The following is a 47,031-nucleotide window of genomic DNA, read 5'->3' as shown; positions in this document are numbered from 1 at the left end:
GGGGGCAACCTGGTGGACAGACTCCAAATTGAGAATTGCTGCAGTTCGAGCAGTCCGGGGTCCGTGGGAGTGCGTCTCTGCCTTGCACAAGCGCGGCAGTATACATTAGACATTATTGGAAATAAGCAACGATCGCTCGCAAAGGCCCGGAGGACTAGCGTTTCAACATACCAGCGGCCTATTTCCAATATTGTCTATTGTTCCGAATGCAGCGGCATAAGCCCGGTGCGGGCGCGGTCTCCGCACCCGCTCCCCCGCGCCCCAACGCAGACGCGGCAGGAGGATGCCGGCCAGCCGTCACCGACTCGCGGCCCATGGACGCGGACACAAGCCCGTCGGCTGCCCGCCTGTGCACGATCGATGACGAACACAGTGCGTGCGAGTGGCGTCACGAGCGCTTGGCTCTGGTATAATGGAATGCATCTCAAGCACCTACCGCACAGGAGATATCCCTATGCCTCCGCATCGCAATGCATACCGGCCCGTCGTCATGGGTCGTCGCGGCGTCGTGACATCCGCGCATCCGCTGGCCTCCACGTCCGGGCTACACATGCTGCTCCAGGGCGGCAACGCCGTCGATGCGGCCGTCGCCGTCGCCAGCACGCTGAACGTCGTGGAACCGTATATGTCGGGCTTCGGCGGTATCGGCCTCATGATGATCTATGACGCCCGCAGCGGCCAGCGGCACCTGCTGGACTTTGTCGGTCCCGCGCCGCGCGCTGCCGATCCGGCGCAGATGACCGCCGACGAACAGCTCGGAGGTCCACGTGCCTGCGTGGTGCCAGGCAATCCGGCCGGCTGGCTGTCCGCGCTGGAGCGCTTCGGCACGATGCCGCGTCATACGGTGCTGGCCCCGGCCATCCAGTTGGCCGAGGCAGGCGCGCCCCTCACCTGGAAAAATGCCGAGTTCTATGGACTGGGGCGCAAGACGTTGGAGCGCTCGGCCGAGGCGCAGCGCATCTACCTGGCTGCCGAGCCGCGTAGCGGGCAGGTCGTCAAGCAAGCCGATCTCGCGCGCACCTACCAGACGCTGGCCGAAGGCGGCGCCGAGGCGTTCTATCGCGGCCCAATCGGTCGCCAGATTGCCCAGAGTGTGCAAGCGGCCGGCGGCTGGCTGACCGCAGCGGATCTGGCCGACTACCAACCGGTCTGGCGCGAGCCGCTCAAGGCAACCTTCCGAGGCCACGAACTTTTCACCGTGCCCCTGCCGCACTGCTCATTCCAGATACCAGCCACGCTCAAGATTATCGAGGGACTGGATCTGGAGGGCATGGGCCACAACTCGGCGGAATACCTGCACGCTCTGATCGAGGCGATCAAGCTGGCCACGGCCGACCGCCTGGCGTATGCACCGCGGCGCGATCAGAGCATCGTGGCCGGCCTGCTGACAGACGGCTATGCCGCGCGCCAATGCGCCCGCATCGACCGCCTGCACGCGGCCGCCAGCGCGGGCGAGCGGTTTGACTCAACGCCGCTGCCCAACGAATTGGCCGCCGGCAACCCCGCCGAGTTCCCGCACGAGCACACCACGCACTTTGCGTGCGCCGATGCGGCGGGCAATGTGGTCACCGTCACGCAGACGCTGGGCAACGTTTTCGGCTCCGGCTTTGCCGCGCCGGGCACCGGCGTGCTGCTGAACAATCTGTTGTTCTGGGCCGACCTGCACCCCGACAGCCCGTACCGCCTCAAGGGTGGCGAGCAGCCGGCAGCGCAGATGATGATGTCACCAACGCAGTTGACGCGCGGCGGCCAGTTCGCGCTGTCGATCGGCACGCCTGGTTCGTACGGTATTCTGCACACCACCACGCAGATGATCCTGAACGCTGTCGTGTTCGGCATGAACATCCAGGAAGCGATCGAAGCGCCGCGTGTGCGCATCTACCGCGATCGCGCCGTGGACATCGAGTCGCGCGTGCCGGAAGCCGTGCGCGCCGACCTGGCCGGGCGCGGCCACGCACTGAACGTGCTGCCCGACTGGTCGTGGGTCGTCGGCGGCGGGCAGGGCATCGTGCGCGACCCGGAGACGGGCGTGCTGGGCGGCGGGGCCGACCCGCGGCGCGACGGATATGCGCTGGCATGCTGACGCGCCGCGGTTTTTCCGCATGGTCGACGGGTATGTTAAACTAGACTATATGAGACGATTGGTCTTTGCGTTGTTCCTATTGTTCGCGCCATGGGTCCCCGCAGCCGGGGCGGCGGCGCTGCAGCAGGATTGCAGCGGCGTCTCCATCACATCGCCCAAGGCCAACGATGCGGTTCGCGGGCGGGTTGACATCAGCGGCAGCGCGAACATCCCACAGTTCCAGTTTTACAAGGTCGAGTACGCGCCCACGTCGAATCCAAGCGATTCGTCATTTGCCAATGTCGGGCCGGACGTGCGCCGCACCGCGGTGCAGTCCGGTCTGCTCGACGTCTGGGATACGAGCAGTCTGCCGGACGGCCCGTACACCGTGCGCCTGACCGTGGTCGACATCCGGGGCAACTTCCCATGCCCGCCGGTGCAGGTGCGGCCCATCGTCGTGTCCAACCGGGCAGCGACGCGCACACCGACCGCCACGCCGACCGAGGCGATCACGCCGACGGCGACCATCAACATTGTCGTGACGCGGCTGCCGGCGCCGACAGTTGTGCTGCCCACCAGTGCCGCGCGGGCCACGCCAACGCGCGCGGCCACTGCGGCGCCCGACTCGCGCCCGCTGATCAACCTGGACTTTCTGCCCGGCCTGATGGAGGCGCTCTCGTGGGGCATTTGCGCGATGGCCGCGCTGGTTGTCATCAGCCTGGTGTACATCAGCGTGCGCGCCATCCTGAACCGGTTGTAGCGCGCCGGCCAGGCAGACAACGTGACGGCTCATGCCCGGTCTCGCACAGACCGGGCGTTGTGTGTTGGGAGCATGCATGAAGTTGATCGTCGGCCTCGGAAACCCGGGGCCTCAGTACGCGAACACGCGCCACAACGCCGGCTTTCAGGTCGTCGATCGATTCGCCGCGCGCCATGAGTTCCTACTGCGCAAGATGCAGTTCAACGCCATGGTCATCAGCGGCGCCATCGCCGGCGAAAAAGTCCTGGTAGCGCGTCCGCTCACATTCATGAACGACAGCGGTCGTGCCGTGGGGCCGCTGGTGCGCTGGCTCAAGCTCGAACTGCCCGACCTCCTGGTTGTGTACGACGAGATCGATCTGCCGCTTGGCACGCTGCGCCTGCGCCCCGACGGCGGCAGCGCCGGTCACAACGGTATGAAGTCGATCATCGAGCAGCTCGGCACCGAGTCATTCGCGCGCCTGCGGATCGGCGTCGGCCGTCCGGTCGGCGGCGGCGTCAGCCACGTGCTCGGCGCGTACAACCGCGACGAGCTGCCCCTGGCCGAAGACGCATACGATCGCGCCGTCGCCGCCATCGAGACATTCATTGCGGACGGCCTGATTACCGCCATGAACCGCTTCAACGCCGCGTGAACCTCGCCGCCCTGCTGGCCTACCTCCGGAATTCTGCCGACCACACGGAACTCATGGCGCGCCTGCGCGCCGGCGGACCGCCCGTGCGGCTCAACCTGCTCGGCGCCGCGCGCGCGGCCGTGCTGGCGGCGCTGCACGCCGATTGGGGACGGCCGGTCGTCGTGCTCGCGGCCAAGCCCGAGCATGCGCTGGACCTGATGCGCCAGCTTGCGTGCTGGGCCGGCGACCCCAAACTGATGATGCTTTTCCCGGCGCCGGATGCATTGCCGTTCGAGCGCGCCGCCATCGCGCCCGAGGCGCGCAACCAGCGGCTGGCCGTCCTGCGCGCGCTGCAATCCGGCCACGCGCCGCTGATCGTCGCCCCGGCGCGCGCACTCATGCAGCAGACCGTCAGCCCGGAGCGATTCCGCGCCGGGGCGCAGGCCCTGCGTCGCGACGAGACGCACCCGCTGGGACCCTTGCTGGCCGGCTGGCAGCACGCCGGGTACGAGCCGGTCACCGTGGTTGAAGAGCGCGGCCAGTTCGCGCATCGCGGCGGCATCGTCGATATCTGGTCGCCGGCCGACGCCGCGCCCGCACGCATCGAGTTCTTCGGGGACGAAATTGATTCGATCCGGCGCTTCGACTTGCAGTCGCAGCGCTCGCGAGAGGCGCTCGAGGCGCTGCAGATCATTCCGGCCAGCGAGGCGCTGCCGCAGTACGGCCCCGATGCGTACCGCCGGCTGCGCCGTCTCGTTGAAAACGCCTCGCTCCACGACGCCGCGCAGCGCGACTTCGCGACCGATCTGGAGGAATTGAGTGCGGCGCGCCGTTTCCGGCAGGTTGAGTTCTACCTGCCCTATCTCGACGAACGGCCGTACACACTGCTCGACCATCTGCCCGACGGTACGCTGATTGTCGCCGACGAGTGGGCGCTGGTGCAGGCCGTCGCGTCAGAGTGGCGCGCCGAGGTCGAGCAGTTGCGCGCCGACGCGCTCGGCCGGCGCGACGTGCCGGAAGGCTTCGCCGCAGCCGTCTCCGACCTCTTCACGACGCTGCACCCCGCGCTCGACCTGACCTTCGGCCTGGTCGACGATGGCTTCGGCCACTGGGAAGAACGCTTCAATACAGCGCCACGTTATGGCGGCAAGCTGCTGAACGCCATCGCGCACTGGCAGGAACGGCTGGCACAGGGCGAGCGCATCGTGGTCGTCTCACGGCAGGCCGAGCGCATCCGCGAATTGACGACGGAGCGCGGGCTTGGCGCGGCGATCAACGAAACGGTCGGCACGGACCCGCTGACACTGGTCCCCGGCGTGCTGCCGGAAGGCTTTGAGGCGCACGCGCCGGAAGCCGGCGGCGCGCTGCTCGTCCTGTCCGACGCCGAGTTATTCGGCTATGCGCGCCCGGAGCCGCGCCGCCCATCCGAGAAACACTCCGCGCCGATCGAGTCGTTCTACGCCGATCTGACCGTTGGCGACTACGTCGTCCATGTCGAGCACGGCATCGCGCGCTACGGCGGGCTCGTGCGTCGCGATTTCGGCGGCGTCGAGCGCGAATACCTACAGCTCGAGTACGCCGGCGGCGACAAGCTCTACGTGCCGGTGGACCAGGCGGACCGTGTTGCGCGCTACGTCGGCGCGGGCGAGGGCGCGCCACCCGTACACCGCCTCGGCACCGCCGATTGGGAGTCCGCCAAAGCCAAAGCGCTGAAAGCGGTCGAGGAAATCGCCGACGACTTGATGGTGCTGTACAGCAAGCGCGCGACGGTGCAAGGCCACGCGTTCGCCGGCGACACACCCTGGCAGAAGGAACTGGAAGAGTCGTTCCCGTACGTCGAGACGCCCGACCAACTGCGGGCACTGGCCGCCATCAAACGCGACATGGAGTCCGAGCGGCCGATGGACCGCTTGATCTGCGGCGACGTCGGCTACGGCAAGACCGAGGTTGCGCTGCGCGCCGCATTCAAGGCGGTCATGGACGGGCGGCAAGTCGCCGTACTCGTCCCGACCACCGTGCTCGCCGAGCAGCACCACAAGACATTCCAGGAGCGCATGAAAGCGTTCCCGATCACGGTAGAGATGCTCTCGCGCTTCCGCACCGAATCACAGCAGCGGAAGATTTTGGCCAGCCTGAGTCAAGGCGGCGTGGACATCGTGATCGGCACGCACCGCCTGCTGCAGGACGACGTGCTGTTCAAAGACCTTGGCCTGCTGGTCATCGACGAGGAACAGCGCTTCGGCGTCAAAGCCAAGGAGCGCCTCAAGCAGATGCGCACCGAGGTGGATGTGCTGACGCTGACCGCCACCCCGATCCCGCGCACGCTCAACATGGCGCTGATGGGCGCGCGCGACATGAGCACGATCGACACGCCGCCCGAAGAGCGCCTGCCGATTCGCACGTATGTGATGGCGTACGACGAGGCGCTGATCAAGCAGGCCATCCTGCGCGAACTCGGGCGCAACGGGCAGGTGTTCTTCGTCCACAACCGCGTGGAGGGCATCGAGCAGGTCGCGGCGCGCATTCGCCGGCTGGCCGGCGATGCCCGCGTGGTCGTGGGCCACGGGCAGATGAGGGAGCGCGAGCTCGAACGGGTCATGCTCGAGTTCGGCGAGGGGCGCTACGACGTGCTGGTCTGCACGACGATCATCGAGAGCGGCATCGACCTGCCCAACGTCAACACGATCATCGTCAATCGCGCCGACCAGTTCGGGCTGGCCGACCTCTACCAGTTGCGCGGGCGCGTCGGGCGCAGCACGCGCCAGTCCTACGCCTATTTGATGTTCTCGCGCGACAAGACGCTGGTCGACGTGGCGCGCAAACGCCTGCAGGCGATCTTCGAGTCGAGCGAACTGGGCGCGGGCTTCAAGATCGCCATGCGCGACCTCGAAATTCGCGGCGCGGGCGACGTGCTCGGCGCCAAGCAGCACGGGCACATCGCAGCCATCGGCTTCGATCTGTATACGAAGCTTCTGGCGCAGGCGATCCGCGACAAGCGCGAGTCACTGCCGGCCGCCCAGCGTGCGGAGGCTGCGCCGGTTGAGGACGCCGCGCCGACCATCCGGCCGACGCTGGCGCTCGACCTGCCACTGACGGCGCACCTGCCAAAGGATTACGTGATCGACGAGGAGTTGCGTTTGCGGCTCTATCGCCGGCTGGCCGAACTGGTTGCGGCGTCGGATGTCGAGGAGTTCGAACGGGAGCTGGCCGACCGTTTCGGGCCGGTGCCGGCCCCGGCGCGCAACCTGCTCTACCTGGTTCGTCTGAAAGCGCTCGGACTGGGCGCGGGCGTGGATGCGATCGTGGCCGACGCAGGCCGCGTCACGGTACGCTTCCGCGACCGACTGCCGCTGCTGGAGTGGCGAGCCTCAAAACCGATCGGGGAAGCCGTGACCGTATGGCGCAACACGTTTTCGCTCGCCATCGAAGATGGCTGGCGCGTCACGTTGGAGAGCGCCCTGCGCGAAATCGCCCGCGACACGACGCGCGTGCCGATTGGGACGGCTGCGCCGGCGCGCTAGTGCACCCTACGGAACCATCTGGCTGAAGCGCTGCGTCACGTCGGGCGGCAGCGGTATGCCTTTCTCGTTCATCGTGAGCGTATCGTACCTCTGCCGCACCAGCGATTCGTAGCTGAATAACTCTTTGTAGTCGGACGGCGGGTAAACCTCACGCAGCGCCTCCCACCACGTTACGTCGCTGGAGGCCTGGTAGTGCCAATACTCCAGCGCCTGGAAGTCGCGGCGCCAGTCAAAATCCGGCTGTGTATGCGACGGGATGCGCCGCCAGCCGAACTGACGCGCCAGTTCCGTCACGTCGATATAGTAGCCGGGCAACACGCCGCGGATCAAGCCGCCGCGGTTGGCGGCGCGCGCGCGCGCCTGCGGGCTCACGTCCCACACCGCCTGCCGCAGCGGCTCGCCCAGCGAACCGTCCTGTTTCGCCGTGCGCAGGTAAACCCGCCAGTAGGTTTCGCCCAGCAAGTCTTCGCGCGCAATCTCCATGTTCCGTCCGGTCGGCCCTAGATAGTCCCAGAGCAGATCAACCGCGCGCCCCACCTTGTGCCATGACAGATAGTCGGAGGCGCTGCTCTTGAACGACAGCGGGCGGTACGACTCGCTCAAGTTGTTCAGGAAATCCCAGCCCGAGACCTGGTTGACGCGCTGCCGCCAGGCCATGAACGAATCGTCCACCCGATCGCTCAACGAGGCGGGGAGCGTCATGCGCATATTCGGCAGTTTGACGAAATTGAACGGGTCGGCTGAACCGGGCGGGTTGACCATGACCGTCTCCGTGAAAAGCGGCTGGTCTTCGCGCGCGAGGCTGGCCGGGTCACGCGCTACCCCGGCCTGTCCGTTCCAGTCAGGCTGGCGATACCAGTACGTGTCGTGAGTCAACGGCGCGGCGCGCGAGCCGTCTGCCGCGGCCAGCCAGAGCGACTGCTCGGTTTCGGATTGCCATACATAGGCGAGCGCAGAGCCATCTGGCGACCAGGCCGGCCACTGGTTATAGTCCAACGCGGTTACGCGGCGCCACGCCTGTGGCGCCGCAACTTCGACGACGTCAATTTCCCGCGCACCGTTACGCTCGCTGACAAACGCAACGCGCTTGCCGTCCGGCGACCAGGCTGGGTGCTCCTGGTCGGCGGACTTCTCCTGGGTCAGATTGCGGACACCGGAACCGTCGGCATTCATCAAGTAAATCTCTTTATTGCCATCCCGAATCGACGTGAAGGCGATCTGCGCGCCATCCGGCGACCACACCGGATCGTAGTCGTGCGCCTGCGATTTAGGCGTCAGATCGACCGCATGGCTGCCGTCCACATCCATGACCCACACGTCCAGGTCGCCATCTTTCTCCGCCGTGTAAGCAATCCGGCGGCCGTCCGGCGACCAGCGCGGCGAGCCTTCGAAGCGCAGTTCGGTGGTCAGTCGCCTGGCGCCCGAACCGTCGGCATTGGCGGAATAGATCGACCAGTTGCCGTCCCGGTTGGATTCGAACGCAATACGCGCGCCGTCCGGCGACCAATCCGGGGCGCGGTTATCGCCTTCCCCAAACGTCAACCGTTTCAACAATTCGCCCTGGGTGTCCAATACGTAAATGTCCCAGTGATAATGGCGATAGACCGACGCGACAATCGCTCCGGTCGGCGCCGAGCGCACCGCAGATGCTCCCCAGCCACTGGCGACAATCGCCAGCGCCAGTAATGCGATCCAAACGCGCCGATTGATTCGCTGCGCGCGTCTCATGCCGGCCACCGCCGTCGGGGGCCGGAGCGCACGCGTGTTTTGCGCCCCAATTGCCGCATGCTAGAATGAGTCATTAATAATCGTACTAATCGGAAGATCGATCCATGATACATAAGAAGCCGCTCCCGGATGGACGCGTCGCCGTCACATTTGAGATGCCCGCCAGCATTTGGGCCGATACGATACACGTCGTTGGTGATTTCAACGGTTGGGATCACACTGCCCATCCGCTGAAACAGCGCCATGACGGTGTCTGGCAAACGACACTGGTGCTTGACGCCGGGCGCGACTACCAATATCGCTACCTCATCAATGGCAGTGACTGGCAGAACGACTGGCAGGCCGACCGTTACACGCCCAATCCGTACAACGCGGAGAACTCCGTCGTTCGCACCTGAGCCGCTGAGCCTTACGGCCACTGGAGACTGGCGAGTCGCCAGCGGTCGCCGGCCGGTTTGCCGTCCACATCCATGATCGCCAGCCGCGTCGTCGTAACCGGATCGTACATTCCGATATAGACCGTGTAAGCGCCGGCCGCAAGGTTGGGCGGCAACTCGACGCGGTAGCTGTCGATCAGGTACTCCCCTTCGATCCAGCCCGTCATCGGGTATGCCCCGGCGCCCGGCTCGCCATCTTTCTGCCCGACAATCTGCTCGTTGTTGCCGACGACATGCACGAAGACTTTGTAGTTCGCCTTCGCCGCTGACAGCGACTGCCAGTAGAGTGTCGCCGTGAGCACGTTGCTCGCGGCAACGGCCGGCGCGCGCCCAATGTCGTAGCCGACCAGCAGCGCGCTGTCGCCGAAGCGAACGTGCGCTGCATTGCCGATGCTCGCCGGCGCCTGCATGACCCGCTCGCGCCCCTGGATGGTCACCGTTCCCAGTTCGATGCTGTCTGCCGTTAGCGGCCACCACCCGGCGCGCGCGGCCAGCACTTCGTGATTGCGCGCGGCAAACAGCGCGAGCATCACATGGTATGAACCGTTGGGCACGTCGGCAGGCACCGGCAGATCGTGGCTATCGGCGACGTATTCGCCGCCGCTCCATTGCGACGCCGGGTACCGCCCTTCGACGGGCGCCAATTCCTGCGCGGCCCATTGGCGGCCGCGGTCGTCAACCAACGTCAATCCAACAATCATGTCGCCAGCCGGCGTCTTGAACGCATTCCAAAGCAGTTCGGCATGCACACTGGCGCCCGGTTTGACCGGTCCCGCCGATAGTTCAACGCGATCCAGCGCCAAAACGCTTCCGAACACCGGTCGTGGCGGCCACAGCGACGACCCGCCCGTCGACGCGGGCCGTGCGATCTGCACCTGCCCGGCGCGTGCGCGCACGCCGTCAACGCCATTGGCGACGGGCACCGGGCGGCCGCCCGACGGATCGTACAGCGTGACCAGCACATTATACGTGCCGGGCGGCGTTCCGCGCGGCACGTGCAGACGCCACGCATCCGGCAGCACCTGACCAATTGTCCAGTCACCCGTCGGGATCAGTCGGCCAACCGGCACGCCATCGACCGCCGACCAACGTCGCCCGCGCGCATCGTACAAGCCAACCGACACATGGTAGTCCACGTCGATGGGCGCCAGCGCCTTCCAGTACAGCGTGATGTCGAGTTTATCGTCCGATGTAACGGTTGGCGGGCCCGCATAGCCGGCTAACTCGATGCGCCCACTGAAAGCCTGACCCGGCACGGTCGCAACGCCAAATGCATTCAGCGCCACGCCGCGCGCCACAAACGTCTGGACTTTGACATACGATTCGCCGGGCACCGTAATCTCGTCCACAGCGATCATGTTTTTCGCCAGGTAGTCCCGTATGAAGCCGTGCGGGTCATTGACCGTGTCGTTCGCGCGCAGCACCCACAGGCGCGGATGATCGCGCAGCAGCTGATCGAGCGCAGCGGCAGACGCCGTTTCGTCGGTGCCGTAGAAATCGGACGCCGCGCTGCCCCAACCGAGATTTGGTGACGCATCCAGTGAACCGGTTTGCGCCACCACCAGGCCATCCGTATGGGCGGCTGGATAGTCCGTCAGGCGGCCACGCCACGCAATCGGTCCGCGGTAGTAGTAGACGAATGCTGGGTAAATATATCCAGCGTTGATCAGTATGGCATCGCCCGGCCGAATACGCTCCTCAATGTAAGCGACCGCGCTGCGGTAGTCGTCCTTGGCGTACTCGGGCGCGTTCCGCCGGCCGATGTCGGCATACGCCATCCCGCCCAGCAGTATGCCAAGCAGGAGCACCGTCACCAGCGGCGAGCGGCGCGCGATCAGCGCCAACCCAGCCGCGGCGACAATGGCGAACGCGCCGGAGAAGATGAACATATAGCGCACATGAAACAGCGGCACGCGCGCGGAGGCCAGCATGATCAGCGCGAACGGGACAGCCGTGCTGAGCACCAGCAACCACAGACCGGCGATGCCGCGCCCATCGGTTCCGCGCGGGCGGCGCACCGTCGATGCCAGCGCGAGCACGCAGAGCAGCAGAACCAAGCCCACCAACAGATCGGACGCGTAGGCCCGTGGCATCGATTGGCCGTACGCCAGCGCATAGATGGCTTCGGCCAGCGCATCGCTTAACGCTACCACCGAACGCCACGGCGGCACCGGCGGATCGATCGCCTGTCGGACGGCAGTCGGCAGCCACGGCGCAAACAACGCAATGACTCCAACCTGCACCACACACCACAGCACCAGCGGATGCTGCACGATGGCCGCGGCAGCGCGCCAGACGCGCCGCGCCGCCAGTGCCGTACCGCCAGATGCGGTCGCCGGCTGCTCAGGCGCTAGGTTGGCGCGGTTTCTGCCGCGTAGCCGCTTGAACGCATGCGCGATGCGCCGCCCGCCAGCCCGCCAGGCGACATGGTCAATCAGCAGAAGTATCGCTACATATGAGAACTCTGCAACCCACAGGAATACAAAGTAGTAATGCGTGTAAAGCCCCAGCGCAACCGTCGCCGCGTACGCGGCGGAAAATGTCCAGAACGCCTTGCGGCGGACGCTGAATCCGGCACGCCAGATGCGTTCCACGAGCCACAGGGACAGCAGCACCAGACTGCCGGCCAGCGTGTACATCCGTATTTCCTGCGCGTACCACAACTGGAACGACGAAATCGCAAGCAGAAATGCAGCCAGCGCAGCGGTGGGCGCGCCAAACCAGTCACGCGCCAGCCGGAATCCGATGGCGACCATCAGCACACCAAAGAACAGCGAGAAGAACGCCGCCGCAAACTCGCTCGCTCCCGCCCACGCCAGCCAGTAGTGCAGCAGCAAGTAGTAGAGCGGCGGATGGATGTCGCCGGCGGTGTGCGCGATCAGATCGGCGACGGGCTGGCGCGCCAGGAAGAGGCTGACCGCTTCGTCATACCAGAGGCTTTGCGCGCCCAGTCCGAAGGCACGCGCGCCGAACGCGGCCAGCAAGATCAGGCGCACGGTCAGCGGCACGTTGAAGCGGGCGGGAGCGCTGTTAGCGTTCGACACGCGCGAGCCTATTGCCCAAGCAGCGCCCAACTGGTTCCCGCCGAGGGAGCAGTGCCGTAGACGGTGCCGGGCGGCGGGTTGGAAACGCTGCAGAAGCGCTGGTCCGCACGGCTACCCGTACTATCTTCAATGCCGATCGTTACGTCGGCGGTATCGTCGACGGTCTGATACTGGAGCACGGCATAGCCTTGCGGGTACAGTACGATTTCAAACGACTCAACCTGCACGGCGCTGCCTTGCATCGAAAAGCGCGGCACTTCCTGCCACTCGATGACAAACAGGCCGTTCACGGTCTTCGCCCACACCGCACGCGCGTAGCTGGCGGCCTCGGGTCGGGCATCATTGGGCACCAGATCGACCCAGTAGCCATAGATCGCATTATCCGGCGTGGTGGCAGATGGGATGCATTCGTGCTGCGGGTACGAATTATCGAGCGACCCAAAACTTACAAAGCCGTTCGACGACACATTGACGCTCGAATAGGTATTACCATAAAACGTGAATGCGAACGGCAGCGCAACCGTCTGCGTAACGTCATCAGCGTTAGGGAAATTGACCGGATCGAGAAGGCGCGTGCCGCCGCTGGCGTCAAGCCAGTTGAATGCGGGCGGCCAGTCGCGTAGAATGGCCGGCAGATAGAGGCGCGGCCGCGTCACGCCGATGTAGAGCGCATTGCTCGTCGCCGCTGGGGTCGTCACGCTGACGAGTCCCGATTGTGCGTTGAGCGGCACGGTTACGGTAATGGTGTCGCGCGTGAACGCATTCGAGGGCACCGTCGTGGTTACGCCGCCAAAGTTCACCACCAGCGGCTGCGCGCTGCATCCCTGCTCGAAATTGGCGCCGTGCAACACCAGTGTGCTGCCGGGCTGCAGCGGCGTGGCCGATACTGAAGCCAGCGTCGGCGTGTTAAACGCCTCGCTCACGACCGAGTACCTTTGCGCACCCCCGTACGGAAACACAGCGCCATAGACTTTGATTGTCCAGGGGCCGGTCGCCGGGTTGTTGACCAAAACCTGTTCCACATTGTTGGTCGAATCGACGCCGTGCATCGCGTTGGTCAACGGGTTGGTCGCATCAAGCACCCACGGGTAGTAGGTCGTAGTGCCCGTCGGGTCGGTCAACGTCAGGTCCAGGTCGTTCACCAGTTCCTTGGCGGCATTCTCCAAGCCGGCCAGATCGTCCCAGGCCAGCGTGACCTTGAGCGACGTGTCGCACGACAGCACATTGGCTGTATACGTGACAAGCGATCCGCCGGTGATGGTACCTTCGCGCCAGCGTCCGGTGCGCACCAGGTCCACCGAGTTCTTGGCATCGACCCGGCCCCAGCCATAGACAAAATCCGGCCCCGCGTTGCCCAGATCGACCGCACCTTGTATTGCCAGCGCCTTGAACGTGGATGGCAGCAACATCGACGTGGATTGCCCGGTCATCTGCCGGTACTGCTGGAGCATCAGCGCGAACATACCGCTGACAGCCGGCGCTGACATGGACGTGCCATACTTCAGTCCGTATCCAACCCCTCCACCGCCGGGGCATGTGGACTTGATGCCCGTCGCATAGGGCGGCGAAGACGCGCAGACCGTCGAGCCTGATGGCGTAACGGTGCTGTACCCAGGCGCGACGACGTCCGGCTTGATGCGCCCGTCATCCGTCGGTCCCCACGAGCTGAACGACGCGATGGCGTCGTTGAACACATCCGTTGCGCCCACACTGACCACGTTCTTGGCCGTTCCCGGGGCAATGACAGTCTGGTAGCCGGTGGGCGAACAGGCGCTCTGACGCTCGTTACCGGCGGAGAACACTATCGGTATTAGCTTCGACAATAGCCCGTTCACCAATTGATCATAATACACCGCCCAAGTCGCGCTATCATAATTCCCCAATACTGAGCAGGTGTCGGGATAGGTCGGTGGAAAGCCCCATGAATTGTTGCTGATGTCCAGGCCGTAGTTTGAGATGGCGCCTTGAATTTCGTTGTATGGCGTGGTCGGCGACGTCGCGTAATCGTATGAGACCAGGGTTGCCCCCGGTGCCATCCCCCGCCACTGGTTCGCCGTGCCGCCCTGCGCCACACTATTCTGCCCGTCGCCAATCATCGTGCCGGCTACATGTGTCGAGTGCCAGTTTGTGCCGCAGTTGACGTCGATCTGGCCTGGCACGTTGATCAGGCGGGACCCAAAGTCAACATGCGACGCGACCGGCCCACAGTCCCAGATACCAAGCACCACGCCCGCGCCGTTCAGGTTGTACGGCGCGTCCTGGACATCCTTGACCCGCATTTTCAAGCGGATCGTGTCATTCATCGTCGAAGGCAGCGGCGGAGCCAGCGTGATCCAGCGCAAGGCGTCCTCGCTTGCCAGCGGCGTTAGCTGGGTCGCGGGCACACGGACCAACAACAACAGCAGCACCGGATCGCTCGAATCGACCACGCCGCCATGACGCCCGATCGCGGACCGAGCGTCGGCTTCGGCCACGTCAGCGAAGTACCGAATGTAGAGCGATACTGTACCATCGCCACTCTGCGGCGCCCTGCCGCCGCGCAACGATGCCGACAGCCGATCCGCCGGCTGAATGGCGCCAACCCAGCGCAGACCCGATACACGACCGAGGTCTGCGGCGGCAGACGGAGTAACGGCCGCGAACCAGGCGCGCTCCGGCAGATAATCGAGCAGGCGGATTCCGCTCGCCGCCAACGCAGCCCGCGCCTCCGCAGTCGGAATATCGGCCAACTGCACAATGACATGGCCGGAGCCAAGCGTTTGTGACTGGAGGTGCGCGCGCGCGGACGGCTCGACGCCGGCGGCCGGCGTGAACTGCCTTGAACGCAAGAGAATGGGCTTGACAGCAGGCGTCTGCGCCTGCGCGTCGCCGGCCTGGCGGCTTGCCGCCAGCATCGCCAGCACCATTCCCAACAGGAGCGCGCGAACAAATGAAGATTTACTCATCGGCGTACTGATTCATTATACGAGAGGCGTTATCCTTACCCAAACGATTTTCGCCAGCGGCTGCGGCGCAGACGTGACCGATAACATGTTTATGCGCCTCGGCGTGGTATAATTCGTGTCGGGCATGCACGCGCCGCGAAGGGCCACACGCACCACTGGAGCGCTTACCCGGGAGAATGCTGATGGATGGTGAAACCGTCACTTCGACTACCTGCCCCTTCTGTGGGGTCGGCTGCACGCTGGAACTGCACGTCAAGGGCGACCAGATCCTGCGAGCCACCTCGCCGTATGACTCCGTAGTTAATCACGGCAATCTGTGTGTAAAGGGCCGGTTCGGCTGGGACTTCATCTACCATCCCAAGCGCGTGACCGAGCCGCTGATCAAACGCAACGGCCACTTTGAGCCGGCGACGTGGGACGAGGCGCTCGATCTGGTCGCCGACCGATTCACGGAGATCTACCGCCGTCACGGCCCCGATGCGCTGGCCACGTTCTTGTGCGCCAAAGCAACCACCGAAGACAATTACCTCGCGCAGAAGCTGTTCCGCGCCGTGTTCCAGACCAACAATATCGACCACTGCACTCGGCTGTGCCACGCGGGTTCGGTCGTAGCGCTCATGCTTTCGGTCGGGTCGTCGGCTATGTCGAACACGGCGGCCGAATGCGCCCTGTCGGACGTCATCATTGTGACCGGGTCGAATACCGCCGAATCGCACCCGATTATCGCGTTGCAGCTCAAGGAGGCGGTCCGCAAGCACGGCGCCAAACTGATCGTCGCCGACCCGCGGCGCGTCGAGATGGTGGACTTTGCCGAATTGTGGCTGCCGCAGCGACCCGGCACCGATGTGCCGCTGTACTCGGCAATGGCCAACGTCATTATCCGCGAAGGGCTTGTCAACGAGCGATTTATCGCCGAACGCACGGAAGGCTTTGACGCGTTCGCGAAAGCGATCGAGGGCTTCACCCCGGATTTCGCCGCTTCGATCTGCGCGGTGCCTGCCGCCGACATCATCCGCGCGGCGCGCATGTACGCCACCGCGAAAAACGCATCGATCTTCTGGGCGCTCGGCATTCCGGAGCACACACACGGGACCGATAATGCCCTGTCGCTCGTCCATCTGGCGTTGCTCACCGGTCACATCGGCCGCCCGGGCACCGGCCTGAACCCGCTGCGCGGCCAGAACAACGTGCAAGGCGCCAGCGATGCCGGCGCGATGCCGTGGCACTTCCCCGGCTATCAGGCCGTTGAAGACCCGCAGAGCGTCGCCAAATTCGCGGCCCGCTGGGGCGCCGCACCGCCGCCGCGGCGCGGGCTGACCACCACAGAAATCGTTACCGCCGCCGGCGATGGGCGCGTCAAGGCGATGTTCATCATGGGCGAGAACCCGCTCATGTCGGAGCCCAACTTGCATCATGCCGAGCAATGCCTGAGCAAGCTCGATTTCCTGGTCGTGCAGGACCTCTTCATCAACGAAACCGGCGCACTGGCCGACGTCTTCCTGCCATCGACCAGCGCGATCGAAAAGGACGGCACATTCACCAACACCGATCGCCGCGTGCAGCGCGTGCGGCAGGTGATCGCGCCGCGCGGTCAGGCGCGGCCGGACTGGCAGATTGTCTGCGACCTGGCGCAACGGATCGAGACAAAACTGGGCGTGTCCCGCAGCGCCTACTGGCAGTACCAGTCTCCCGCCGAGGTCTTGCGCGAAATGGGAGAACTGGTGCCAGCCTATGCAGGCGTCACGTACGAGCGGCTGGAGCGGGGGAGCTTGCAGTGGCCGGTGCCCGATACGGAGCACGCGGGCACGCCGTTCCTGTTCGAGAAGACGTTCCCGCGCGGTCGGGGCAAGTTCTTCCCGCTGATATACCACCCGGCGGCCGAGAGCGCCAGCCCGGAGTACCCGTTCCTGCTGACGACCGGCCGCGTCCTGTTCCAATGGCATGGCGGCACCATCACGCGGCATTCCCAGGTAGACACCGCCTCGCCCGAGGCGTTCGTCGAAATCAACCCGGAGGACGCGGCTCACCTCTCAATCGAGCACGGCGAATGGGTACGGGTTACCTCGCGACGGGGCGCGATCGAACTGCGCGCCCATGTGACCAATAAAGCGGTCAAGGGTGTTGTCTTCATTCCGTTCCACTATGCCGAGGCGCCCGCCAACGACCTGACCAACGACGCCGTTGATCCGTTGGCCAAGATCCCCGAATACAAAGTCAGCGCCGTTCGCATCCAGCGTATTGAGGATTAGCCACACCGCGCACGGACTCAAGGCTCTTCCCGCTATCGGATTCTCGCGCATCGGTTGACCGTTTCCCATATCATGTAACTTGAATTGCGCCTGATACTTTGGGGCAATCGGATTTCGCAGTTACAATAAATGCCGCTTGCGTACTTGGCGTGGCAAACGATCTGTTGTGGTGTTCCGCCGAGTAGCGCTATTTGCCGGGCGAGGAGCCATTCGTACTGCATGAGTGAAGTCGAGAGTCTGGAAGCGCACTTTTTTGAGCTGAAAAGCAAACTCAACACCGGCGCGCTGTCGCCTGAGGAGTTTCGGAGCCAGGTTGCGCGCCTGTGGTTCGAGGACGAGCAGGGTCACACGTGGATGATCGGCGCCCAGACCGGGCACTGGTACGTCTACAAGAATGACCGTTGGACACAGGGCGAACCGCCGCGCGCCGACTCCCATGGCAGTGGCATGATGGACTGCCCGCGTTGCGGGGAGCACATAGCCCTCCATGCTGCATTCTGCGGGCACTGTGGATACCAGCTTGCCATTCCTGACCTGGTCGCCTCGCAGCAAGAGGCGAGCGCCGAACCAAAGAGTGCCGGCATGCCGTCGGCCACCACCACCGCGCCACGGGCGACGCCGCGTATGTCACGCCGGGTTTTGCTGGCCACCGGCGGCGCCATCTTCTTCGGCGTCACCTTCCTGTGCCTGAGCGGCATTGGCCTGGTCCTGCTGCTGCGCAGCGGCGGGCTCGGCGGCAGCATGCCCGCCGCGGCGCAGGCGACGGCAACGGCGACCCGTGCAGTCTCAGCGTCGCGCGTCACGAGCACGCCGACGCCATCGGTCACGCCCACGGCGTTGCCGCCCGCCGCGAGCCCCGTGGTGGTCACCATCGCGGCGCCGACGACCGTCCCGCAGACCGCCAAGCTCGTGGCGACGCCGGTCATCGTCTACATCGAAACCGAGACGCCGACACCGGCCGGAGCGGCGGCGCTTGTGCCCACCGCGACTGCAACGGCAACACCCAGCCCGGTGGCGGCGGAAACTCCGACGGCGCTCCCGGCCACCGCAACCGTCATACCGCCGACGGCAACAACCGCCGCGGCCACCCACACGCCCGCGCCGCCGACCAATACGCCCGTTCCACGCCCGCCGACGGCGACGCCCGTTCCCGCCGTTGTGCTATCCGGCCGAATCGCATTCACCGTGCTCAATCCGAGCGTGCATGACCGTCCGATCTACGATGTGGTTTTGTCCGGCGTCGACGGCGCCAATCGCACGACAATCGCGCCCCGTCGGCGGCAGCCCGTGTTCAGCCCCGATGGCGGACGTCTGCTCACCATGGGTATGGACGACAACAAGCAGAAACTCCTGATCAAGGATGTCAATACCGGTCAGGAAACTGACATTGGCAACACACCCGTCGAGTCGATGCTGCCCTCGTGGTCGCCGGACGGCGCTACCGTATTGTTTGCAGCCGCCGACCTGGACGATCGACAGTCGAGGCTGTATATTGTCGATGCGCGCGGCGCTCCTGAGAACCGTACGCCAATTCGGACCGCGCCCAAGATCGACCTGATCGGCCGCTACCCGACCTGGCTGCCGGACGGCCAGATTGTCTACACCGGCTGTGACAAATGGGGCGGCAGCGGCCAGTGCGGTATCATCCGTGTGAACCCCGATGGCGGATCGCCAACCTTCCTGACCGCCAACGAGCGCGACGGCACCGATACCGCGCCGTCCGGCAACGGCTCGACCGTCCTGTTCATGTCGAACCGCGACGGCAACTGGGAAGTGTATGCCATTCCGTTGAGCGGCGGCGCAGCGCGCAATTTGACCAGCAGCCCCGGCGACGATGGCCTGCCGGTCTTCTCGCCGGACGGCAAATTCATCGCGTTTGTCAGCAACCGCTCAGGACAGTGGGCCGTCTGGGCTATGCGCGCCGATGGAAGCGATCCCAGGCAACTGTTCACGCTGGACGGCGGCTTTGCGTCGGGAGCCGGACTGGATTGGACCAGCGAGCGTCTGAGCTGGACAAAGTAGATTCTGCCTTGCCAACCACCGGGCGCGAACCGGCACGCTTCGCCGGTTTGCGCTCAACTTCGCATCCACCATCGTGAAAGCGCCTCCCAACCCCAGGCGGCCAGAGCGCCGCGAGCCATCGTTCAGTCTCGCGGCGCTGTTCATTCTTTTTGCCTGCTCGGGTCTGCTGTTGTGTGCGACCGGCATGGTAGCCAACGAGACCACCGCTGGGGCCTTCATGGCGCTCTTTGCCTCCCCAACACCCACCATCACCCCGACGCCGACAGTGACGCCGACGCCAACAGTGACGCGGACGCCGACGATAACACCGACGCCAACCCGCACGCCCACTCCGACGACCTCGCCAACCGCGACGCCGACGCCAACCCGCACGCCCACGCCGACGATCACGAAGACGCCGACGATCACGCCGACGCCGACGCCGGTGCCGCCGGAAGAGCATTACTGGCTGGATCGGCCGATTTCTACAGTCTACCAGGACTATATGAACCCGACCTACCTTTACGGCTCATACGGCGATGGTTCCCTCTATCTGCATCGCGGCGTGGATTTTGACAACAACAAAGTCGGCACGCCGGTGCTGGCAGCCAACCCTGGACTGGTCATCGTCGCCGGGCACGATGACAAAATTGCCTATGGGTTGGACACCGACTTTTACGGGACGCTGATCGTGGTGCAGGCCGAGCAATTCTGGCAGTCGCAGCCGGTCTACACGCTGTATGGACATCTGTCGCGCATCAATGTGCAGGTCGGCCAGCGCGTGAAGGCCGGCGATCCGATCGGGAATGTGGGCGAGGAAGGCACCGCGGCGATCGGCCCCCACCTGCACCTGGAAGTGCGCGTGGGGGCGAACGACTACGCGCACACGCGCAATCCGGCGCTGTGGATCAAGCCGTATCCAGGCACCGGCAATGTGGTGGGGCGCCTGCTCGACGCGCGCAACCAGCCGATCCCAACCACTCACATTATCTTCCGCCGGGTGGACAAGCCGAACACGCCGTACCGCGAGACCGACACCTACCCGAACCGCACCGTCAACGTGGACGAAGAGTGGAAGGAAAATTTCGCCATGCCCCAACTGGAGACCGGCCGCGTGCTGGTGCAGGCGATTGCTAACGGTCGTCTGTACAGCATCGAAGTTGTGATCAGCGACGGCAAGACCAGCTACGTGACGCTGCAGTAGCCGCTAAAACCAGCGCGCCATGAGGCGCGCCATCGTGCCGTCGCGCTCCATGGCGCGCAGGTGCCGATTGATTGTCGCCAGCAGCGTCGGCGCGCTAAGGCGCATGGCAATCACAAAATTCGGATCGTCGCCGACCGGCTCGCCGGCAATCCGCAGTGCAGACCGGTTGCGACTCAGCAATCGCGCCGAAACGGCATCGGCCAGTAGCGCCTGCACTTCCCCCGCCTCCAGTGCGACCTCGGCGTCCGCAAGCGAAGTGTACGTCTGCACCCGGTATCCGTTGCGCCGCTGCAGGCGGCGCGCCAGCGTGTCGGCATTGCTGCCGTACTCGACTCCCAGCAGCATCCCATTGAGATCAGCCAGCGCCGCGAGCTTGCGGTCGTCCGCCCGCACCAGGAGTACCTCGCCGCCGCGAAAGTAGATGTCCGAGAAGGCCACGTCCTGCGAGCGCAGACGGTCGTACGGAAGCGCAGAGACGATCACATCGTAATGGCCGGCGGCGAGTTCTTCGTACAACGCATCATAGCCGGTGGTCACAAACTCGGCGCGCAGGTTCATGCGCCGGGCCAGCTCCCGCGACAGGTCGGCGTCGAAGCCGCTGATCTCGTCCGCGCCAAACGACTCGAAGGGCGGAAACGACGCGTCCATGCCCACGCGCAGCACACCGGACGCCACAATGCGCGCATACTGCTCATCCGGCACGATCGCCGCGCCGCCGGTGGTCAGCATCCACGACAGCAGGGCGAGCGCGGCGCACACCAGCAGCGCCAGCGCGATGCGCGCCCGGCTCGAGAGCCGGCTCAACCGGCGCCCACCAGTTCGATCAGCGTTAGTTCCGGTGGACATAGGAAGCGCACCCTCGGCGCGCCCTTGCCTTCGAGGCCAATACCACGGCTGACGTAGAGCAGCATGTCGCCCAGCCTGTATAGCCCCATCTCCAGTTGCTTGTGATAGATCGAGTTGGTCATGAGCGCGCCGAAGCCGGGCAGCCGCACCTGCCCGCCGTGTGTGTGACCCGCCAGGTGCATATCCACCAGCGCCGTTGCGGCGGCCTGCGGCGCGAGGTCCGGCGCGTGATGCAGCAAAACGGTAAACGGCACGTTGCCGTCGGCGCTGTCGCGTTGCCCGAGCGCGCGGCGCAGGCGCTCGCCATCGGCATGCGGGTCATGCGAGCACGTCACGCCCACAATGTGTACGTGATGATCGCGCACGGTCAGTTCCACCAATTCGTCTTTGAGCCAGTGGATCGGCAAGCCGTCGACGATCTTGCCGACGACGTCGTGCGGATCGACCGGCGGGCTGCCGCTGACGGCATAGACGGGCGCCAGATCGCAGATCTCGGTCCAGAGCGCCCGCGCCTGCCACTGCGCCTCGGGATCATGCGTGTTGGACAGGTTCAGGAAGTCGCCGGTAAACAGCACCGCGTCCGGATGCAGTGTCCGGATATACTCTAGCAACTGGTTTTCGCGCGTGCCGTGCCGTTCAAGGTGTATGTCGGCAACGTGCAGCAGGCTCACCGTTTCCCCGGGCGGCAGCGACGGCACGTCGAGCGCCATGCGGGAGAGGGTCAAGCTTGCCGGTTCGAACACAAAACCATCGAGCATAAGCAGGAATCCGGCTGCCTGAAGCGCCACGCCCGACCACCCGGCATCGAAGCCGAGCCAGGCGCCCGCGCCGGCCAGCGCAAGCGCCGCCAGCAACCTGAGCACCGCCAGCGTCAGCCACTGCGTCTGCACCGGTCCGAACGAAATGCGATAGCGAGGCAGCACGCGCAACACGGCGCAGTCGGCCAGGTGGGCCAGCAGCAACGCCCCGGCATGCAGCAGTCCCAGCCAGCCCGCCAGCGCACCATCCAGCACGATGAACGGCGCCAACAACAGCGCGATCGGCACGCGACCCAATCGTTCCAGCGGCACGATCACGTGGTGGAACATGCCTTCTTCCAGGTTGACCTGGTGGGATTTCACCGAAGCAGGGATCGCTGGCAAATCGCGCTGCCGCGCCGGGGAGTCGCTACGCGACAGCCGAAAGCGGCTCAATGCGCACCTCGCTCAACTCCAGCAGTTGCCGGTGTTCGATCGCAACGTAGCCGGACGCAAAGTGCTCGCCGCGAACGTCCAGCACACTGTTATCTATCCACGCGCAGAAACCGAGCGGACCGCGCGGCGCGGCGCGCGTCGCAAAGACGCGTTGATCATCCACGAAGAACGCGACGCCTTCGCGACGCCAGTCGATGCGGTAGACGTGCCACTCGGCCAGCGACATCGGCACCGGCGCCTCGCCGCCGCCAACCTGTGTCTGCGCGGCACGGTAGAACAGCGGGCGCAACGGTTTCAGCAGGTACCAGGCCGCGCCCGCCGCAACCAGCGCCAGCTTCGGCACGCGCGGCACGGCGAGCACCTGTGCGCGCCAGCCGGTGCCATGCCCGTTCGGTGACATCGACATAAACGATGGCGGCGACGCGTGAAAGAACCAGATCGCCTGCGGCGAATCGACCGCGCCGGCGTCGATCGCAAACGGGGCGTTCCAGAACCCGAACCCAGCGGTGCCGGACAGTTCGCCGGCCGGGTGCGACGCGCGCGCCCGCACGGTCATACGCAGCGGCGGCCGCCACGGCCATCGGCCGCGCTCGTAGAGGCGGTGGTCGTTCAGTTCGGCATCGGTCAGCGCATCGGACGGCGCCGGCCCGACGACGAGGCTCAACGGGCCGCTGCCCTCGACAACCCGCGCATGTCCGACGGCAAAACGATTCCAGTGCGGCAACGCGCCGCCCTCAAACCGATCGTGAATATTCATGGGCGTTCCGCCGTGCTGTGTGAAAGTTCAGTGGCATAGGTCTCATACGCGGAGCGCCCGAAACAAACCAGGATCGCTTTTTCGAGCACCAAGTCCTCGGACAGTACGTCCCGGATAGTGGCAATCGCAATCCGGGCCGCAGCGGCCAGCGGGAATCCGTATGCGCCGGTGCTGATCGCGGGAAAGGCCACGCTGCGCAGACCGTGTTGGCGGGCAAGCGCCAGGCTGTTACGGTAACAGGCGGCCAGCAGATCGGCCTCCCCGTATGCACCGCCACGCCAGACCGGCCCGACGGTGTGAATCACGTATCGCGCCGGCAACGCGTACCCGCCCGTAAGCTTGGCCTCGCCCGTGGCGCAGCCGTTCAGTCGGCGGCATTCGGCCAGCAGACCCGGGCCGGCGGCGCGATGGATCGCGCCGTCAACGCCGCCGCCGCCGAGCAGGCTGCTGTTGGCTGCGTTGACGATGGCATCCACGCGCAGGCGCGTGATGTCGCCCTCCGCTAGTTCAATTCGCCCGTCTTGTCTGCGCGTATCCATCGTACGTCTCCCGCTTGATTATACAATCACCGGGAGCAGGGCGCAGCCACGGGTGTATTTCAGATTGGGGGCGAGATTTGGCGCATGACCATACAGCCGTCCACATCGTCACTCCCGCGAAAGCGGGAGTCCAGAGGCAACTCTTGGATGCGGGCGCATGGCCATGCGCCCCTACGCGGGCATGACGTGGTGTTAGCAGTCTCCTGGCTTCTCTCCGCCCCAGAGCTGAAACGAACCGGCAGCCACGCCGCACTGCGCGGAGCGGTATGGTTCGTGGTATAGTATCGCGTAGCGTATGATGATAGACTCCGCGCGCTTCGCGTCCCGATACCGGCGGCCCATAGAGTGTGTGCTGTCCATTGGACTGGCATGGACGGCGCAGTGGGTCATGCGTTCGCCGGTGCCTGTGGACGGGCTGGCGCTATTCGCCGCTGCCGCCCTACTGTTCGCGCACAGCATGCGCGGCATCGAACCGCTGAGCGTCCCGCAGCCTCTGCTGGTCGAGCCGCCGGAGACTGCGCGCCCCATCTCCCGGCCGCTGCTCACCATGGCATGGCTGGCGTCGATCATCGGCTTTGCGCTGTTTGTCGCCGAACAGAATGGTTTCGGCTGGCTGCTTTGGCTCGCGTCAATCGCTCTCTTCGTGCCGTCGCTCTGGACACATAACGCTGCACCCTCGCGCTCAACCCGCGCACAGTGGCTGGAATGGGCCATGCTGTTCGTCGTGCTGTTTATCGCGATCGTACCGCGACTGTGTGCCAACGACCAGATTCCAGCCGGTCTCTGGCTGGACGAGGCGCGCGAGGGCATTGCCGCTCGTCAGATGCTAGCCGATCCGACGTACCGGCCGGTCTACATCCCGTATGTCGAGCGACCGGCACACCATATGTACCTGGTCGCGCTCGCATTCGCGTTTCTTGGCGACACAGTATCCACACTGCGGTCGGTTGCGACGGCGTTCAGCCTGCTCAATATGCTGGCGGCGTTTCTGCTCTTCAGGCGATGGTTCGGCGGTGATGCGCGCGGCGGACTGCTCGCCGCGGCGCTGCTCGCGACGATGCGCTACGATCTGACGCTGTCGCGCATCCTGTTCGACGCGAATTCGACGCTGTTTTTCATGTTCACATCGGCGTTCCTCCTCGACCGGGGCCTGCGCAACCGCCACCAATCCGATTTCGCGCTGGCCGGGCTGGTGATTGGACTTGGCCTCGGCTTCTACCTGCCGATGCGCATATATGCGCTGTTGGTGATCAGCGGCGGCATCGCTGTCGCCGCCGCTGCTGCGTGGCGGGCGCGCTCGCTGGCCGCCGTGATGGCATTCCGAGCGCACACACTGATGTTCATCACCGGGCTCTGGCTCGCCAGCGCGCCGATCGTCGCGTACGCCGTCGCCAAACCGGACGTTTTCTTTGACCGCAACAACAGCGCGTCGGTATTCTATGAACGCGCGGAGCCCGACCTGGCGGTCGCCGTAGCATCCAGCATCATCCGCCATCTTGGCATGTTCAACGCGAGCGGGGACGCCAACGGGCGGCACAACCTACCCGGCGCGCCGATGTTCGACGACGCGACCGGCGTGCTCTTCATGCTGGGCGGCGCGCTCGTGCTGGCGCGGCTGCGCCGCGCGCCGAACGCCATCATGCTGGTGGTGTTCGCGGCGATGATGCAGGCGGGCGCGCTCGCTACCGACTGGGAAGCGCCGCACGCCCTGCGCGCCATCGGGATGCTGCCGGCGGCGCTTTACGCCTGCACGTACGGACTGACCGCCGTCATCAAGCTTGCGCGCGAACAGATGGGTGTCCGACCACGCCTCGCCGCCACAGCCGTCACGGTACTGCTCCTCGTCATCGGCTGGAGCAATCTCGACACGTACTTCAACCGGCAGGCGCACGACGACGCCGTCTGGCGCGCGCACTCGATCGCCGAAACGTGGACCGCAAACGAAATGCGCCGGCTGGCGCCAACACACACCATCGTGCTGACCGAGCGCTACCGCGAAGCCCCGACGATCCGCTTCCTGGCACCCGATATCACTCCGGCGCGAACCTGGGATGGCGCGCAGCAGCCATTGGCAACCGATGCGGGGTGGCAGCCCACCGCGATCTTTCTCGACGAGTCGCTCGCCGAGACGGCGCACGCTTTCGCGGTGGTGTATCCGTTGGCGCAGATCAAGACGCTAACGCCGCCGCACGGCGGCGCGCCGGTTATGTACGAGATTCTCCTGCCGGCGCAATCGCCCTAAATGCGGGCGCACGGCGCCCGCTCAAGCTACTTCGGAGCCGTCTGTTCCTGGCAGTAGCGGTACAGCGCGTCCAACGCCGGTAGTTGCAGGTCCAGCGCCTGCGGATCCGGCAGGTCCAGCAGGAAGAAACCGTGCACGATGGCGCGCACACCCTCGGACTCGGGTTGTGCCCCGCGCTGCGCCGACACATCGGCCGCGCGCATGATGTCAGCCATCTTGCGCAACGCCGGATCGCCGAGGTTGTATTTCGCCAGTATGACATCGAAGGTGATGCGGTCGCCCTGCCGCGACAATTCGGCGCGCGGCACAACGAACGGCGTCGCCGCCAGGCGCGCGGCCTGCTCGGCGGCGTCGTTGCCGGCGGCAAAGATAAATTCGGCCGCCGGATCGATGAAGCGTTTGATCAGCCAGGCCGACGCCACGCGATCCATACGAATCCGCTCACGTGTTAGCCATTTCATAGCATGCTCCTCGTGCAAGAGATCGCGGCCATTATACGCCAAAGCGCGGAACACTAGACTTTCGGGGAGTTCGTGACTATAATACAAACCATTGTGCTTTTGTTCACAGCTAGGACAATCGAAGCCACGGGCTAATCCCATTTCCCAACTGGAGGAACGCGATGCACGGTTACGCCGGCAAAATCCTGCATGTTGATTTGAGCAATAGCAAGCTGTGGGTGGAACAACCGGACGAGAAATTCTACCGCACCTACCTGGGCGGCAGCGCCATGGGCCTGTATTACATCCTGAAGCACACGCCCGCCCAGATCGATGCATTCGATCCGCGCAACACGCTGACGTTCTTCATCGGCGGGGCGACGGGCGCGCCGATTTCGGGCAACTCGCGCGTCAGCGTCAATGCCAAGTCGCCGCTGGTCAATGGCATCGGCGACGCGCAGGCCGGCGGCTACTGGCCGGCTGAACTGAAATTCGCCGGCTTCGACGGCGTGGTCGTGTATGGCAAGTCGCCCAAACCGGTGTACCTCTGGGTGCACGACGGCGCGTACGAACTGCGCGACGCGGCCCACCTGTGGGGCAAAGTGACCGGCGACGTGGACAAGATTCTCAAAGCCGAATACAAAGACAACGACCTCGAGATCTTCCAGATCGGCCCCGCCGGCGAGAACAAAGTGCGCTTCGCGGCCGTCATGAACATGTCGAACCGTGCCGCGGGTCGCACCGGCATGGGCGCCGTGATGGGCTCCAAGCTGCTCAAGGCGATCGTCGTGCGCGGCCACAGCAAGCCCAGCCTCGCCGACGGCAAGCTGCTGAACGTCATCCACAAGGACGGCGCCAAGAAAACGGTCAACGAGTTCACGTTCGGCCTGCTCGGCACGCCGGGGGTCGTCATGGGCCAGCAGGCCGGCGGCGGCCTGCCGACCCACAACTGGGATGCCGGCGTATTCGACGGCGCGCAGGACATCAGCGGCCAGCGCCTGTACGATGAATTCCTGCTCAAGCGCGAGACCTGCTTCGCCTGCTCCGTGCGCTGCAAGCGCGTGGTGCAGGAAGAGTCGCTCAAAGTCGATCCTGTCTACGGCGGTCCCGAATACGAGACACTGGCCACGTTCGGATCGTACTGCAGCGTGCGCGACATGCCGGCGGTATTGAAGGCGAACGAACTGGCCAACGCTTACGGCGTGGACACAATCTCCTGCGGCGCAACCGTCGCGTTCGGCATGGATCTGTACGAGAACGAGGTTATCGGGCAAGCCGAAACCGGCGGCGTCGACCTGCGTTTCGGCAACGGCGCGGCGATGCTTGACATGATGATGAAGATCTTCAACCGCGAGGGCTTTGGCAACGTGCTGGCCGAAGGCTCGGCGCGCGCGGCGAAGATGATCGGGCACGGCGCGGAGGACTACGTGGTCGCGTGCAAAGGCCAGGAGTTCCCTGCGCACATGCCGCAGGTGAAACGCTCGCTCGGCCTGGTCTACGCCGTCAACGCGCACGGCGCCGACCACGAATCGTCGGAACATGACACGTCGTACATGCCGAACTCCGGCGCGGCGGCGCTCGGGCGGCTGCACATGCTAGGGTTGGACAACCCGCAGGACAAGTTCGTCCTGAACCAGGAGAAGGTGCGCTTTGCCTCGCGCACGATGAACCTGTACGGCGTGCTGAATTCAGCCTGCCTGTGCAACTTCGTCTTTGGCGGCTCGTGGCAGTTGTACGGGCCGGAAGAGATGCTCAACGTAATCAATATGTCGGCCGGCTGGAACATGACGATGGACGAAATGATGACCGTCGGCGAGCGGCGACAGTTGATGATGCGTGCGTTCAACTCGCGCGACGGGTTGAAGCGCGCCGACGACGCGCTGCCCACGAAGATGTTCAAGCCGCTGACCGGCGGAAAGAGCGACGGCATCGCGCTGACCGAAGCCGAGTTCGACGCCAGCGTCGAGTACTTCTACAATGAAAATGGCTACGACGACCGCGGCATCCCGACCCGCAGCCGGTTCGAGTCCGTCGGCCTTGGCTGGGTCGCCGACGAGGTCGAAAAGGTCGTCCCGCTGACCAAGTAGGCACGACTGCATGGCATTCGACGAGCCCCGGCCGGGTAACTGCCGGGGCTCTGTCGTTTCGACTGCCCACATGATGACCAACGTACAGGTTCTACCCTCTGCTGCCGCGCTGGCGGAGATGGTCGCCGCCGGCATCGCCGCGACGGCTCGTGACCGCATCGCGCGCACCGGGCGGTTTGCGCTCTGCCTGTCGGGCGGCGGTCCGCCGCGCGCGTACCACCGGCTGCTTGCCCGCCCGGAGCTTGCGGGCACAATTGACTGGAGTCGCGTTCACGTGTTCTGGAGCGACGAGCGTGCGGTGCCACCTGATCATCCGGAGAGCAACTACGGCATGGCGCACGAGACGCTGCTGCGTTTGGTGCCGATTCCGGCCGACCAGATCCACCGCATCGAGGCCGAACGCGGAGCACAGACCGCAGCCGAGCGCTATGAGCAGGTACTGCACCGAACTTTCGGCGCCACCGGATCGACCTTCGACCTGGTATTGCTCGGTATGGGCGACGACGGGCACACGGCATCGCTCTTTCCTGGCAGTCCGGCACTGCGTGAAGCGACGCATTGGGCGCTGGCCGTCGCGCACGACATCCCCCCACCGCCGCTGCTCCCGCGCGTGACGCTGACGCCGGCCGTATTGAACCGCGCCGCGCGGGTCTGGATAGTTATCAGTGGTGCCGGCAAAGCCGCCCGCGTGGCACAGGCACTGCGTGCGCCGCGCGTCCTCCCTGAACTGCCGGTGACCGCCATACAGCCGGAATCCGGGCCGCCGCACTGGTATCTTGACGCGGATGCTGCCGCGCAGCTCGATTCATCCACAAACCGGGAGTAGTCATGAGCGCCAGCGACCTGATCGAGCACCTGGAAGCGGAGCACCGGGCGATGCTGGAACTGGTGCAGCAGTTCCGCGCTGCCGACTTCGAGCGATCGATCGCCGGCAGTGACTGGACGGCACTCGACGTATTCGCTCACCTCGCGCACGGCAGCAGCGAAGCAGTGAAAGCGCTGGCGGACCTTGCGCGCGGACAGCCGATCAGCATGGGCATCGACCGCGAACACGCCGGCAAGCCCGGTCGCGGCATGCCGCTAGCGCGCATCATGGAGGAGTTTCGCCGTTCGCACCGCTCGCTGGTGGACGCGCTCAAGCGCGTGCCGTCCGGCAGTTTGCGCGCCGAGACAGCGCAGCGAACCGCAGATGGCGCGTCGATGAACGCGGCGTGGGTCGTCGCGCATGTCATCGAGCACTACGCAGCACACTACGAGGCGTTGAGCGGCGCACTGGACACGCCCGACTGATGCGCGACGCCGTCTGAAACAAGAAAACCGCACCGGACCAGGGGCCGCGCACGGTTTTGTGCTTGCGCGAGAGGGCGCGCGCTGCTCAGGAGCCCAGCACCAATTCGTGCTCGACGACATACTCGCCCGCGCCGGCGATACGCGTCACCAGCACGCGTCGCGCCTCGAACAATTCATACGGAAAGGTGTCAGTCGTCAACTGGTTTGGGTCGAAACTGATGTCCTCGATGCCCTCCAGAGCGGTTACCAGCGACGGCAGCCATCCCGACGTGTACAGCGGAGCGCCGCCGGCGGCCACCAGTACCTGTTCACTCATCGCCGCGAACGCACGCAGCGCCGGCGTCAGCGTGATGCCCCAGCGCAGGCTGCGGTCGCGGCGGCCAGGCGCCTGCCACTTGACCAGCGAGTTGGCTTCGACGATGATCCGCGCGCACGCCAGCGTGATCGGCCGGAACAAGCTCAGGAACTCCTCGAGCGCCTCCGGCGGGGCCACAAAGCGCTGGCAGGTGAGGTGCACCGGCTCGGCACGGTGGCCGCCACAGCGACGCTGCAACTGGGCCAATCGCGCGTGCAGCCGGGGCAGATCGCTGTCGGCTGCCAGCAGCACGCAGTAGTCGCCCGGTCGTGCCGGACGCGCATGTGCAAACATGATCGCTTTCGTCCTGCGCCGCGCGCTACGTCTTGGCCTGTCCCTCGCCGCCGACGCCGGCATCACGCGCAAGCGTCAGCAGTTCCTCCAGCAGCACCACCTCGTCAGCCAGCGGCTCCTCCGCGTTGACGCTCTTCACGTCCACGCAGCGATCCACCTGCAGCGGCCAGGCTGCGCCGCATGTCGCGCAGCGCATGCGCCGGAAAGCCGCGCCGTCGCGGTGCTCACCCAGGGCGGGCGCGCTGCCGCACATCGGGCACGTGTCACGGCCCCAGGCGGCTTCGTGTGCGCGCACCAGTGGCTCGAACGCAGTCGCAAAGGCGGCCATCGTAGGGCGCATGGCCAAGCGCGCCAGCGTGGCCAGCAGTGCGGCATCAAGTCGGTTGCGGTCGGCCAACTCAGCCAGGTCAGCGTCTTCGCCGGTGGTCAGCCGGCCCATCAATTCGCCCCAGTCGAGCGATTGCTCCTCCACCGCATGCCGGATCCTGGCGGCGTCCACGCCCCGCGCATACGACGGGTCGCGGTCGGCGCGATAGCCCTGGAACCACGACAGGCGGCGCGGGTTGAGGTCCGACGGTACCTTGCCGAACGACTCGGTGGCCAGGCACAGCTTGACGAGAAGCGCGCGTATGGCGTCCTCATCGAGACCAAGTGACTCACCCGGCAGGATCGGCTCGCCGGCAGCGAACTTGCGCGCCACGCCGTCGGAATCCAGCGGCGGCGGGTCGACGTGCGGCTCTTCATCGATGAGCGCCGCAACGAGCGCGCCGTAGTAGTCAATCGCCGGAATGAGGTCCGGCGCTTGTCGTCGGGCCGACTGCAGGCGAGCCTGCAGCGCTGCGTGTCGTTCGTCGCGAGAGGTGCTCATGAAAGATCGTTTGCCTGTCGGTCTGCGAATTCTCCGGCCCGCATCGGATCCAGAATTCGTTCGATGTCGGCCGGTGAGTATGTCGGCGGTTTGATGACTTTGCCCAGCGCATTCTTGCGCACTTCGCCGCCGGGCCACAGCTTGGTCATGTTGCTGCGGTGAACTTCATCGAAAAACGGCTCAATGTCAATGCCATACGCGTTGGCCGCGCCCAGCACCACATAGAGCAGATCGCACAACTCCTTAATCGAATCCGCCAGGTGGCCGGCTTCGCTGGACAGCCGGAACTCTGCGGCTTCTTCCTCGATCAAGTGCAGGCGCAGGCGCACCGCATCGGGCGCCGGTATGCACGGGCCAGGCGGGTCGTCCAAGCCATACGCCTCGTGGAACTGCTTCACTTTTTCCTGCATAGAATTCATCCGCGCGCGACCTCCCCGGCGCTGAGACGGGACCGCGCGGGCTGCCATCACGCGCGCGAGTAGATTGTAGCACACCCCGGCCCGGTTGGGCGAAAAGCACGTCGCCCGCGCAACACGGCGGCGATTGAATCGTGATCGCCACGGGTTGTCAATGCCGTTTCTCCGCAAAGCTACCTGCTATTCATGGATCGGACATCGAAGAACGCATCTGTTATACGAGGGTTTCCAGGGATTGGATTGTCCAATGCGAGAGATCTCTCGGCCTATTTTGGCTATTTTGCTGGCAAAATACGTGGAAATCGCTGTATCGTTTCTTGACCAGCATCGTTCTAGTCAATGACGTTGAAAATCCAGTCAGTAATAATCTACCGGGAGGAAACTAGTATGAAGCGCACCATCCAGCGCATACCCGTTGTTACCCTGTTGGCAGTATTCCTTTTTGTTGTCATGGGAATCATGCCAGCCATGGCTGCCCTGACGAGCGACACGGCACGCTACGCCCCATCGAGCGGCACAGGTACGGCCACCAGCACGGACACCGCGACCGCCACGGCCACCAGCACGGACACCGCGACTGCCACGGCCACCAGCACGGACACCGCAACGGCCACGGCCACCTGCGCGCCGTCGTCGCCGAGCTCCGTTGGTTCGGGCGGCTGCACGCCGACCGCCACCGCCACCAGCACCGTAACCGCGACGGCCACCTGCACGCCGTCGTCGCCGAATTCGGTCGTGCCGGGCGGCTGTACGCCGACCGCCACCAAGACCGCGACGGCCACCGCCACCTGCGAGCCGTCAGCAAGGAGTACCGGCGCGTCGGACTGTACGCCGACCGCCACAGCCACGCGCCCCGCCGAGATTCATGTGCGCGGCACGGTGAAAGAAGTGATCACCGGCAGCGTGACGATTGATGACATGACCTTCCAGACCGACGCCAACACGAAGTACGAGCCGAACGCCGCCGCTGTTGTGGTTGGCGCGTATGTCGAGGTCGAAGGCTACAAGTTGCCCGGGGAAGGCACGATTCTTCTCGCCAAGGAAATCAGCGTGGAGCACGCGCCAGGCGCCGAGGTCGAGAAGATCGAGTTCCGCGGCCCCATCCTGTCCTTCAGCGATACACAGTGGGTTGTGGCCGGCAAGACGCTGTCAATCACGGCGCAGACGGTCATCAGCGGAACGCCGGCTGTGGGCGCCATCGCCGAAGTGAAAGCATCGAGACTGTCAGACGGCACCCTGGTCGCCTTGAAGATCAAGGTTGAGTCGGCCAAGCACGAGACCGAACGCGTCGAATTCAAGGGCATCATCAGCGCCTTCAGTGACACCCAGTGGACGGTCGGCGGCAAGAACGTCATCGTGGACGCCAATACGGTGATCAGCGGCACGCCGCAGATCGGCCTGATGGCTGAAGTGCGCGCCATCAAGAGCGGCGCCATCCTGACGGCAACCAAGATCGTCGTGCAGAAACCGGAGCCGCAGAAGGTCGAGTTCAAGGGCACGATCACTGCGATCAACGGCAATACGTGGACCATCGGCGGCAAGACCGTCACGGTCGATGCGCAGACGATGATCGACGAAAGCCACGGCGCGGCCAAGGTCGGCGCAACTGTCGAAGTGCTAGGCTCCATGATGGGCGATGGCAGTGTGCGTGCCATTCGCATCCAGGTCGAGCGCAGCAAATAGCCAGACCATCTTCTTTCACCCCCTCCAACCCCTCTCCTGCGCTGCAGGAGAGGGGCACTCTGTTTGTAGCGCCTGCCCGGAGCGGGCCACTTTTACGGAGAAAACCTATGAGGCGTGTTTTGGCGGTGCTCGCGTCCTGTGCAGCGATGGCGATGGTCGTCGCGCTGGCGGGCGCGCGCATCGCGAATGCCGGGCTGTCGCTGGTCAATATTTCAAACACATCCACCGACTCGCGCAACCCGGCGCTCATCGTAGCGCCCAGCGGCGCCGAGCATGTCGTCTGGGAAGAAATGGTGGACATCTCGCCGACGCTCAGCGTGAAATACGTCTGGCACCGCTGGTGGAACGGCGTCTTATGGTCTCCGGCGATCACCGTCGGTACGGGCAGCCGCGCCGCGCTGGCCGTCGGGCCGGGCAACACGCCGCACGCCGTCTGGCTGGATGATTTTGGCGGTTCGCCCAGTGTGTTCTATAGCAACTGGAACGGTTCGACGTGGGCCATTCCCAAGCAGATCGCGTCTCTGACCGGGTCCGCCAGCCAGCCAGTCATCGTCGTTGATGCGGCCAATACGGTGCGGGTCGCGTGGGGTCAGTTTGACCCGCTGCTGCCCGGATATCGCCTGTACTACGCCACGGCAACCGCAGGTGGCGCGGGCGCGTGGTCGGCCGTGCCGCTCAACGGAGCTGCCGGCGGCAACGCGCCGAGCATGGCGGTCGACATGACCGGAACGCTTCACATGGCCTGGCAGACCGGCGGCTTTGGCAACGGCGAGATTTACTACGGCACACTCGTCAACACGAACACGGTTTCAATAGCGGAGAACATCTCGCAATCACCTGGCATCGATTCCAAGTGGCCTTCGCTGGCGCTCGGCGTCGATGCCCGGCCTGTGGTGGTGTGGGGCGAAGTCGTATCTAGCCAGTACGACATCATGGCCTCAGTCCGCGGCGGCGGTACATGGACAACGCCAGGCAACCTATCCAACAGCGCAGGCGCGGACTCCGGCGTCCCGCGCCTCGCGCTCACCGGCAGCGCGATGACGGTCGCCTGGAACGAGGCGACAGCCACCCCAAGTATCATGTGGGCGCTTGGATCGGGCGCCAGTTGGGGTCCGGCGAAGAACCTCGTTGTGGGCGGCGGCGGCTGGCAGGCTGTGTCACTGTTTGGCGCACCATCTGGAACTGCGTACTACGCTTACGACGGTGGTAGCGGTCCCAACGGTGACGTGTTTGCCGATTCGCTGGCGCTCGCTCGCACATTCCTGCCGGTCATCCGGCGCTGAGACTGCCGAGCGCTATCGCGGTGCTACCGCCTGGCAGCCTATCTGTACCAAGGTACTATTAACGAAACGCGCCGCGCCTGTATCCTATGTGCATGGCGGCGCGTTAGGGCTTATGAATACGTATTCTCGACCAACTCAATTTGCCCGAATAGGAGACGATCGTAATGAAAAGCCATTTGCTACGCCTGTCGCTCGTCGCGTTCCTCGGCCTGCTCCTGGTGTCGCTGGCCGGCCTGCGGCCGGCGCTGGCCGCATCCGCGCCGGGCGGTGAAACACCCGATGTAGCGTTCACGTACAACATGACGCCGACCGTGGGAGCGCACGTTGAGTTCAAGGGGACGGTCGAAGCGGTCGGCGCGAACAGCCTGACCGTAAACGGAAAGGCAGTGACGACCGACGCGAACACGAAGTTCAAGCCGAACGTGGCCGCCGTCGTCGTTGGCGCGATGGTTGAGGTCGATGGCGTGTATCAGGCCGACCTAACGATACTGGCCACCGAAGTGGAAGTGAAGCAGGCGAGCGGCGAATTCAAGGGTCTCATCGAGTCATTTGGCGCGACCCAGTGGGTGGTCGGCGGCAAGACGTTCGTCATCGACGCGAACACCCAGATCAAGGGCACGCCGGTTGCCGGGCGTATGGCTGAGGTCAAGTATGCCAAGCAGCCCGACGGCAGCCTGCTGGCGCTGAAGATCGAAGTCAACTCGTCGAAGCCACGCCGATTCGAGTTCACGGGCGTGCTCAAGGCGATGGGCGCGACCGAGTGGAAGGTCGGCACGCGCGTCGTCCAGGTTAGTCCGTCGACCATCATCAAGGGCACACCGGCCGTCGGGCGCTATGTCACGGTCAAGGGTTCCCGCAGCGGCACCACGTGGATGGCGACGTACGTGAAGGTTGGGCGGATGGCGCCGGCCCGCTTCCGCCGCTAAGCCGCTAGATCGCAAATAGCAAGAGCCGGCTGAATTAACGTCTTCAGCCGGCTTTGTTGTTATTGCAGGGCGGGCGCGTGCTGACTACTCGTCGTTCAAGCGCAGCACAGCCATGAACGCTTCTTGCGGCAACTCGACACTGCCAAGGCGTTTCATGCGCTTCTTGCCCTCTTTCTGCTTCTCCAGCAGCTTGCGCTTGCGCGAGATATCGCCGCCATAGCACTTGGCCAGCACGTTCTTGCGCAGCGCGCGCACCGTCTGCCGCGACAGTACGCGGCTGCCGACGGCCGCCTGAATTGGCACCGGAAACATCTGGCTCGGGATGACTTCCTTGAGCTTCTTGGTCAGCGCCTCGCCTTTGGCATACGCGTGGTCCTTATGGACGATCAGCGACAAGGCATCGACCGACTCCTCATTGATCAGCACGTCCAGCCGGACCAGATCGCCGGACGCGTATTTCTCGAACACGTAGTCCAGCGACGCATAGCCGCGCGTGCGTGATTTGAGCTGATCGTAGAAATCGATGATCAACTCCGACAGCGGCAGGCGGTATACCAGCATCACCCGCTGCGTGTCAAGGAAGTCCATCCGGTCAAACGCGCCGCGGCGGGTTGTGACCAGATCCATGATCGCGCCGATGTACTCCTTCGGCGTGTAGATCGTGATCTTCATCCACGGCTCGGAGATCTCCTCGATGTCGGTCGGGTCGGGCAGCTGGGCCGGGTTGTCCACAATGATGACCTCGCCGCGCTTGGTCAGCACCTGGTACTCGACGCTCGGCGCGGTCGCGATCAGGTTAAGGTCGTACTCGCGCTCCAGACGCTCCTGCACAATCTCCATGTGCAGCAGGCCGAGGAAACCGCAGCGGAACCCAAAGCCAAGCGCGACCGACGATTCCGGCTCGTACACCAGCGACGCGTCGTTGAGCCGCAGCTTGTCGAGCGCATCGCGCAGCAACGGATACTCCTCGCTGTTCGTCGGGTACAACCCGGCGTACACCATCGGCTTGACCGGGCGGTAGCCGGGCAACGCCTCAGCGGCCGCGCCCTCAACCGTCGTCAACGTGTCGCCGACAGCCAGTTCCTTCACGTCCTTGAGGCCGGTGGCGACGTAGCCGACCTCGCCGGCCTGCAGCGCTTCCGCCGGCAGCATCTTCGGCTTGAACATGCCGACTTCCAGCGCCTCGAAACGGTTGCTGTGCGCCATCGACAGCAGCGGCACACCGGCATGCACCGTGCCTTCCATCACGCGCACATAGGCCACCACGCCCTTATAGGCGTCGTAATGCGAATCGAAGATCAGCGCCTGCAGCGGCCGCGCCGGATCGCCGCTCGGCGCCGGCACATTGCGCACAATAGATTCCAGCAGTTCGTCGACGCCGCTGCCTTCCTTGGCCGATCCGCGGATAATCTCGTCGGCCGGTACCGCCAGCAGATGCTCGACCTCTTCGGCGATCTCATCCGGGCGCGCCGACGGCAGGTCGATCTTGTTGATGAACGGGATAATCGTCAGGTTGTGCTCGAGCGCCAGGTACAGGTTAGCCAGCGTTTGCGCTTCGACGCCCTGCGACGCGTCCACGACCAGCACGGCGCCCTCGCAGGCCGCCAGCGCGCGCGATACTTCGTAGCCGAAGTCCACGTGCCCTGGCGTGTCGATCAGGTTCAGCTCATACTCGCCGCCATCGCGCGCGCGGTAGGTCATGCGCACGGCCTTGGCCTTGATCGTGATGCCCTTTTCGCGCTCCAGATCCATGGAGTCCAGCAGTTGCGCCGACATGTCGCGCAGCGCAATTGTGCCGGTGCGCTCGAGCAGGCGGTCCGAAAGCGTGGACTTGCCGTGGTCGATATGCGCCGTGATAACGAAGTTCCGAATGTGACGCTGATCCATCCCGTTCCTTACTGTAATACTGTTTCGTCCTGAGTATGATCCAATGTCTGGTGCGCAAGTGCAGAGGTCGCCCCCTCACCCCCCAGCCCCTTCTCCCCCGTTGCGGAGGAGAAGGGGGATGAGCTATTGGGGGTAGGGCAGAGATTGCTGTCATACCGCAGATTTTTGCAGCAATCCCGTGGGAACACGCTCATTTCGAAACACTACGAGTCCAAGTACACAACACAGGGGCGCTGGTTCGCCCCTGTGTCAACATCTCAGCCACATATTATACCCGAACCTGCACGGTCTAAGTAATCGCCGCTCGCTTCAACCAGTCATAGCCGATGCCGGGATCGTCGTGCGGGAGGCGGTCCTCGTCAGCCGGGTTGTACGTATTCGACGTAATGTAGAACAGGTGCGCTTCGCCGCTCAATACCTTGCAGCCGTGGGCGACGCCGGGCGGGATCCTTAGCACCTTGTCGCCATACTGGTCGCCGAGGAACAACTCCATCGTCTGCCCGCGCGTCGGCGACTCCGACCGCAGGTCGTGCAGGACGACCTTGAGCGCGCCGACCGGCACATACCACCAGTCAACCTGCTGGCGGTGAATGTGCCACGCCTTGATCACATCGCGGTACATCTTGGAATGCGACCACTGGGCGAACCCCTCGCCGAAGAAGTCGTCCGTGACGCGGATCACTTCGCGGAAGAAGCCGCGCTCGTCGGGGTAAGTCTTGAGTTCCTTCAGTTGCACGCCGTCAATCATCGTCGCTCGCCTTTCGCGCCACTAGATCCACCAGACCTTCGCGGGCTGCTCTTTGAGAATGACGCCGCGCAGGAACTCGACCGCCTTGCCAAGCCCTTCGTCGATCGAAGCCAGGCCGTCCTCGTGCTCGATCGAAATGACGTGATCGTAGCCCGCCACGCGCAGCGCGCTGATCATACGTCGCCAGACCAGCGAGTCGTGCCCGTAACCGACCGAGCGGAACGTCCAAGCGCGGTCGTCCTCGGCCACGCACGCGTTGTCGAGCACGCCGTTGCGCGCGATGTTCTGTGTGTCGATCGCTGTGTCTTTGGCGTGGAAGTGATAGATCGCACCCTTGAGCGCCTTGATGACCGCCACCGGGTCCGCCTGTTGCCAGAACAGGTGGCTGGGGTCGAAGTTGCAGCCGACGTTCTCGCCGCACGCTTCCCGCAGGTGCAGCATCGTCGGCAGGTTGTACACCATGAAGCCGGGGTGCATCTCGACGGCGATGTTGATGCCGTGCGCGCGCGCAAACGCCGCCTCGGCGCGCCAGTATGGGATTGCGACCTCGTTCCACTGGTACGCCAGCATCTCCGCAAATTCGGGCGGCCAATTGATCGTCGCCCAGTTCGGCTGGGTGTCCAGCGCATTGGCGCCAGGGCATCCGCTGAAGACGATCACCGCCTTCACTCCGAGTTGCTCGGCGAGCTGCACGCTGTTGCGCCACGACTCGTGGTAGGCGCGCGCCTGCGCCTTGTCCGGGTGCAGCGGGTTGCCGTGGCACGACAGGCCGCTGAGCATGATGCCGCGCGACGCGAATGCCGCGCGGAACGCCTTCAGCTTCCCCGCGTCGGCCAGCAGGACCGCCGGGTCGCACTGCTGCTGCGCCGGATAGCGCCCGGCCCGCAGTTCGGTCAGCGAGTTGGGTCCGCTGCGCAGTTCAACCGCTTCCAGCCCGAACGACTCCAGTTTGTCCAGCATCTGTTCGAGTGAGAGTTCGTGAAACAGCGGGTTAAAGACACCGAGTTTCATTGCACGTGCCTCCAGTTATCAGTTAGACGCCGGCACAGCCACCGGCTTGCCGCCCTGCCGCGCGCTGGCCTGAATCGCGTCCCACAGAAGCGCGAGACGCAAGCCCAGCTCAGGCGGCGACGGGTTCCCAATCTCGCCGCGCCGCACCGCCAGGAACTGCTGCCAGACGCCAAGCTGCGGCGGCAGCTTCACGGACGCGAAGCGCGGCCGTCCCTGGCGCTGCACCTTGAGCCACGATCCCCACATGTCCGTGTTGATGATCATACGCGAGCCGAACACCTTGATGTCGCCCGCACACGTGGTCACGGTTTCGCCGCAGGCGCCGATCGTCACCAGCACACCGTTCGACAGGCGGCCCATCGCCGACGTGAGAATGTCGACCGGCGCGCCGCGATTGTCCATCCACGCCGCAACCTCGGTGAAGTCCGCGTCGCCCAGCCGGACGATCGAGTTCAGCATGTGCGCGCCGGTGTCGAACAGGAAGCCGCCGCCGGACATCGCCGGGTTCTGCCGCCACGTCCCGGTCTGCTCGGTCTTCCACGACTGCCATACGCTGGCATGGATGGCCGTCACCGTACCGGCCTCGCCGCCGCGAATCCATTCGACCGCGCGGTTCATATATGGGCTGAGCGCCGACTGGAATGCGACGGTCAGTAGGCGGCCGGTACGGTCGCGCGTCTCAATCAGCGAGCGCGCCTCGGCCGCGTTCATGACCATCGGCTTCTCCAGCAGGACGTCGAGACCGGCTTCCATGCAGAGCGCCGTCTGATCGTGATGCAGCGCATGCGGCGTGATGATGAACGCCGCATCGATCGCGCCCTGCCGGTCCGACACGAGCTTCTCGAGATCCGGCTCATTCGGTGGCGGGCGCACGCCGGCCTCGCGAAACACCTGTGCCGACAGCTTGTACTGCTCGGCGCTTGGCTCGCACAGCGCCACGATGCGCGTCGTATCGCGCTGCTGCAGGAGTTGCCGGATATGGTGGCGCGCCATGTCGCCCGCGCCGACCAGAATCATGCGTGTAACTTTCGGTGCCATTTGCCCTACCTTGCTAGATTGCGGTGCATAGAAGTGGCAGGATACTCAACAAGACATCTCAACACAAAGGCACAAAGAAGCCAGATTGGTACTCTTGGTGTCTTGGTGTTGTCAGTCCGGCCACGGCGACAGGGCGTCGATCACGCGCCTGGCCGTCTCGTGCCATCCGGCGGGTGCGCACTGGCCCAACAACTCGCGCACCACAGATGCGCGCGGCAGCGCGTTACCCGCGCCCGTCACGGTGCAGGCCGCCGCGCCGCACGCGTTGGCGAGCAGCGCGCTGGCGGGCCGATCGAGCCCGCGCAGTTGCCCGACGATATAGCCCGCATCGAACGCATCGCCCGCGCCGGTCGTGTCGACCACCCGCGCCGCAAAACCGGGCACGGCGGTCGCCTCGCCGCCGTCCGGGGCTATCACTTCGCAGCCGCGCGCGCCGCACTTGCGGACGATTAGATGGCGCGGCAGCCCGTCATACGGCGTTACGTCGCTCGGCATGACGATCTGGCAGCGGGCCACCAAGTCGGCCAGTTCGGCCGGCCGCAGGCGGACCGGCGCCATGCCGATATCGATCGACACCGGCACGCCCCGCTCGCCGAACAACGCGCACGCCTCAAGCGCGGCGGCGTGCGCGGACGGTGACATGACGTTGTACGACGTCATGTGCAGCCAGCGCGCGCTGCGCAGTTCCGGTGCATGCAGGTCGCGTCCGTCGAGCATCCGGTTGGCGCCCGCGCCGCCCAGCATCGTGCGCTGGCCGTCCGGCGTCACGGCAATGTACGCCAACGCGGTGGTGTGCCGGCCATCGCGCTGGACCCAGCGCGTCGAAAGCCCGCTGGCCGCCATCGCCTGCACCGCAAAGTCGCCGAACAGGTCCTCGCCGACACAGCCAATCATCGCCACCTTGAGGCCGAGCCGGGCGAGCATGACGGCCGTGTTGAGCGTCGTGCCACCCAGCCGCACATGCGTTTCGAGCGACTGCGCGTCGCCGCCGATTGCGGGATACGATTCGAGCCGGGCGAGGATATCAATGACGATATCGCCCAGCACCACGACGTCGCTCATCGCAGCACTTCGGCCTCGGCCAACGCCGAATCGAGCAGCGCCGTACTTGCGGGCGCCATTCGCGCGCCGTCGATGTTCACGTGCAGCAGGAACTCGATGTTGCCGGCCGGCCCTTTGATCGGCGACGCTGTTAGGCCACCTACACTCCAGCCATTCGCCTCGCACAGCGCCAACATGCGGGCCAGCACATCGCGGTGAACGGCCGGATCGCGCACGACCCCGCCTTTGCCTACTCGTCCCTTGCCCGCCTCGAACTGCGGCTTGACGAGCGCCACAAGTTCGCCACCCGGCGTCAGCAGGCGCGCCACCACCGGCAGCACGAGCGTCAGGGAAATAAACGACACGTCGATGCACGCGAACGAGGCCGGTTCCGGCAGCGACTCGACCAGCCGGATGTTCGTGCGGTCCATGACCACGACGCGCGGATCGGTACGCAACTCCCAGGCCAGTTGGCCGTACCCGACGTCGATCGCATATACGCGCGCCGCGCCGCGCTGGAGCAACACATCGGTGAAGCCGCCAGTGCTGGCACCGACATCCGCGCATACGCGCTCCGCGACTGTGATGCCAAACCGATCCAGCGCATGGGCCAGCTTGAACCCGCCCCGCGAGGCATACGGCAGGCCGCCGCGCACCTCAATCCCGGCCTCGGCCGGCACCGTCATGCCCGGCTTGTCCATGCGCTGGCCGTCCACGAACACCTCGCCCGCCATGATCAGGCGCTGCGCTTTTTCGCGGCTCTCGGCCAGTCCCCGCGCCACCACTAGCACATCCAGCCGCTCACGCGCTGCCATGACTTTCGCGCCGCGCTAGATGAGCCAGAGCGACGTCTGCGGATCTTCAAGCAACTCGCAGCCGGTCTCGGTCACGATGACGTCTTCTTCCAGCGCCAGCATACCCGCGTCGGTCTGCACGCCCAGCTCCAGCGTGTAGATCTGGCCCGGTTCCACCAGGCCGTACGGCGTCTGGCCATACCGCTCCCAGTGCGGCCCGAGCAGTGTGGAGCCGTCGTGCGCGGTGCGACCGAGTTGATGCCCAAAGGCGTGCTGGTATTCCGGGAAGCCCGCGCCGGTAATCACTTCGCGGGCGCGCCGGTCCACCTGCCAGCCGGGCACGCCAGGCTCAAGCGCCAGCATGCCCTCGGAGATGGTCTTGATGAGCGCATCGAATGCGACTCGGAGCGGTTCGGGCGCGTCGCGCTCACCCGGCCGGCGCACGTACCACATACGCTGGATATCCGAGCAGTACTCATCCTGTTTCACGCCGAAATCCATGTGCACCAGGTGGCCCGGCTGAATGCGGATATCGGTCGTCGGCGGCCCGTGGCCAATCGCCGAGTCCGGCCCGGAGTTGACAATCGGGTTGCCTGCCTGTGCCCAGGCATAGCCCAGCCCAAGCTCGGCCACGCGCTTCTGCATGAAATCGTACAGTTCGCGCTCGGTCGCGCCGGGGCGGATCAGCGGCGTCACCTCGTCGAACAGGCGCATAGTCGTCGCAATGGCGGCGCGCACGCGCGCGGCCTCGGTCGGCGTCTTGCGCCCGCGCACGCGCGAGACCACCGCATCGGCCGATTGCAGCCGCCCGACGTACGGCGTACCGGCCAGATGCTCCTGCAGTTGCAGAAACATGCCATACGTAAGGCCGTCGGCAGCCACGTTGCTCTTGGAGAAGTTCAGCCCGATCGACTGCGGATCGAGTTCGGACAGGACACCGCGCAGCGTCTCGCCGATGCCCTGCGTGTAGGTGAGCACGCCGGTGTACAGCCCGCTGGCGCGAAAGGCCGCGTCGTCGAACTTGCCAACGATGGCGAAGCGCTCGCCCCGGGTGGTAATGATGACCGCCGCCGGCCAGACCACGCCGGCAGGCGCCACCATGTCCCACGACGGCTCGTTGATCTCGCTCGTTTCGCGCGCGTACAGCAGCCACGCATCGAGACCGGTCTCACGCAGGACGCCGATCGCCTGCTCGATCTTCTCTTGCTGGAGCATAGCAGCGTTCCTTGCGTCAGCTCGGCGGGGGCTGGGACATCACGTAGAAGATGAAGTCGAGATCGCCGGGCGAGAACCCCGCGGCCGTGAGATACTGCGCGATCTCGGCGCGGTGCTGTACGCCGTGCAGCGCGACGGTCGTCATCGCCTGCCAGCGCAGGAAGGTCGAGGTGCGCCCGCCGCGCGTCCGCGACAACTGCGCTTCGAGGTCGGACTCAGTCAGCGACGCGATAAACGCCGCGCGCTGCTCGCGCAGTTCCGCCCAACGCGCCCGGATGAGATCGAGCGTCGTCAGGTCGTCGGCGTTGATGTTTGCCGGCGGTTGGCCGTCGCCTCGCCACGCTTCAAACCAGCGCCATTCTGCCAGCAGGGTGTGTACCAGCGTCTCGTGCACGGAGCGGTACTCCGCCGACATCGGGTCGCGATACTTTGCTTCCGACAGACGCGCCACCTGGTCCAGTAGTTTGGCGTTGGCCCATGCCGCGTGCGCGTAAAGCGACGCGATCAGTTCCTTCTTGCTCATGAATGCGCTCCCCGTCTATTTGCCTATGCAGTACCAGACGAAGTCCAGATCGCCCGGCGAATGGCCGGCGTCGGTCAGCATCGCCGCGATCTCGCTGCGATGCTGGACGCCGTGCGTGGCTGCCGTCGTAATCGCCTGTCAGCGCGGCAGCCTGACGCGCTCGCTACCGCGCTGCCAGACGATCTCTTCGTCCAGCTGCCCCTCGCTCAGCGATTCGAGATACACCTTGCGCTTCGCTACTATATCGGCCCAACGGCCCTTAATCTCCGCGAGCGACGACAACTCGGCCGGGTTGAGCATGGCCGGCGACGGATCGCCCTGCCAACGCGAGAGCCAACGCGAATCGGCGCCAAAGTTGTGTACCAGCGTATCGTGTATCGACTGGTAGCCGCGCGACCAGACTTTGCGATACTGTTCGTCGGACAACTCGCCGATCTTGGCGAACAGCTTCTCGTACGCCCAGGCGCCATAATCGTACAGCGCGATCAACAGTTCTTTGCGTCCCATGAGGCTCCTTATTTGATCGATGCGATGAACTGTTCCACCACGGCGTCGTCCCACTCATCCATGACGCCGGTTACCATCAGCAGCGTGGCGCCGCTCTTGCCGTCGAATCCGGCAAACGCCTGCCGTAAGCGATTGCCGCCGCGCGCCGAACCTTCGTAGATCGACAGCGCCACCGGCTTTCCTTTGATCAGCACGTTCCGCGTTTCGACCAGTGTCTGCGGGTCGCCGCCGGTGCCCAACTGCGCCTGCAGCGACTGGCGCATCTGCGCTTCCATCTGCTCGCGGCGCATGCCGCTCGCCTGCATCAGCATGAAGATCAGGCCGCTGTGCCCGGCGGCTGGCCCGATCATCACCCACTTCGAGGCGAGCACATTCATGCTCATCCGCTCGGCATAACCGGGAGGCGCGGTGTAGTCGGCGATCTGCCGCCCCACCTCGCGCGCCTGCTCCGGGTCGGTCGAGAACACCTGGCCGGCCGCGCGCCCACCGACTAGCAGCGCGGCCGCGCACAACAGCACGCACATCAGGCTCAAGCACCCGACGACGACCAGTGCGATCTTTGCGTTGCGACTCACGGGCAATTCTCCAGACGTGTTCCGGGCGCAGCGTTCAACTAGCGGATCGAGCCGAGGAAACCGTTGATCTCGGCCTGATTCCAGGTGGCCGTGCTGTCGAGAATCATCAGAACCACGGTGCCACCCTTGCCTTCAAACGACACGACGGCCTGGCGCACCAGACCGGCGTCGTTGCTGCGGCCTTCGTAGATCGTCATCGTCGACGGCTTGCCCTTGATCGTCACCTGCTGTGTGCCAACCTGCGTGAACTGAATGTCGGCGTTATTCTGCAACTGCTGCTGGATCGCCTGCTTCATCTGCTGCTCGATCTGGTCGCGGTCCATGCCCTGCGCCTGCATCATCATGTACATCGGCGGCGTTGGCCCGGAACTATCCAAGCGCGCGATGACGACCATCTTCACGACGACCAGGTCCATGCTCAACTGCTCGGAGAGCCCGGCCGGCAACTTGTAGTCGGCGATCTGCGCGCCGACCTGCCTGGCTTTGGCCGTATCGCTACTGAACGCCGACGCGAGCATCATCGGCCCGCCGACAAAGACTGCAATGCATGCGCAGGCGCACATCACCACCAGCAGACAACCGCAGCCCAGAAACAGCTTCATATTCCGGCTCATGGTCAATCGCTCCTCTCAGCATTCAGCCGCACGGCTGGCGCCGCCTAGACGTTGTCCTCGCCCATATCCACCTTGATCACCGTGCCGTTGATCCACGCCACGCGCTCGTCGCACATGGAGACGACAGTCTGCGCCACGTCATCGGGCATCGTCAGGCGCTCACCGGGATTGTGCGCGATCGCCTCGGCAACGATCTTCTCATTGCCGGGGATGCGGCGCAGCGCGGGCGTGTCGGTCACGCCGGCCTGGATGCAGTTGACGAAGATGCCGTGCGGGGCCAGTTCCAGTGCGAGCTGGCGCGTATGCGATTCGAGCGCGGCCTTGGCCGCCGAGACCGGGCCATAGCCGACGATCACGCGGTGGCTGCCGGCGCTCGTCATGGAGAAGATCTTGCTGCCGCGCGTCAACATGCCGCGGCGGAACAGGTCTTGCGTCCAGTAAACAAGCGAGCTCGACATCACATCGAGCGTCATTTCCATCTGCGCCCGGCTGACCGCCTGCTTCGGATCTTCGTGGATGAACGGCAGTAGCGATCCGAACGCCAGCGAGTGCAGCATGACCCAGACGTGGCCGCCTTCTGCCTTGAGCGCCTCCTGCATCTTGTCGAGCGCCATCTGCCGTTTGGCGTCGTCGGCGGCGTTCTGGTTGAAGAACTGTGTTTTGACGCCGGCGGCGTCGCAGTCGGCCTGCACCGCCTTGGCCAGCGGCAGCGTGGTGCGCAGGTCGAAGTGCACGCCAAAGATGTTGAATCCAGCGCGCGCCAGCGCGCGGGAGGTTGCGCCGCCCATGCCGCTGCTCGCGCCCAGAATCAGTGCCCATTTCTCGGTCATAGCGTCTCCTGTGATCGTTGGAATTTGGGATTTGGGGATGGGTTTGTTAATATCGGCTGTATGCAAATGCTCATCGGCTTCATGAAGACCCTGCGTCCGCGCCAGTGGGGCAAAAACTTCGTCGTCTTCCTGCCGTTCGTGTTCACGCTCAACCAGGCGTGGCGCCCGTTCACGTCGGAAATGTACGCGATGCTGGCCCAGACCGTTGTAGCGTTCGTTCTGTTCTGCTTGCTGTCCGGCAGCGTGTACCTCATCAACGACCTGGCCGACATCGAAAAAGACCGCCTGCACCCGACCAAGCGCAACCGCCCGCTGCCGTCCGGGCAGTTGCCGGCCGGGGCGGCGCTGGCCGCCGCGCTCCTGCTCATCGCCCTGACGCTCGCGGCCTCCTATGCCGTGCGGCCGTTGTTCGCCGCCATCGGCATGGCCTACTTCGTAGTCAACATTGGCTACTCGCTAGTGTTC

The 47,031-nt window shown here is 64.9% G+C and carries 40 protein-coding genes (1 of these 40 cut by a window edge); 16 read left to right on the top strand and 24 right to left on the bottom strand.

Annotated features, from left to right (window positions below):
- Positions 1–454 precede the first annotated feature (454 nt).
- From HZB53_13595 to mfd, 4 genes are all read left to right on the top strand, one after another.
- Positions 455–2,083: a gamma-glutamyltransferase family protein gene (locus tag HZB53_13595; GenBank protein MBI5878678.1), complete on the top strand. Its 1,629-nt coding sequence runs from the start codon at positions 455–457 to the stop codon at positions 2,081–2,083.
- Positions 2,084–2,132: 49 nt separating this feature from the next.
- A complete protein-coding gene (locus tag HZB53_13590) occupies positions 2,133–2,822 on the top strand; it encodes a hypothetical protein (protein MBI5878677.1) in 690 nt (229 codons plus the stop codon).
- A gap of 76 nt (positions 2,823–2,898) precedes the next feature.
- Positions 2,899–3,456 (top strand): aminoacyl-tRNA hydrolase, encoded by a 558-nt coding sequence (locus HZB53_13585; protein ID MBI5878676.1) that lies wholly within the window; start codon positions 2,899–2,901, stop codon positions 3,454–3,456.
- Positions 3,453–6,956 carry a transcription-repair coupling factor gene (gene mfd, locus HZB53_13580; protein MBI5878675.1) on the top strand — a complete coding sequence of 1,168 codons (3,504 nt, stop codon included), beginning with the start codon at positions 3,453–3,455 and terminating at the stop codon, positions 6,954–6,956. The genes HZB53_13585 and mfd overlap by 4 nt, the downstream gene beginning before the upstream one ends.
- A gap of 6 nt (positions 6,957–6,962) precedes the next feature.
- On the opposite strand, the gene HZB53_13575 is transcribed toward mfd, so the two are convergent.
- On the bottom strand, positions 6,963–8,684 hold the full coding sequence (locus HZB53_13575) for a PD40 domain-containing protein (protein MBI5878674.1): 1,722 nt from the start codon (positions 8,682–8,684) through the stop codon (positions 6,963–6,965).
- Positions 8,685–8,788: 104 nt separating this feature from the next.
- Here HZB53_13575 and HZB53_13570 point away from each other — a divergent pair, with 104 nt between their 5' ends.
- On the top strand, positions 8,789–9,082 hold the full coding sequence (locus tag HZB53_13570; protein ID MBI5878673.1) for an isoamylase early set domain-containing protein: 294 nt from the start codon (positions 8,789–8,791) through the stop codon (positions 9,080–9,082).
- Between the two features lie 11 nt (positions 9,083–9,093).
- Here HZB53_13570 and HZB53_13565 read toward each other — a convergent pair whose 3' ends face one another.
- Both HZB53_13565 and HZB53_13560 read right to left on the bottom strand, forming a co-directional pair.
- Entirely contained in the window at positions 9,094–12,165 is a 3,072-nt protein-coding gene (locus tag HZB53_13565; protein MBI5878672.1) for a glycosyltransferase family 39 protein, read from the bottom strand.
- A gap of 8 nt (positions 12,166–12,173) precedes the next feature.
- Entirely contained in the window at positions 12,174–15,110 is a 2,937-nt protein-coding gene (locus HZB53_13560; protein ID MBI5878671.1) for a S8 family serine peptidase, read from the bottom strand.
- A 182-nt stretch (positions 15,111–15,292) separates the two neighbouring features.
- On the opposite strand from HZB53_13560, the gene fdhF reads away from it, so the two are divergent.
- The 3 genes from fdhF to HZB53_13545 all read left to right on the top strand — a co-directional run bounded on the left by fdhF (position 15,293) and on the right by HZB53_13545 (position 20,564).
- Entirely contained in the window at positions 15,293–17,359 is a 2,067-nt protein-coding gene (fdhF, locus tag HZB53_13555) for a formate dehydrogenase subunit alpha (protein ID MBI5878670.1), read from the top strand.
- Positions 17,360–17,578: 219 nt separating this feature from the next.
- Entirely contained in the window at positions 17,579–19,381 is a 1,803-nt protein-coding gene (locus HZB53_13550) for a PD40 domain-containing protein (GenBank protein MBI5878669.1), read from the top strand.
- Between the two features lie 184 nt (positions 19,382–19,565).
- Positions 19,566–20,564, top strand: a complete 999-nt coding sequence (locus HZB53_13545) for a M23 family metallopeptidase (protein ID MBI5878668.1) — start codon at positions 19,566–19,568, stop codon at positions 20,562–20,564.
- Between the two features lie 3 nt (positions 20,565–20,567).
- Here the strand turns inward: HZB53_13545 and HZB53_13540 are convergent, their stop codons facing one another.
- From HZB53_13540 to HZB53_13525, 4 genes are read right to left on the bottom strand one after another with little or no spacing between them, the layout of a single operon-like run.
- Positions 20,568–21,368, bottom strand: coding sequence for an amino acid ABC transporter substrate-binding protein (locus tag HZB53_13540; GenBank protein ID MBI5878667.1), 801 nt, complete (start codon positions 21,366–21,368; stop codon positions 20,568–20,570).
- Positions 21,365–22,531 (bottom strand): metallophosphoesterase family protein, encoded by a 1,167-nt coding sequence (locus tag HZB53_13535; GenBank protein ID MBI5878666.1) that lies wholly within the window; start codon positions 22,529–22,531, stop codon positions 21,365–21,367. The genes HZB53_13540 and HZB53_13535 overlap by 4 nt, the downstream gene beginning before the upstream one ends.
- Before the next feature lie 46 nt (positions 22,532–22,577).
- Positions 22,578–23,360, bottom strand: coding sequence for a hypothetical protein (locus HZB53_13530; protein ID MBI5878665.1), 783 nt, complete (start codon positions 23,358–23,360; stop codon positions 22,578–22,580).
- Complete coding sequence (locus tag HZB53_13525) at positions 23,357–23,899, bottom strand: O-acetyl-ADP-ribose deacetylase (protein MBI5878664.1); 543 nt, start codon at positions 23,897–23,899, stop codon at positions 23,357–23,359. Before HZB53_13525 ends, HZB53_13530 begins: the two co-directional genes overlap by 4 nt.
- 295 nt (positions 23,900–24,194) lie before the next feature.
- Between HZB53_13525 and HZB53_13520 the strand changes: the two genes are divergently transcribed.
- The gene (locus HZB53_13520; protein ID MBI5878663.1) at positions 24,195–26,141 is read left to right on the top strand and encodes a glycosyltransferase family 39 protein; all 1,947 of its coding nucleotides are present in this window, start codon (positions 24,195–24,197) and stop codon (positions 26,139–26,141) included.
- Positions 26,142–26,167: 26 nt separating this feature from the next.
- Here HZB53_13520 and HZB53_13515 read toward each other — a convergent pair whose 3' ends face one another.
- Positions 26,168–26,602 (bottom strand): chromate resistance protein, encoded by a 435-nt coding sequence (locus HZB53_13515; protein ID MBI5878662.1) that lies wholly within the window; start codon positions 26,600–26,602, stop codon positions 26,168–26,170.
- Between the two features lie 161 nt (positions 26,603–26,763).
- Here HZB53_13515 and HZB53_13510 point away from each other — a divergent pair, with 161 nt between their 5' ends.
- From HZB53_13510 to HZB53_13500, 3 genes are all read left to right on the top strand, one after another.
- The gene (locus tag HZB53_13510; protein ID MBI5878661.1) at positions 26,764–28,668 is read left to right on the top strand and encodes an aldehyde ferredoxin oxidoreductase family protein; all 1,905 of its coding nucleotides are present in this window, start codon (positions 26,764–26,766) and stop codon (positions 28,666–28,668) included.
- Positions 28,669–28,738: 70 nt separating this feature from the next.
- Positions 28,739–29,494 (top strand): 6-phosphogluconolactonase, encoded by a 756-nt coding sequence (gene pgl, locus HZB53_13505; protein MBI5878660.1) that lies wholly within the window; start codon positions 28,739–28,741, stop codon positions 29,492–29,494.
- A gap of 2 nt (positions 29,495–29,496) precedes the next feature.
- Positions 29,497–29,958: a maleylpyruvate isomerase N-terminal domain-containing protein gene (locus HZB53_13500; protein ID MBI5878659.1), complete on the top strand. Its 462-nt coding sequence runs from the start codon at positions 29,497–29,499 to the stop codon at positions 29,956–29,958.
- Positions 29,959–30,043: 85 nt separating this feature from the next.
- Here the strand turns inward: HZB53_13500 and HZB53_13495 are convergent, their stop codons facing one another.
- The 3 genes from HZB53_13495 to HZB53_13485 are packed head-to-tail and all read right to left on the bottom strand — an operon-like array spanning position 30,044 to position 31,885.
- Positions 30,044–30,607 (bottom strand): hypothetical protein, encoded by a 564-nt coding sequence (locus HZB53_13495; GenBank protein MBI5878658.1) that lies wholly within the window; start codon positions 30,605–30,607, stop codon positions 30,044–30,046.
- Between the two features lie 25 nt (positions 30,608–30,632).
- The gene (gene fdhE / locus HZB53_13490; GenBank protein MBI5878657.1) at positions 30,633–31,475 is read right to left on the bottom strand and encodes a formate dehydrogenase accessory protein FdhE; all 843 of its coding nucleotides are present in this window, start codon (positions 31,473–31,475) and stop codon (positions 30,633–30,635) included.
- A complete protein-coding gene (locus HZB53_13485; GenBank protein MBI5878656.1) occupies positions 31,472–31,885 on the bottom strand; it encodes a nucleotide pyrophosphohydrolase in 414 nt (137 codons plus the stop codon). The genes fdhE and HZB53_13485 overlap by 4 nt, the downstream gene beginning before the upstream one ends.
- Positions 31,886–32,278: 393 nt before the next feature.
- Between HZB53_13485 and HZB53_13480 the strand changes: the two genes are divergently transcribed.
- The 3 genes from HZB53_13480 to HZB53_13470 all read left to right on the top strand — a co-directional run bounded on the left by HZB53_13480 (position 32,279) and on the right by HZB53_13470 (position 35,783).
- Positions 32,279–33,574 (top strand): hypothetical protein, encoded by a 1,296-nt coding sequence (locus HZB53_13480; GenBank protein MBI5878655.1) that lies wholly within the window; start codon positions 32,279–32,281, stop codon positions 33,572–33,574.
- 107 nt (positions 33,575–33,681) lie between these two features.
- Positions 33,682–34,857, top strand: coding sequence for a hypothetical protein (locus HZB53_13475; GenBank protein ID MBI5878654.1), 1,176 nt, complete (start codon positions 33,682–33,684; stop codon positions 34,855–34,857).
- Between the two features lie 164 nt (positions 34,858–35,021).
- Positions 35,022–35,783 carry a hypothetical protein gene (locus tag HZB53_13470; GenBank protein MBI5878653.1) on the top strand — a complete coding sequence of 254 codons (762 nt, stop codon included), beginning with the start codon at positions 35,022–35,024 and terminating at the stop codon, positions 35,781–35,783.
- 84 nt (positions 35,784–35,867) lie between these two features.
- Here HZB53_13470 and lepA read toward each other — a convergent pair whose 3' ends face one another.
- The 13 genes from lepA to HZB53_13405 all read right to left on the bottom strand — a co-directional run bounded on the left by lepA (position 35,868) and on the right by HZB53_13405 (position 46,566).
- Positions 35,868–37,670 (bottom strand): elongation factor 4, encoded by a 1,803-nt coding sequence (lepA, locus tag HZB53_13465; GenBank protein ID MBI5878652.1) that lies wholly within the window; start codon positions 37,668–37,670, stop codon positions 35,868–35,870.
- 289 nt (positions 37,671–37,959) lie between these two features.
- Entirely contained in the window at positions 37,960–38,418 is a 459-nt protein-coding gene (locus HZB53_13460; GenBank protein ID MBI5878651.1) for a dTDP-4-dehydrorhamnose 3,5-epimerase family protein, read from the bottom strand.
- Between the two features lie 21 nt (positions 38,419–38,439).
- Positions 38,440–39,429 carry a sugar phosphate isomerase/epimerase gene (locus tag HZB53_13455; GenBank protein ID MBI5878650.1) on the bottom strand — a complete coding sequence of 330 codons (990 nt, stop codon included), beginning with the start codon at positions 39,427–39,429 and terminating at the stop codon, positions 38,440–38,442.
- 18 nt (positions 39,430–39,447) lie between these two features.
- On the bottom strand, positions 39,448–40,467 hold the full coding sequence (locus HZB53_13450; GenBank protein ID MBI5878649.1) for a Gfo/Idh/MocA family oxidoreductase: 1,020 nt from the start codon (positions 40,465–40,467) through the stop codon (positions 39,448–39,450).
- Between the two features lie 111 nt (positions 40,468–40,578).
- Entirely contained in the window at positions 40,579–41,529 is a 951-nt protein-coding gene (locus HZB53_13445; protein MBI5878648.1) for a carbohydrate kinase family protein, read from the bottom strand.
- Positions 41,526–42,323: a TlyA family RNA methyltransferase gene (locus tag HZB53_13440; protein ID MBI5878647.1), complete on the bottom strand. Its 798-nt coding sequence runs from the start codon at positions 42,321–42,323 to the stop codon at positions 41,526–41,528. Before HZB53_13440 ends, HZB53_13445 begins: the two co-directional genes overlap by 4 nt.
- Positions 42,324–42,338: 15 nt before the next feature.
- Entirely contained in the window at positions 42,339–43,517 is a 1,179-nt protein-coding gene (locus HZB53_13435) for an aminopeptidase P family protein (protein ID MBI5878646.1), read from the bottom strand.
- 16 nt (positions 43,518–43,533) lie between these two features.
- Positions 43,534–44,040, bottom strand: coding sequence for a DinB family protein (locus HZB53_13430; protein ID MBI5878645.1), 507 nt, complete (start codon positions 44,038–44,040; stop codon positions 43,534–43,536).
- Positions 44,041–44,055: 15 nt separating this feature from the next.
- On the bottom strand, positions 44,056–44,172 hold the full coding sequence (locus HZB53_13425) for a hypothetical protein (GenBank protein ID MBI5878644.1): 117 nt from the start codon (positions 44,170–44,172) through the stop codon (positions 44,056–44,058).
- A 6-nt stretch (positions 44,173–44,178) separates the two neighbouring features.
- A complete protein-coding gene (locus tag HZB53_13420; GenBank protein ID MBI5878643.1) occupies positions 44,179–44,547 on the bottom strand; it encodes a DinB family protein in 369 nt (122 codons plus the stop codon).
- Positions 44,548–44,555: 8 nt separating this feature from the next.
- The gene (locus HZB53_13415) at positions 44,556–45,122 is read right to left on the bottom strand and encodes a hypothetical protein (GenBank protein ID MBI5878642.1); all 567 of its coding nucleotides are present in this window, start codon (positions 45,120–45,122) and stop codon (positions 44,556–44,558) included.
- 38 nt (positions 45,123–45,160) lie between these two features.
- Positions 45,161–45,736, bottom strand: a complete 576-nt coding sequence (locus HZB53_13410) for a hypothetical protein (GenBank protein ID MBI5878641.1) — start codon at positions 45,734–45,736, stop codon at positions 45,161–45,163.
- A gap of 44 nt (positions 45,737–45,780) precedes the next feature.
- Positions 45,781–46,566 carry an SDR family oxidoreductase gene (locus HZB53_13405; protein MBI5878640.1) on the bottom strand — a complete coding sequence of 262 codons (786 nt, stop codon included), beginning with the start codon at positions 46,564–46,566 and terminating at the stop codon, positions 45,781–45,783.
- A 66-nt stretch (positions 46,567–46,632) separates the two neighbouring features.
- Here HZB53_13405 and HZB53_13400 point away from each other — a divergent pair, with 66 nt between their 5' ends.
- Positions 46,633–47,031: the beginning of a decaprenyl-phosphate phosphoribosyltransferase gene (locus HZB53_13400; protein MBI5878639.1), read on the top strand. It continues 504 nt past the right edge of the window; 399 of the gene's 903 nt are visible here — the first part of the coding sequence; the start codon lies at positions 46,633–46,635; its stop codon lies beyond the right edge, outside the window.

Source organism: Chloroflexota bacterium (assembly GCA_016235055.1).
GTDB lineage: Bacteria > Chloroflexota > Anaerolineae > JACRMK01 > JACRMK01 > JACRMK01.
The sequence above is the reverse complement of the archived record's forward strand: the minus strand, read 5'-3'. Positions and strand labels throughout refer to the sequence as shown.

What these genes read in the sequence shown, in the direction of transcription:
- HZB53_13595 (MBI5878678.1), top strand. Translation starts at nt 455, where the DNA reads ATGCCTCCGCATCGCAATGCATACCGGCCCGTCGTCATGGGTCGTCGC.
- HZB53_13590 (MBI5878677.1), top strand. Translation starts at nt 2,133, where the DNA reads ATGAGACGATTGGTCTTTGCGTTGTTCCTATTGTTCGCGCCATGGGTC.
- HZB53_13585 (MBI5878676.1), top strand. Translation starts at nt 2,899, where the DNA reads ATGAAGTTGATCGTCGGCCTCGGAAACCCGGGGCCTCAGTACGCGAAC.
- HZB53_13575 (MBI5878674.1), bottom strand. Translation starts at nt 8,684, where the DNA reads ATGAGACGCGCGCAGCGAATCAATCGGCGCGTTTGGATCGCATTACTG.
- HZB53_13570 (MBI5878673.1), top strand. Translation starts at nt 8,789, where the DNA reads ATGATACATAAGAAGCCGCTCCCGGATGGACGCGTCGCCGTCACATTT.
- HZB53_13560 (MBI5878671.1), bottom strand. Translation starts at nt 15,110, where the DNA reads ATGAGTAAATCTTCATTTGTTCGCGCGCTCCTGTTGGGAATGGTGCTG.
- fdhF (MBI5878670.1), top strand. Translation starts at nt 15,293, where the DNA reads ATGGATGGTGAAACCGTCACTTCGACTACCTGCCCCTTCTGTGGGGTC.
- HZB53_13550 (MBI5878669.1), top strand. Translation starts at nt 17,579, where the DNA reads ATGAGTGAAGTCGAGAGTCTGGAAGCGCACTTTTTTGAGCTGAAAAGC.
- HZB53_13545 (MBI5878668.1), top strand. Translation starts at nt 19,566, where the DNA reads ATGGTAGCCAACGAGACCACCGCTGGGGCCTTCATGGCGCTCTTTGCC.
- HZB53_13530 (MBI5878665.1), bottom strand. Translation starts at nt 23,360, where the DNA reads ATGAATATTCACGATCGGTTTGAGGGCGGCGCGTTGCCGCACTGGAAT.
- HZB53_13525 (MBI5878664.1), bottom strand. Translation starts at nt 23,899, where the DNA reads ATGGATACGCGCAGACAAGACGGGCGAATTGAACTAGCGGAGGGCGAC.
- HZB53_13520 (MBI5878663.1), top strand. Translation starts at nt 24,195, where the DNA reads ATGATGATAGACTCCGCGCGCTTCGCGTCCCGATACCGGCGGCCCATA.
- HZB53_13515 (MBI5878662.1), bottom strand. Translation starts at nt 26,602, where the DNA reads ATGAAATGGCTAACACGTGAGCGGATTCGTATGGATCGCGTGGCGTCG.
- HZB53_13510 (MBI5878661.1), top strand. Translation starts at nt 26,764, where the DNA reads ATGCACGGTTACGCCGGCAAAATCCTGCATGTTGATTTGAGCAATAGC.
- pgl (MBI5878660.1), top strand. Translation starts at nt 28,739, where the DNA reads ATGATGACCAACGTACAGGTTCTACCCTCTGCTGCCGCGCTGGCGGAG.
- HZB53_13500 (MBI5878659.1), top strand. Translation starts at nt 29,497, where the DNA reads ATGAGCGCCAGCGACCTGATCGAGCACCTGGAAGCGGAGCACCGGGCG.
- HZB53_13495 (MBI5878658.1), bottom strand. Translation starts at nt 30,607, where the DNA reads ATGTTTGCACATGCGCGTCCGGCACGACCGGGCGACTACTGCGTGCTG.
- fdhE (MBI5878657.1), bottom strand. Translation starts at nt 31,475, where the DNA reads ATGAGCACCTCTCGCGACGAACGACACGCAGCGCTGCAGGCTCGCCTG.
- HZB53_13485 (MBI5878656.1), bottom strand. Translation starts at nt 31,885, where the DNA reads ATGCAGGAAAAAGTGAAGCAGTTCCACGAGGCGTATGGCTTGGACGAC.
- HZB53_13480 (MBI5878655.1), top strand. Translation starts at nt 32,279, where the DNA reads ATGAAGCGCACCATCCAGCGCATACCCGTTGTTACCCTGTTGGCAGTA.
- HZB53_13475 (MBI5878654.1), top strand. Translation starts at nt 33,682, where the DNA reads ATGAGGCGTGTTTTGGCGGTGCTCGCGTCCTGTGCAGCGATGGCGATG.
- HZB53_13470 (MBI5878653.1), top strand. Translation starts at nt 35,022, where the DNA reads ATGAAAAGCCATTTGCTACGCCTGTCGCTCGTCGCGTTCCTCGGCCTG.
- lepA (MBI5878652.1), bottom strand. Translation starts at nt 37,670, where the DNA reads ATGGATCAGCGTCACATTCGGAACTTCGTTATCACGGCGCATATCGAC.
- HZB53_13460 (MBI5878651.1), bottom strand. Translation starts at nt 38,418, where the DNA reads ATGATTGACGGCGTGCAACTGAAGGAACTCAAGACTTACCCCGACGAG.
- HZB53_13455 (MBI5878650.1), bottom strand. Translation starts at nt 39,429, where the DNA reads ATGAAACTCGGTGTCTTTAACCCGCTGTTTCACGAACTCTCACTCGAA.
- HZB53_13450 (MBI5878649.1), bottom strand. Translation starts at nt 40,467, where the DNA reads ATGGCACCGAAAGTTACACGCATGATTCTGGTCGGCGCGGGCGACATG.
- HZB53_13445 (MBI5878648.1), bottom strand. Translation starts at nt 41,529, where the DNA reads ATGAGCGACGTCGTGGTGCTGGGCGATATCGTCATTGATATCCTCGCC.
- HZB53_13440 (MBI5878647.1), bottom strand. Translation starts at nt 42,323, where the DNA reads ATGGCAGCGCGTGAGCGGCTGGATGTGCTAGTGGTGGCGCGGGGACTG.
- HZB53_13435 (MBI5878646.1), bottom strand. Translation starts at nt 43,517, where the DNA reads ATGCTCCAGCAAGAGAAGATCGAGCAGGCGATCGGCGTCCTGCGTGAG.
- HZB53_13430 (MBI5878645.1), bottom strand. Translation starts at nt 44,040, where the DNA reads ATGAGCAAGAAGGAACTGATCGCGTCGCTTTACGCGCACGCGGCATGG.
- HZB53_13420 (MBI5878643.1), bottom strand. Translation starts at nt 44,547, where the DNA reads ATGGGACGCAAAGAACTGTTGATCGCGCTGTACGATTATGGCGCCTGG.
- HZB53_13410 (MBI5878641.1), bottom strand. Translation starts at nt 45,736, where the DNA reads ATGAGCCGGAATATGAAGCTGTTTCTGGGCTGCGGTTGTCTGCTGGTG.
- HZB53_13405 (MBI5878640.1), bottom strand. Translation starts at nt 46,566, where the DNA reads ATGACCGAGAAATGGGCACTGATTCTGGGCGCGAGCAGCGGCATGGGC.